At 51.7% G+C, this 57,671-nt stretch carries 50 protein-coding genes, 1 rRNA gene, 1 pseudogene, 2 riboswitches and 1 other annotated feature (1 of these 55 running past the window's edge); of the genes and pseudogenes, 18 read left to right on the plus strand and 34 right to left on the minus strand.

What is annotated here, in order from left to right; all coding sequences use genetic code 11:
- Both ACE5LO_RS22460 and ACE5LO_RS22465 read right to left on the minus strand, forming a co-directional pair.
- A 16S ribosomal RNA gene (locus tag ACE5LO_RS22460) occupies positions 1 to 67 on the minus strand; the annotation flags it as partial.
- A gap of 590 nt (positions 68 to 657) precedes the next feature.
- Positions 658 to 2,028 (minus strand): NCS2 family permease, encoded by a 1,371-nt coding sequence (locus ACE5LO_RS22465; RefSeq protein WP_375522200.1) that lies wholly within the window; start codon positions 2,026 to 2,028, stop codon positions 658 to 660.
- Positions 2,029 to 2,188: 160 nt separating this feature from the next.
- A riboswitch (purine riboswitch) is annotated at positions 2,189 to 2,288 on the minus strand.
- Between the two features lie 252 nt (positions 2,289 to 2,540).
- Between ACE5LO_RS22465 and ACE5LO_RS22470 the strand changes: the two genes are divergently transcribed.
- Positions 2,541 to 3,821 carry a vWA domain-containing protein gene (locus ACE5LO_RS22470; protein WP_375522201.1) on the plus strand — a complete coding sequence of 427 codons (1,281 nt, stop codon included), beginning with the start codon at positions 2,541 to 2,543 and terminating at the stop codon, positions 3,819 to 3,821.
- A gap of 101 nt (positions 3,822 to 3,922) precedes the next feature.
- Here ACE5LO_RS22470 and guaA read toward each other — a convergent pair whose 3' ends face one another.
- Together guaA and ACE5LO_RS22480 are read right to left on the minus strand one after the other, a co-directional pair.
- Positions 3,923 to 5,461, minus strand: a complete 1,539-nt coding sequence (gene guaA / locus ACE5LO_RS22475) for a glutamine-hydrolyzing GMP synthase (RefSeq protein WP_375522202.1) — start codon at positions 5,459 to 5,461, stop codon at positions 3,923 to 3,925.
- Between the two features lie 13 nt (positions 5,462 to 5,474).
- Positions 5,475 to 6,725, minus strand: a complete 1,251-nt coding sequence (locus tag ACE5LO_RS22480; RefSeq protein WP_375522203.1) for a polysaccharide deacetylase family protein — start codon at positions 6,723 to 6,725, stop codon at positions 5,475 to 5,477.
- 195 nt (positions 6,726 to 6,920) lie between these two features.
- Here ACE5LO_RS22480 and ACE5LO_RS22485 point away from each other — a divergent pair, with 195 nt between their 5' ends.
- The gene (locus ACE5LO_RS22485; RefSeq protein ID WP_375522204.1) at positions 6,921 to 7,571 is read left to right on the plus strand and encodes a DedA family protein; all 651 of its coding nucleotides are present in this window, start codon (positions 6,921 to 6,923) and stop codon (positions 7,569 to 7,571) included.
- A gap of 58 nt (positions 7,572 to 7,629) precedes the next feature.
- Here ACE5LO_RS22485 and bcp read toward each other — a convergent pair whose 3' ends face one another.
- From bcp to ACE5LO_RS22505, 4 genes are read right to left on the minus strand one after another with little or no spacing between them, the layout of a single operon-like run.
- Positions 7,630 to 8,103, minus strand: coding sequence for a thioredoxin-dependent thiol peroxidase (gene bcp, locus ACE5LO_RS22490; RefSeq protein WP_375522205.1), 474 nt, complete (start codon positions 8,101 to 8,103; stop codon positions 7,630 to 7,632).
- 41 nt (positions 8,104 to 8,144) lie between these two features.
- On the minus strand, positions 8,145 to 8,933 hold the full coding sequence (locus tag ACE5LO_RS22495; protein ID WP_375522206.1) for an ABC transporter permease: 789 nt from the start codon (positions 8,931 to 8,933) through the stop codon (positions 8,145 to 8,147).
- Positions 8,934 to 8,937: 4 nt separating this feature from the next.
- A complete protein-coding gene (locus tag ACE5LO_RS22500) occupies positions 8,938 to 9,732 on the minus strand; it encodes an ABC transporter permease (protein WP_375522207.1) in 795 nt (264 codons plus the stop codon).
- A complete protein-coding gene (locus ACE5LO_RS22505) occupies positions 9,725 to 10,771 on the minus strand; it encodes an ABC transporter ATP-binding protein (RefSeq protein WP_375522208.1) in 1,047 nt (348 codons plus the stop codon). Before ACE5LO_RS22505 ends, ACE5LO_RS22500 begins: the two co-directional genes overlap by 8 nt.
- Positions 10,772 to 10,855: 84 nt before the next feature.
- On the opposite strand from ACE5LO_RS22505, the gene ACE5LO_RS22510 reads away from it, so the two are divergent.
- From ACE5LO_RS22510 to trpS, 3 genes are all read left to right on the plus strand, one after another.
- Positions 10,856 to 11,938 (plus strand): LCP family protein, encoded by a 1,083-nt coding sequence (locus ACE5LO_RS22510; protein WP_375522209.1) that lies wholly within the window; start codon positions 10,856 to 10,858, stop codon positions 11,936 to 11,938.
- A 181-nt stretch (positions 11,939 to 12,119) separates the two neighbouring features.
- Positions 12,120 to 13,436 (plus strand): glutamate-1-semialdehyde 2,1-aminomutase, encoded by a 1,317-nt coding sequence (locus ACE5LO_RS22515; RefSeq protein ID WP_375522241.1) that lies wholly within the window; start codon positions 12,120 to 12,122, stop codon positions 13,434 to 13,436.
- A 97-nt stretch (positions 13,437 to 13,533) separates the two neighbouring features.
- Positions 13,534 to 13,802: a binding site (T-box leader), on the plus strand.
- 163 nt (positions 13,803 to 13,965) lie between these two features.
- The gene (gene trpS / locus ACE5LO_RS22520) at positions 13,966 to 14,955 is read left to right on the plus strand and encodes a tryptophan--tRNA ligase (protein WP_375522210.1); all 990 of its coding nucleotides are present in this window, start codon (positions 13,966 to 13,968) and stop codon (positions 14,953 to 14,955) included.
- A 314-nt stretch (positions 14,956 to 15,269) separates the two neighbouring features.
- On the opposite strand, the gene ACE5LO_RS22525 is transcribed toward trpS, so the two are convergent.
- The 15 genes from ACE5LO_RS22525 to ACE5LO_RS22595 all read right to left on the minus strand — a co-directional run bounded on the left by ACE5LO_RS22525 (position 15,270) and on the right by ACE5LO_RS22595 (position 31,750).
- Positions 15,270 to 16,163 carry a class I SAM-dependent methyltransferase gene (locus ACE5LO_RS22525; RefSeq protein ID WP_375522211.1) on the minus strand — a complete coding sequence of 298 codons (894 nt, stop codon included), beginning with the start codon at positions 16,161 to 16,163 and terminating at the stop codon, positions 15,270 to 15,272.
- A gap of 136 nt (positions 16,164 to 16,299) precedes the next feature.
- The gene (locus ACE5LO_RS22530) at positions 16,300 to 16,698 is read right to left on the minus strand and encodes an RrF2 family transcriptional regulator (RefSeq protein ID WP_375357874.1); all 399 of its coding nucleotides are present in this window, start codon (positions 16,696 to 16,698) and stop codon (positions 16,300 to 16,302) included.
- Positions 16,699 to 17,456: 758 nt separating this feature from the next.
- Positions 17,457 to 17,855, minus strand: coding sequence for a sensory rhodopsin transducer (locus tag ACE5LO_RS22535; protein ID WP_375522212.1), 399 nt, complete (start codon positions 17,853 to 17,855; stop codon positions 17,457 to 17,459).
- Between the two features lie 67 nt (positions 17,856 to 17,922).
- Positions 17,923 to 18,957, minus strand: coding sequence for a glycoside hydrolase family 88/105 protein (locus ACE5LO_RS22540; RefSeq protein ID WP_375522242.1), 1,035 nt, complete (start codon positions 18,955 to 18,957; stop codon positions 17,923 to 17,925).
- 50 nt (positions 18,958 to 19,007) lie between these two features.
- Positions 19,008 to 20,195, minus strand: a complete 1,188-nt coding sequence (locus ACE5LO_RS22545) for a rhamnogalacturonan acetylesterase (protein WP_375522213.1) — start codon at positions 20,193 to 20,195, stop codon at positions 19,008 to 19,010.
- A gap of 6 nt (positions 20,196 to 20,201) precedes the next feature.
- Complete coding sequence (locus tag ACE5LO_RS22550) at positions 20,202 to 21,041, minus strand: carbohydrate ABC transporter permease (protein ID WP_375357881.1); 840 nt, start codon at positions 21,039 to 21,041, stop codon at positions 20,202 to 20,204.
- Between the two features lie 3 nt (positions 21,042 to 21,044).
- The gene (locus ACE5LO_RS22555; protein WP_375522214.1) at positions 21,045 to 21,947 is read right to left on the minus strand and encodes a carbohydrate ABC transporter permease; all 903 of its coding nucleotides are present in this window, start codon (positions 21,945 to 21,947) and stop codon (positions 21,045 to 21,047) included.
- Between the two features lie 156 nt (positions 21,948 to 22,103).
- Positions 22,104 to 23,396, minus strand: coding sequence for an ABC transporter substrate-binding protein (locus ACE5LO_RS22560; RefSeq protein WP_375522215.1), 1,293 nt, complete (start codon positions 23,394 to 23,396; stop codon positions 22,104 to 22,106).
- A 176-nt stretch (positions 23,397 to 23,572) separates the two neighbouring features.
- Complete coding sequence (locus tag ACE5LO_RS22565) at positions 23,573 to 24,598, minus strand: polysaccharide pyruvyl transferase family protein (protein ID WP_375522216.1); 1,026 nt, start codon at positions 24,596 to 24,598, stop codon at positions 23,573 to 23,575.
- 75 nt (positions 24,599 to 24,673) lie between these two features.
- Positions 24,674 to 26,227, minus strand: coding sequence for a response regulator transcription factor (locus tag ACE5LO_RS22570; protein ID WP_375522217.1), 1,554 nt, complete (start codon positions 26,225 to 26,227; stop codon positions 24,674 to 24,676).
- Complete coding sequence (locus ACE5LO_RS22575) at positions 26,205 to 27,983, minus strand: sensor histidine kinase (protein WP_375522218.1); 1,779 nt, start codon at positions 27,981 to 27,983, stop codon at positions 26,205 to 26,207. Before ACE5LO_RS22575 ends, ACE5LO_RS22570 begins: the two co-directional genes overlap by 23 nt.
- Before the next feature lie 121 nt (positions 27,984 to 28,104).
- Positions 28,105 to 28,362 carry a hypothetical protein gene (locus tag ACE5LO_RS22580; protein ID WP_375522219.1) on the minus strand — a complete coding sequence of 86 codons (258 nt, stop codon included), beginning with the start codon at positions 28,360 to 28,362 and terminating at the stop codon, positions 28,105 to 28,107.
- 87 nt (positions 28,363 to 28,449) lie between these two features.
- Positions 28,450 to 29,328 carry an inositol monophosphatase family protein gene (locus ACE5LO_RS22585; RefSeq protein WP_375522220.1) on the minus strand — a complete coding sequence of 293 codons (879 nt, stop codon included), beginning with the start codon at positions 29,326 to 29,328 and terminating at the stop codon, positions 28,450 to 28,452.
- 273 nt (positions 29,329 to 29,601) lie between these two features.
- Positions 29,602 to 30,693 carry a D-alanine--D-alanine ligase gene (locus ACE5LO_RS22590; protein ID WP_375522221.1) on the minus strand — a complete coding sequence of 364 codons (1,092 nt, stop codon included), beginning with the start codon at positions 30,691 to 30,693 and terminating at the stop codon, positions 29,602 to 29,604.
- A 55-nt stretch (positions 30,694 to 30,748) separates the two neighbouring features.
- On the minus strand, positions 30,749 to 31,750 hold the full coding sequence (locus ACE5LO_RS22595) for an amidase domain-containing protein (RefSeq protein ID WP_375522222.1): 1,002 nt from the start codon (positions 31,748 to 31,750) through the stop codon (positions 30,749 to 30,751).
- Between the two features lie 199 nt (positions 31,751 to 31,949).
- Between ACE5LO_RS22595 and acnA the strand changes: the two genes are divergently transcribed.
- The 5 genes from acnA (at position 31,950) to ACE5LO_RS22620 (ending at position 37,615) form a co-directional block, all read left to right on the plus strand.
- Positions 31,950 to 34,667, plus strand: a complete 2,718-nt coding sequence (gene acnA, locus ACE5LO_RS22600) for an aconitate hydratase AcnA (protein ID WP_375522223.1) — start codon at positions 31,950 to 31,952, stop codon at positions 34,665 to 34,667.
- A gap of 119 nt (positions 34,668 to 34,786) precedes the next feature.
- A complete protein-coding gene (locus ACE5LO_RS22605; RefSeq protein WP_375522224.1) occupies positions 34,787 to 35,737 on the plus strand; it encodes a helix-turn-helix transcriptional regulator in 951 nt (316 codons plus the stop codon).
- Between the two features lie 73 nt (positions 35,738 to 35,810).
- On the plus strand, positions 35,811 to 36,368 hold the full coding sequence (locus ACE5LO_RS22610) for an effector binding domain-containing protein (RefSeq protein ID WP_375522225.1): 558 nt from the start codon (positions 35,811 to 35,813) through the stop codon (positions 36,366 to 36,368).
- A gap of 237 nt (positions 36,369 to 36,605) precedes the next feature.
- Positions 36,606 to 37,316 carry a TetR/AcrR family transcriptional regulator gene (locus ACE5LO_RS22615; protein ID WP_375522226.1) on the plus strand — a complete coding sequence of 237 codons (711 nt, stop codon included), beginning with the start codon at positions 36,606 to 36,608 and terminating at the stop codon, positions 37,314 to 37,316.
- Positions 37,301 to 37,615, plus strand: coding sequence for a Dabb family protein (locus ACE5LO_RS22620; protein WP_375522243.1), 315 nt, complete (start codon positions 37,301 to 37,303; stop codon positions 37,613 to 37,615). Before ACE5LO_RS22615 ends, ACE5LO_RS22620 begins: the two co-directional genes overlap by 16 nt.
- Before the next feature lie 148 nt (positions 37,616 to 37,763).
- On the opposite strand, the gene thiC is transcribed toward ACE5LO_RS22620, so the two are convergent.
- Positions 37,764 to 39,542, minus strand: a complete 1,779-nt coding sequence (gene thiC / locus ACE5LO_RS22625; RefSeq protein WP_375522227.1) for a phosphomethylpyrimidine synthase ThiC — start codon at positions 39,540 to 39,542, stop codon at positions 37,764 to 37,766.
- Between the two features lie 248 nt (positions 39,543 to 39,790).
- Positions 39,791 to 39,903, minus strand: a riboswitch (TPP riboswitch).
- A 95-nt stretch (positions 39,904 to 39,998) separates the two neighbouring features.
- Positions 39,999 to 40,742, minus strand: coding sequence for an IclR family transcriptional regulator (locus tag ACE5LO_RS22630; RefSeq protein ID WP_375522228.1), 744 nt, complete (start codon positions 40,740 to 40,742; stop codon positions 39,999 to 40,001).
- Positions 40,743 to 41,043: 301 nt separating this feature from the next.
- On the opposite strand from ACE5LO_RS22630, the gene ACE5LO_RS22635 reads away from it, so the two are divergent.
- From ACE5LO_RS22635 to ACE5LO_RS22655, 5 genes are all read left to right on the plus strand, one after another.
- Entirely contained in the window at positions 41,044 to 42,030 is a 987-nt protein-coding gene (locus ACE5LO_RS22635) for an alpha/beta hydrolase (RefSeq protein ID WP_375522229.1), read from the plus strand.
- A gap of 202 nt (positions 42,031 to 42,232) precedes the next feature.
- The gene (locus ACE5LO_RS22640) at positions 42,233 to 43,927 is read left to right on the plus strand and encodes a spore germination protein (RefSeq protein ID WP_375522230.1); all 1,695 of its coding nucleotides are present in this window, start codon (positions 42,233 to 42,235) and stop codon (positions 43,925 to 43,927) included.
- 20 nt (positions 43,928 to 43,947) lie between these two features.
- Positions 43,948 to 45,048 (plus strand): GerAB/ArcD/ProY family transporter, encoded by a 1,101-nt coding sequence (locus tag ACE5LO_RS22645; RefSeq protein ID WP_375522231.1) that lies wholly within the window; start codon positions 43,948 to 43,950, stop codon positions 45,046 to 45,048.
- Positions 45,041 to 46,246, plus strand: a complete 1,206-nt coding sequence (locus tag ACE5LO_RS22650) for a Ger(x)C family spore germination protein (RefSeq protein WP_375522232.1) — start codon at positions 45,041 to 45,043, stop codon at positions 46,244 to 46,246. Before ACE5LO_RS22645 ends, ACE5LO_RS22650 begins: the two co-directional genes overlap by 8 nt.
- Positions 46,247 to 46,349: 103 nt before the next feature.
- A complete protein-coding gene (locus ACE5LO_RS22655; protein WP_375522233.1) occupies positions 46,350 to 47,477 on the plus strand; it encodes a superoxide dismutase in 1,128 nt (375 codons plus the stop codon).
- A gap of 13 nt (positions 47,478 to 47,490) precedes the next feature.
- Here ACE5LO_RS22655 and ACE5LO_RS22660 read toward each other — a convergent pair whose 3' ends face one another.
- The 6 genes and pseudogenes from ACE5LO_RS22660 to ACE5LO_RS22685 form a co-directional block, all read right to left on the minus strand.
- Complete coding sequence (locus tag ACE5LO_RS22660) at positions 47,491 to 48,330, minus strand: lipoate--protein ligase family protein (protein WP_375522234.1); 840 nt, start codon at positions 48,328 to 48,330, stop codon at positions 47,491 to 47,493.
- Positions 48,331 to 48,443: 113 nt separating this feature from the next.
- A complete protein-coding gene (gene folE, locus ACE5LO_RS22665) occupies positions 48,444 to 49,037 on the minus strand; it encodes a GTP cyclohydrolase I FolE (RefSeq protein WP_375522235.1) in 594 nt (197 codons plus the stop codon).
- Positions 49,038 to 49,085: 48 nt separating this feature from the next.
- Positions 49,086 to 49,343: a YneF family protein gene (locus ACE5LO_RS22670; protein WP_375356822.1), complete on the minus strand. Its 258-nt coding sequence runs from the start codon at positions 49,341 to 49,343 to the stop codon at positions 49,086 to 49,088.
- A 112-nt stretch (positions 49,344 to 49,455) separates the two neighbouring features.
- Positions 49,456 to 50,484, minus strand: a complete 1,029-nt coding sequence (locus ACE5LO_RS22675) for an HD-GYP domain-containing protein (RefSeq protein ID WP_375522236.1) — start codon at positions 50,482 to 50,484, stop codon at positions 49,456 to 49,458.
- A 111-nt stretch (positions 50,485 to 50,595) separates the two neighbouring features.
- Positions 50,596 to 51,753, minus strand: a pseudogene (gene queG / locus ACE5LO_RS22680) (tRNA epoxyqueuosine(34) reductase QueG); the annotation flags it as partial.
- A 126-nt stretch (positions 51,754 to 51,879) separates the two neighbouring features.
- Positions 51,880 to 52,305, minus strand: coding sequence for a GNAT family N-acetyltransferase (locus ACE5LO_RS22685; RefSeq protein WP_375522237.1), 426 nt, complete (start codon positions 52,303 to 52,305; stop codon positions 51,880 to 51,882).
- A 590-nt stretch (positions 52,306 to 52,895) separates the two neighbouring features.
- On the opposite strand from ACE5LO_RS22685, the gene ACE5LO_RS22690 reads away from it, so the two are divergent.
- Complete coding sequence (locus ACE5LO_RS22690) at positions 52,896 to 53,507, plus strand: superoxide dismutase (protein WP_375356819.1); 612 nt, start codon at positions 52,896 to 52,898, stop codon at positions 53,505 to 53,507.
- 110 nt (positions 53,508 to 53,617) lie between these two features.
- Here ACE5LO_RS22690 and ACE5LO_RS22695 read toward each other — a convergent pair whose 3' ends face one another.
- Both ACE5LO_RS22695 and ACE5LO_RS22700 read right to left on the minus strand, forming a co-directional pair.
- Positions 53,618 to 54,028, minus strand: coding sequence for a hypothetical protein (locus ACE5LO_RS22695; RefSeq protein WP_375522238.1), 411 nt, complete (start codon positions 54,026 to 54,028; stop codon positions 53,618 to 53,620).
- Positions 54,029 to 54,037: 9 nt separating this feature from the next.
- On the minus strand, positions 54,038 to 54,586 hold the full coding sequence (locus ACE5LO_RS22700; protein WP_375522244.1) for an NAD(P)H-dependent oxidoreductase: 549 nt from the start codon (positions 54,584 to 54,586) through the stop codon (positions 54,038 to 54,040).
- A 196-nt stretch (positions 54,587 to 54,782) separates the two neighbouring features.
- Here ACE5LO_RS22700 and ACE5LO_RS22705 point away from each other — a divergent pair, with 196 nt between their 5' ends.
- Positions 54,783 to 55,424: an HlyD family efflux transporter periplasmic adaptor subunit gene (locus ACE5LO_RS22705; RefSeq protein WP_375522245.1), complete on the plus strand. Its 642-nt coding sequence runs from the start codon at positions 54,783 to 54,785 to the stop codon at positions 55,422 to 55,424.
- Between the two features lie 9 nt (positions 55,425 to 55,433).
- A complete protein-coding gene (locus tag ACE5LO_RS22710; RefSeq protein WP_375522239.1) occupies positions 55,434 to 56,963 on the plus strand; it encodes a DHA2 family efflux MFS transporter permease subunit in 1,530 nt (509 codons plus the stop codon).
- 421 nt (positions 56,964 to 57,384) lie between these two features.
- Here the strand turns inward: ACE5LO_RS22710 and ACE5LO_RS22715 are convergent.
- Positions 57,385 to 57,671, minus strand: part of the annotated coding region (locus tag ACE5LO_RS22715; RefSeq protein WP_375522240.1) for a hypothetical protein (this coding region is incomplete at its 5' end). The annotated region continues 53 nt past the right edge of the window; 287 of its 340 annotated nt are in view.

A 57,671-nucleotide genomic window follows, 5' to 3' on the forward strand; every position in this document is an offset into this window, starting at 1 on the left:
GCTCGACTTGCATGTATTAGGCACGCCGCCAGCGTTCGTCCTGAGCCAGGATCAAACTCTCCAATAAAGATCATCCAAAGGATGATCGTCTCTGCATTCCATTCGGTCCATCTCGTACAGAGCGGATGAATGGAACGCAGTCTATTGCAAAAGCGATTAAGCTCATTTGAATCTGACGAGATTTAATATCTCAATGATCCGCTCCGGTTTCCATACAGTCATAGACATGTAACACAAACCTTCGCGGGGCGATTTCACTTCGTGAAATCTACTCACTCGTTGTTCAGTTTTCAAAGATCAAACTTCGTTTGTTGCTTCAGATCATCGCGTCAGCAACTTTTATATCTTATCATCTCACGACCATTTTGGCAAGCACTTTTTTCAAAAGTTTTTTACCGAGCAATTTTCAATAGCTCATTTGGCCGGAATTAGAATATACCATGAATCCAATGAGCTGGCAAGAGAAAATTTAATATAATGTTTTACACCCAACTGCAGCGTGCTCGACTTAATTCTCTCCGTATAGTTAATACACTATTAAAACACTTTTGAAACACTATTGAAGTATCAGTGGAATGGGCCTAAATATGTTCTCGAATATAAAGAACCTCCGGTACAAGCACGCCCGGAGGTTTCTCTTAAGGTTGATTCAGTTTTTCATTCCGATCCCATGAACACAAAACGAATAATAACGATGACCGCAAGCACCCACATCAGCCAGTGTATCTTGACCTTGCGGCCTGCAAAGAGATTACCGGACAGAGCGAGAATCACATAAGTTAAAATTCCAGCTGAGATTCCGTTGGCAATACTGCCTGTGAACGGCATCAATACGATGGTCAGGAATGATGGAAATGCCAGCGTGAAGTCATCCCAATCGATTTTGCGCACCTGGCTTATCATCAGCACGCCGACAATAATGAGCGCAGGCGCAGTTGCAGCTGACGGCACGAGCAGGGCCAACGGAGAGATAAACAAGGCAAGCAGGAACAAAATGCCTGTGGTTACTGCGGTAAGACCTGTGCGTCCGCCTGCCTCAACACCGGAGGAGCTCTCAACGTAAGCCGTAATCGTACTTGTCCCGAGTACCGCGCCGGCGCTTACGCCTACCGCATCAACGAGCATCGCCTTACCGACTTTCTTCTCGCCCTCTGCTTTATTCTCCATTATTCCGGCACGTGTCGCCGTTCCCACCAGTGTGCCGAACGTATCGAACAACTCAACAAAAGTGAAGATGAAGATAATCTCAAACAAACCAAGATGCAAAGCCGACACCAGATCAAGCTGTCCGACCGCCAAGTTATTGAAGCTAGGGAACCAGCTTGCCCCGGAAAGGGAGCTCACGTTGGTTACCCCCATCGGGATGCCAATAATAGTTGTAGCGATAATCCCGATCAACAGAGCCCCTTTAACACGCAGCACCATCAGCACCGCGATAATCAGCAGGCCGATCAAAGCCAGCAGGGCGTCTTTTTGTACCAGCAGGTTGCCCAAAGTAAGGTTAAAGCCGGAGCCAGGGACACTGTGCGTAATATCCGTTCCCGGCGTAATGTTCACCATAACCAGATTGCAGAGCTTCAAACCAATAATGGTGATAAACAATCCGATTCCGACGGTAATCGCCATTTTCAGACTTTCAGGTACAGCCACCAGCAGCATCTGCCGCACTTTCGTCACTGTTAGGATGAGGAATATGATACCTGAAATGAAAACAGCACCAAGAGCCGCCTGCCACGTAATAGCTCCATTAGAGCTTAACACGACTGTCATAAAATAAGCGTTCAAGCCCATGCCAGGGGCCATGCCAATTGGCACATTTACGAAAAGGCCCATCAAAATCGTAATTAAGCCTGCGCCCACCGCTGTTGCAAAAAACACTGCCTCACCAGGCATTCCCGCACCGCTTGGTCCAAGGAAGATCGTGTTTACGACCAGGATATAAGCCATAGTCATAAATGTCGTAATGCCCGCAATGATTTCTGTGCGGACGTTGGTACCGTTCTCCTTTAATTTAAAGAAGCGATCCATTGTTCAAAACTCCCCTTTGATTAAAAGTTGTGAACGACAAAAAGACCCGGAAAGAATGGATTCCCCCAGGTCGTTGATGCACCGGCAGAGTGGCCTCCATTGCACTGCCGCTGCTCAAGGCAGCGAACAGCGTCGAGCCGGTAAGCGTCCAGCATACCGGATCAGTGAAGCCCTTCTTCGTAGCGAGATCATTACGGTGACCTTGTAGAGACTTCCGGGCCAATCCCCGGAATTATACGAAAGCATATCTTTATTATTGTCGTTCAATCAAGTTTGTATCATATTCGTATCGTTATTGTAGGCCGTGATTGGGCATATGTCAATAATAAAAACGAATGTTGTTTGTACGTTACTGATTTATTGTTCGGAAAATAAACTGAAAGCGCATTTTTTCTGCAAAATCCAATATCCGCAAGCAGGAAAAGGCGCAAAACAATTGACTTATGGAAACATTTGCCTCAGAATTCGAATAGACAGTATCAATCACCAGTTAGAGGAAGAGGCGAATCGCAATGTCAAATCCTATCGTCAGCCTGAATACAGGTCAGAACACCAGCCTTCATGCATCAACTCAATTGCAAATTACCATTCAATGTGCCTCAGCTCCGTCAGCACTTGATATCAGCTGCTTTATGGTAAACGAGAGCGGCAAAGTGCCATCGGACGACTATTTTGTTTTCTATAATCAGACTGCCGATCCGCAGCAAAGTGTGATTTTACAACAGATCAAAAAACTGAAATGTACTTTTTTTATTGATACGCATAAGCTTCGGCAGGCTCCTGTGGAAAAATGCGTTTTTACCGCTACCCTTGAAGGGGGGACCTTTGCCCTGGTGGAGAAATGCCAAGCCATTGTACAAGCAGGCTCCCAGCAGGTTACATATGAGATAACCCAAGCAACGCAAGAAACGGCCCTTATTTTCATTGAAATCTACAAGCACCGCGACGATCTCAAAGTACGGGCCATCGGGCGCGGATTTTTTGGAGGACTGAAGCCGCTTGCCGAATCATTTGGCGTTGAGGTGGAAGATCATGCTGCTGAAGTGGCTGCAACTGCGGCGGCACCTGTCGCCCCTGCCTCCGTTCCAAGTCCGAATCCTGCACCTGCACCCGTACCTGTGAATCTGAGCAAAATCGATCTGCTGAAACGAAAAGTAACACTCACTCTTGAGAAAAAGAAGATTGAGCCAATCAAAGCACGTGTGGCCGTTGTATTTGATGCGTCTGGCTCTATGTATAAACTATATCGCAATGGCACCGTGCAGGAAGCGTTTGAACGTATACTGGCGATTGCTGCGACATTTGATGATAACGGCGAACTGGATGTATGGTTTTTCGCCAAAGATTATTTGCGTGCACCGAGCGTTACAGCCAGGGATTTTGAAAATTACATTGCCCGTACATATACTTTAGGCAGTAAAGGCGGCACGAACAATGAGCCTCCGGTGATGGAGGATGTCATCCGCAAGTACACTGTGGAGGAGCCTAATCTGAGCATACCAACCTACATTATCTTTTTCAGCGACGGCGGGGTGAGTCAGAAAGGAAAAATCTCACGGCTTATTACCGAAAGCTCCACCAAAAATCTGTTCTGGCAGTTTGTCGGTCTGGGACAGGCCAATTACGGGGTGCTGCAAAATCTCGATGAAATGCCTGGGCGCTATATCGATAACGCTAATTTCTTTGCGCTGGACGATATTTCAGGTATTAGCGACGAGGAGTTATACGACCGGCTTCTCAATGAATTTCCAACATGGATCAAGGAAGCCCGTGCCAAAGGAATCTTGGCCTAGATATTGTATGAAACAACGAAGCAGGATTTCCTTCTAAAAAAACAAGACGCTACCAGTAAGCCTGGCAGCGTCTATTCGTTTCTTTTCGAATGGAGTCCAATTTATTCCCACTCAATGGTTGCTGGCGGCTTGGAGGTGATGTCGTAGACGACCCGGTTCACGTTATCTACTTCGTTTACAATGCGTACCGAGATTTTCTCCAGCACGTCCCAAGGGATACGTGCCCAGTCGGCGGTCATGCCATCGATGGAGGTTACGGCACGGATGCCGACGGTGTAAGAATACGTACGGGCATCGCCCATTACGCCGACGCTCTTCATATTCGGCAGTGCCGTGAAATACTGCCAAATTTCGCGGTCAAGTCCTGCTTTGGCAATCTCTTCGCGCAGGATGTAGTCCGAATCCCGGACGATGGTGAGCTTCTCCTCGGTTACTTCGCCGAGCACGCGAATTGCGAGACCCGGACCCGGGAATGGCTGACGCCATACGATTTCCGCCGGAAGACCGCATTCCTCGCCAACCTTGCGGACCTCGTCCTTGAACAAGGCGTTGAGCGGTTCGATGAGCTTGAACTTCATATCCTCAGGCAGCCCGCCAACATTGTGGTGGGACTTGATGGTTTGAGCCGTAGCCGTACCGCTTTCGACAATATCCGTATACAGTGTTCCCTGAGCCAGGAAATCAAAGTCGTCAAATTTCGCGGACTCTTCCTCAAAAACATAAATGAACTCGTTGCCGATCATTTTCCGCTTTTGCTCCGGATCGTCCACACCTGCCAGCTTGGACAAAAAGCGCTCACGGGCGTCGATTTTGACAACCTTCATGTCGAATTTACCGACAAATGTCTCCATAACACTCTCCGCTTCACCTTTACGAAGCAGACCGTGATCGATAAACATGCAGGTCAGCTGATCCCCGATCGCTTTGTGGATCAGCATGGCCACTACCGAGGAGTCCACGCCGCCGCTCAATGCGCACAATACCTTTTTATCCCCAACACGCTCGCGGATTTCCCGGATCTGATTCTCAATAAACGACTCCATCGTCCATTTGCCCTCACATCCACACACTTCATACAGGAAATTGCTGATCATCTCATTGCCGTTCACAGAGTGGCGCACTTCCGGATGGAACTGCACTGCATACAGCTTCCGTTCCTCATTGCTCATCGCGGCAATTGGCGCGCTTTCCGTACCTGCCTCCAGCTTGAAGCCTGCAGGCATTTCCGTAACATGGTCGCCATGGCTCATCCATACGGTTTGCAAGGAATCAAGCCCTTTGGCCAATGCGGCATCCTTGTTGAACTGCACATCCGCCTTGCCGTATTCACGCTTGTTTGCCCGCTCCACTTTGCCGTCAAGCTGCTGTGCCATCAGCTGCATACCGTAGCAGATCCCGAAAATCGGAATGTTCAGGTCATAAATCGCCTTGTCTACATGCGGAGCATTCTCAGCGTACACGCTGGAAGGCCCGCCGGAGAAAACGATCCCTTTGGGCGCAAGCTCGCGCAGCTTGTCCACCGGAGTATTGTAAGGGAGCAGCTCGCTGTACACACCGAGATCCCGAATTCTTCTTGCAATCAGCTGGTTGTATTGTCCCCCGAAATCGAGAACAACAACTATTTCATTAGGCTTATTCATTACCGTGCCTCCCTCAATTGTTGGATTCATTATACGCAACGACAATTCGGGACGTCAAGGAAGGCAGAAGTGCTTCTTGCAGTGCTTCTTGCAGTGCTTCTTGCACCGCTGTAACTCTGTATTCCGCATGAGTAAAGTACAGCTGATTAACCGGTTGTCTCGCCCACTCCAACAGGTCACGCAGCGGAACCTGAATAGTCCCGGCGCGGAGGGCGATATTGAGGGATCCAGATACGCACTGGTTCGCGTTGCTGCAGCTTGTCATTTTCCCCGTATCAGCATATACGCGCATCGTTCTGCCGTTCCAAACGGCTGACGCTGTTCTGGTGTCAGAATCCCAGGTCACTTTTCCACCCAGACGCTCGACTGCCGTCCGCAGCGGAACGATGATCTCTCCCCTGTCCAACTCGTATTCCCCGACAGCAAGTATGGATTCTGTATTGCCTATTTCAAGAACGAGCGGTTTTCTATCAGGAAAAAGCGCCGATTTATTGGGCAGAATATGCTTGGCAATCCAATTTGCATCCGGCGTTGGCCTCGAACTGGCCATTTTTTTCACCGGAGACTTCCAATTGGTTTGGTCAGGCCCAAGGATGCCGAAGGAATAGCCTGCTGCACGATATTTTTTTATAATGCCCGGAAGGGCCTTAACGGTCTCTCCCCGCGCACCCCCATCGTGCAGAAGCACAATCTTGTCCCCTGGATGCGCAATGGCTTGTACTGCCCCCGCCTCAATCTGGGCCGCCGGCACGCCGGTGTGCTTCGAATCGCCACTATCCACATTCCAGTCCACCACATTATATCCTGCCTGCTGCAGCAGGTCGAAATAAGCGTTGTCAAAATGCCCATAGGTCCCCCCAGGAGCTCTGACCAGCTGCGGACGATAGCCTGCAGCTTCATAAATAATATCCTCCGTCTGTTTGACCTGCTTCCAAAAGGTTTTAAAATCCCCGTACAATTCCTTATAGCTATGATTGTATGTATGATTTCCAAGGGCATGGCCTTCCGCCACAATACGCCGGATCAGCTCAGGGGAACGCTCTGCCTGCTGCCCCAATACAAAAAAGGTAGCCCGTACCTGGTTGCTTTTGAGAATATCCAGCACCTTTCCTGTATATTTTCCTGGACCATCATCAAATGTTAAATACACCGTCGGCGTATTTTGTTTTAATTGAACAGAACGTGCCGATGCTGCGAACGGAAGCACAGCTGTCAGCAGAAAAATTACGAGCATGCACACAGTCAGCTTCATTTTCATCTTCATATTCTCCTCCTACATTTCATAAACCCGGTGTATTTTGATAAAATCAAGGATATCCGCCGTCCGCGAATAGTTGCCACGATTCAGCCGACATGGGAACACTTTTCTAGGAATATAGTAAAGTATATGAAGCAAAGAATAGAAATAGACTAGAATTATATAATTTTATTTTTGCATATGAAGGCGGGAGTGAAAGCTATGGATGTGCTCGAATGGATCGGGCATTTATTTGAAAACTACGGGTATGGCGTGCTGTTCATCGGATTGCTGCTGGAGTTTATCGCCCTTCCTTTTCCCGGCGAGACGACCATGGCGTACTCCGGTTATCTCTCCTATACGGGCGCACTTAACTTTTATCTACTAATTGTTCTAGCATTTTGGGGCACAACCATCGGAATGACCATCACCTATTGGATTGGCCGCAAGGCCGGGCTGCCTTTCATTCTCCGTTTCGGCAAATGGGTGTTTTTAAAACCGGACAAGCTCGAGAAGACGCAAATATGGTTTCAAAAATACGGCAACTGGCTAATCTTTATCGGATACTTTATCCCGGGCGTGCGGCATTTCACAGGCTATTTCGCAGGCATTATCGCACTGCCCTTCCGCAAATTCGCAGCCTACGCCTACAGCGGCGCATTAGTCTGGGTCATTCTGTTCATCAGTATCGGCAAGATGTTCGGTCCGCAATGGGATGCGGTTTTTCATTTGGCCGAAACGTACGCTGTGCGGATTATCGCAATTGCGGGCGCAGCCATCGTGCTTATCGTCCTGTTCAGATACAGGAAACGTATATTCCGCCGCTTATCGCCTGTTAGGGTAAAAGGGAAGGAAAGTGGAAACACGGACTAAACAAAACACCCGTATTTACAGCGATCCGCTGCAAATACGGGTGTGAACCATGCAAGCTTTATTTATTATCCAGTTGGCGTATATACTCAAGCGCCTCTTCGATATGCCCCTTGACCCTCACCTTGCGCCATTCGCGCACCAGAGTACCGTTCTCGTCAATCAGGAACGTGGAACGCACGATGCCCATGAACTGTCTGCCGTACATTTGCTTTTGCTGCCATACCCCGTAGGCTTCGGAAACCTGATGGTCTTCATCCGCCAGCAGCTCAAACGGCAAGCCGTACTTGGCAATGAACTTCTCATGCTGCTTCAGCGGGTCGGCGCTGACACCCAGAATGACGGTATTCAGCCCGGCAAACTGCCCGTGATGATCACGGAAATCACAGGCCTGGGAAGTACAGGCTGCCGTCAGGTCTTTGGGATAAAAATAGAGCAGCACCCGCTTGCCACGGTAAGCGGATAGCTTCACATTTTTGCCGCCGCTGCCTGGAAGCTCGAAATCGGGGGCCACATGGCCGATCTCTGTCGTCATCTTTTTCACATCCGTTGTTATAAATTTAGTGAACTACCTCTTTAAGAGCCTGCTCCGCGGTAACGTCGCACTCCGTAGTTCCAGGCCGTCAAACCGATGGCCAGAAACACGGCTCCCATCACCGGGGTCAGAAGCGCCATTTGCCTCATTTCCTCCCTGCCCAGGAATAGCGATGCCGGATAGATCCCGACAAAGGCAAACGGAACGATCCATGTCAACAGCACCTGCAGCGCACGATTGTAGATCGTGATCGGATAACGTCCATAGCTCTGAATGTTGAACATCAGCGGTAAAATCCCCGTAGGCGCATCCGAGTAGAATGAAAGGGAAGTCAATGTCGTATAAATACCGGTATAAATAGCAACCGCGCTGAGGGTGAGCACAATTAACGCAGGGATGAACCACCATTCCCAAACGATATCGAGCTGCGCGCCGCTGATGCCCATAATGACAAGGCCGATCACCGAGCCGACCAGTGCAGGCGGGTCCACATTTTCCAGAAAAATCTGAAACAGATTATGCGCCGGCCGGGTCATGATCCGGTCCATCTCACCTTTTACGATATAACGTTCGCTAAAACCCCACAGGTTGATAAAGCAGCTGAAAATGCCATAAGGCACCATAAAATAACCATACACGAAGATAATCTCGCTGCGGCTCCAGCCACCCAGGCTGTCTGTATGCATGAACAGCACAAGAATAAAAATCAGATTGACCGCCTGGAACAGCAGATCAGACACGACCTCCACCCAAAAATCGGCGCGGTAGGTCATACGTGTCTTCATATAATTTTTCAGATATTCGCCCATCAGGCCCAAATAATATCTCATCCGCTCAACCTCCCTGAATGAACAGGCGTCGCCGCGCCATCCGCCAGATCAGCACCATCGGCACGAGCAGCACAGCAAACCACACAACCTGTATGCCAAGCACATGCCAGATGCCCACACCCTGAATGCGTCCCGTAAAGACCGAACCCGGCAGATAGGTAATGGCCTGAAAAGGCAGCCACTGCGAGAGCGCGGCCAGCCAGCCCGGAAAAAAGCTGATCGGCAGAATAAGGCCGGAAAACAGATCGACCACGACCCGCTTCATGCGCATCATACCCTCATTATTTTCCACAAAAAAGGCCGCCAGCCCTGTAATGACATTGATCTGGGAGTTGATGAGAAAGCTGAAAAACAGCATGACCAGAAAACCAATCCATGCCGCCGGATCGGACGGCAGCCGGATCGGGAACAGCAGCATTGCAATCGCCATGCCTGGAATCATGAAGAGCAGAAAGCGGAACATGCCCTCGCCGAGCCCCTGCATCATTTTCACCAGCACATAGTTATAAGGCCTGATGATCTGAATAGCGATATTTCCGTCCCGGATGTCTGTCGAAATTTCCCTGTCCAGGTTGTTGAAGTAAAAGGCCCGCGCCATCCAGGATACCGCCACATAGGTCGTCATCTGCATGCTTGTGAAACCGCCGATGCTGTCCCCTTCCCCGTATATCGCCATGTACGTGAAGTAATATACGCCGATATTCAGCGTATAGATCAAAATACCGGAGTAATAGTTCACCCGATAAGCCAGCATCGTCAAAAACCGGATACGGATAAAATCACCGTAAGCGCTAAGCATGGGCGTCTGCCCCCTCAAGCACCTTTTCCCCATCCTTGCGCTCGGCTGAACCGGACTGATAAATGCTGCGGACGATATCATCGGTATTCGTTTCAATGATCTTGATATCGGTAATATCCGTACGCCCGACCACACTCGCCAGCACGTCGGATACGTTCAGTTCAAGCGGAATCCACACCTTGGCCTCAAGGTCGTTCTCGGCCGACCACTGCAAGGGCATGCCGGCTGTCCACTGCTCCAGCAGCGTTTTGGCCGTAGGCTTTCCGAACTGAAAATGAACTTCCCGCCCGGTGCCCCATCTGGCTTTCAGCTCATCCAGTCCGCCATCATAAATAATCCGCCCGTCATCCAGCATAATGACACGCGAGCATAACGCTTCGATGTCCTGCAGATCGTGAGTCGTCAGCAAAATCGTCGTGCCATGCTCACGGTTCATATCCTTCAGAAACTCGCGGATTTCGGATTTCACGACGATGTCGAGGCCGATGGTCGGCTCATCCAGAAACACGATCGCCGGGTTATGCAGCAGCGCAGCCACCAGCTCACAGCGCATCCGCTGACCGAGGCTCAGTTTGCGTACGGGACGGTTCAGCAGTTCCTGCAGCTGCAGACGCTCCACCAGTTCATCCAGCCGCCGTTTGAAATCGGCTTCCGGCACCTGATACACCTTACGCAGCAACTGGAACGATTCAATGACGCCGATATCCCACCAAAGCTGGCTGCGCTGGCCGAAGACTACCCCGATATTGCGGACGAATTTCTCGCGCTCCTCGTAAGGCACATAACCGCCCACCTTCAAGCGCCCGGAGGTCGGGACCAATATTCCTGTCAGCATCTTGATGGTTGTCGATTTCCCGGCCCCGTTCTCGCCGATGTAACCGCAAATTTCGCCTTGCGGAATCTGAAAGGAAATATCTTTGACAGCCGCTACCTCCCGGTATTCACGCTTAAATAAATCAAGAAAGGCACCCTTCAGACCTTCACGGTTTTTCTGGACTTGAAACGTTTTACGCAAATCTTCTACATCTATCGCTAGCATAAATTTACCTCGCTGTAAAATTGATTGTGGCCCAAAAAGAAATTATAATGTAATGAATTGAAAAGCGAAAGGGAGAAGCTCATTATGACCAGGAAGACCAAAAGGACGATCTGGACCTTCGTAGCCATAATTTTGGCGTCGGTTATCGGCTTTTCGGCCTATTATTTTACTTCTATTTATAACCAACTGGATCAGCTGCAAAAGACAGGGGAGGCTTCCCCATTCCGCAACATTGAGAAAGTAGACAAGACGATAACTCCCGACCCGCCCAAATGGGAAGGCACCGAGCCGGTGAACATTTTGCTGATGGGTGTCGATGCGCGCGGAACAAGTAAAGGTGAAGTTCCACGTTCCGACAGTATGATGGTAGTCTCGCTGGACCCGGAGCAGAAGAAAATCCGCCTCTTTTCCCTTCTCCGTGACACCTATACGGAGATTCCCGGTTATGGCACCAACCGGATCAACACAGCCATCACCCATGGCCCGAATACAGCGATGCAGGCGGCAAGCGACCTGCTGGGCATTCCGGTGCAATACTATGTATATACCGATTTTCAAGGTTTTATCAAGCTGGTGGATGCCATCGGCGGTGTGGATTTTGAAGTGGAAAAGGATATGCTCTATACGAGCAAGGCGGACAATCACGAATACGATATTGATCTGAAGCAGGGAATGCAGCATCTGGATGGAGCAACAGCGCTGCAATACGTCCGTTTCCGCCATGACGCCCTCTCAGACTATTCCCGCACCAGTCGCCAGCGCGAATTCCTGGAAGCCGTTGCCGACAAAATGCAGACAACTACAACGTTAGCCAAGCTGCCGAGCATTATGGAGCAGGTTAATCCGTATATTGACACCAACCTGAACGTTACCGATATGCTGAAGCTGGCCGGTGTTGGATATCAGAGCAGCTTTACGGGCAGCGAACAAGTGCCCCCTATGAACTTGCTCAATGAAGAGCGAATCGGTGGCGCCGCCGTACTGACAGTCAAGAATTCCGATAAATTGAAAGAGTATGTGCAGGAGCTCATGAACACCATACCTTCGTCAGGTGAGGCGGAAAGCGGGCAAGACGACACGTCAGGCAGCTCCTCCACAGTAGACACAGATGCGAATCCCTCCTCTACGGAGAGCGGCAGCAGCGGTTCAAGCGGAAGAGAGCTTTAAGCTGAAGGCAGCCTGCGGGCTGCTTTTTTGCTTTGGCTATATGTTCGAACTCCGATCTTCATCTTCCACGGTTTCCGGCATATAGGATATATCACGTTATGAGGAAGGATAGTCTGGTATAATGAACAGGTATGCTGTTTAAATGTCTCTTTTATTATGTCAAGAAAGGAATTTACATATGATGAACCGGAAAATATCTGAAACGTTGTACCAGGAAGCTCTTGAACATATTGTCGGAGGCGTGAACAGCCCTTCCCGCTCTTTCAAGGCGGTAGGCGGCGGAGCTCCCGTATTCATGGAGAAGGCGCAGGGCGCCCACTTCTGGGATGCGGACGGCAATAAGTATATCGACTATCTGGCTGCCTATGGCCCCATCATTACCGGCCACGCCCATCCCCATATTACCCAGGCCATTGCCGAAGCCGCTGCCAATGGAGTGCTGTACGGGACGCCGACCGCGCTGGAAATCAAGCTGGCCCGCATGCTGAAGGAAGCCATTCCTTCCATGGACAAGGTTCGCTTCGTCAACTCCGGCACCGAGGCGGTCATGACCACGATCCGCGTGGCGCGTGCCTATACGAAACGCAACAAAATCATTAAGTTTGCGGGCTGTTACCACGGTCATTCCGATCTCGTGCTCGTAGCCGCAGGCTCGGGACCTTCCACGCTGGGCATTCCGGACAGCGCCGGCATTCCCGCCAGCATCGCTAATGAGGTGATTACCGTTCCCTTCAATGATCTGGACAGTCTGCGTCAAGCGCTGGAGCATTGGGGCGAGGACATCGCGGCAGTAATGGTTGAACCGATTGTGGGCAATTTCGGCATGGTCATGCCGCAGCCCGGCTTCCTGGAAGGGCTGTGCGGCATGGCCCGCTCCAACGGTTCACTCGTCATTTACGATGAGGTCATCACCGCCTTCCGCTTCCATTACGGTTCCACCCAAACCTATGCGGGCCTGGACAACATGGACGCTATTCAGCCAGATTTGACGGCACTGGGCAAAATCATCGGTGGCGGACTGCCGATTGGCGCCTACGGTGGCAGCAAGCAGGTGATGGAGCAGGTAGCACCGCTCGGCCCGGCCTACCAGGCAGGCACGATGGCAGGCAACCCGGCCTCCATCTCGGCAGGCATCGCCTGCCTGGAGGTGCTGCAGGGTGCAGGGGTGTACGAGGAAATGGAGCGGCTGGCCGTGAAGCTTACCAGTGGACTGCAGGCTGCTGCAGAGCACCATGGGGTGCCTTTGACGATCAACCGGATTCGCGGGGCGTTCTCGACCCACTTCTGCGACCACCCGGTGACGAACTATGAGGAAGCACAGGATACGAACGGCGAGGCGTTCGCCGCCTTCTTCCGCCATATGCTGGACCGCGGCATCAATCTGGCCCCTTCCAAGTATGAGGCATGGTTCCTGACAACTGCCCATACGGACGCCGACATTGACGCAACACTGGAAGCGGCCGACGAGTCGCTCCGCCTTGTGGCGCAAGGGAAGTAAGCAATTTTTTTTGGACTAAGCGCCATTAAAAAACAGCACCAGACTGAAAATCCTGAGTGGATAAAAAGATCGGATCAGGATATACTGGAAGAAATTACGTGCAGCGATGATGAAGAGAAGTAGGTGCGGGAAGGATCTGCAGAGAGCCGGCGGAAGGTGCGAGCCGGTGTTCCGCCTGTATTGAAATGGGCTTCGGAGCTCCAAGCTGAACAGCTGCTTCCGGCAGCAGTAGGTGAGGCGGGATCGTCCACCCGTTAACAAGGGACATGGTATCGGCGAATCCGGCAGGTTTCTCCCGTACCCGCGAGCGGACTGCTCCGGCAGTCAAGCAAGGTGGCACCACGAAGCGAAGGCTTCGTCCTTGGAGTCGTGTTATTTTCACATGAAAATGACACGCTCAGGGACGGAGTCTTTTTGGCATTGGATGCACACCGGGAACAGCGGCAAATGACTTGAAAGGAGGTGGTGGCCATGGAGGATGGCTGGTGGTGGAAATTGATCACAAATATCCATTCAAGGAGGAATTGCAATGACAAGCGATATTATTCTGACCGGAGACCGGACGACCGGCAAGCTTCACCTTGGCCACTATGTGGGAAGCCTGCGCAGCCGCGTCGAGCTTCAGCATGTATACCCTACTTTCATTCTGCTCGCCGATGTGCAGGCGCTGACTACGCATTTCGAACATCCCCGGCTGATTGCGGACAGTGTGAGACAGGTCGCACTCGATTATTTGTCCATCGGGATTGATCCCGAGCGGGCCACCCTGTTCATCCAGTCCATGATTCCGGAAATTGCGGAGCTGACCCAATATTTCTCCATGTTCGTTACCGTCAATTCCTTACGTCACAATCCAACGGTGAAGAGTGAGGCCAAGGAACGCGGCTATAATGACTTGTATTACGGATTCCTGGGCTATCCGGTGAGCCAGGCGGCAGACATCGCCTTCTGCAAGGCAACCCTTGTTCCGGCGGGGGAAGATCAGATTCCGCATATTGAGCAGGCTCGTAAAATAGTACGCCGCTTCAACGAGCTTTACCGGCCTGTGTTCAAGGAGCCCCGCATTCTGATTGGCGGCAGGCTGACTGGTCTGGACGGAGGCAGTAAGATGAGCAAAAGCCTGGGCAACGCCTTATACCTTGACTCTTCCCGTGAAGAGGTTGAGCTGAAGCTGGCCAAGGCCAAGACGGACCCCGCGCGCGTTCGAAAGGATGATCCGGGCCATCCCGATATCTGCCCGGTATACGAATATCACCGCCACTTTAGACCGGAGCAATGCGCAGACATTCATAAGCTGTGCTCCAAAGGCGCGATCGGCTGCACGGACTGCAAAAGGCTTGCCACCCAAGCGGTAAATGAACTGCTGGAGCCGCTCCGGGAGCGGCGAGGCACCTTTGCAGGGAGAATGAAGCATATCGATGAAATCCTGGTGGAAGGCACACGCAAAGCGCGCGCCGCTGCCCGCGAGACGATGCTCGAGGTGCGGGAGGCAATGGGAATCAACTATTTCGGGGATTGAAACCGCCTGAGTTATTTAATGAAAAAATTCAAGGTCTGCCCCAGAGGTTATACAGTGCCTTGGGCAGACCTTTTCCTATTCAGGACAATGAGCGACATTTACAAAAAGGACAGGGAAGCCCTTATTGTTATGAAATAAGGCATATTTCACCCACACCCGGACTGAGTTGCAGTTATATGCGGAAATATCTGCTGTTCGTTAACTGTTTTAGGCGAATAAGATCTTTCCTGTCCGCAAACTTAATTTTATTAGCGAAATTTCGCAAATAACGCCCCTACAGTCCGTAACACCTATGGTTGTTGGGCTAACTTCTTTTATCCCTGTTTACTGTACATATTTTGATCACGGGTTTGAATCAGCACTTTGCCGAAACGCCCTCCCTGCTGGAAAACCACCTTGTTGTCAGGATAAGTCTGGTGCAAATAGTCTGTAACGATGCCCAGGGCACGCTGGTCATCAGGCTGCTGCTGTACACGGAGCATGGCCATCACTTCATGAACAGCCTCTTCAATGGACTTTTCAACGGTTTTCATTTCCCGGGTAACAAGCGATGTATAGGAATAACCTTTCAGGTACAGAAGCTGCAGCAAGTAATACATCTCTGAATTAGCATGCTCTCTTCTCCGGCCCGTAATAAGCGGTATGATTGCATCCAGCAGTCCATGCTCAGTGCCGCCTGCTGACAGGCTGATATAACAGAAGCGGCTGGCACAGCTGATCAGGTTCTCTACACTTTGCCAATCCCTGACCGCCGGGGACATGGAGGCAAATACGATATCAAATGCATTCCTCCAGCCCGCAGCTTCAAGATCAAGCGCTTCAAAGGTCTCCCGCACCAGCCGTACATTCCCGGAATCCAGCCTGCCCGCATTTTCCAGCAGCAAATCAGACAACGGGACGTTTGGCTCCACTGCAGTGACCTTCGCTCCACGCTCGGCAAAAGGAATCGCGAAGCCGCCCGACGCCGCACCTACATCCAGCACGGAAGCTCCCGCAAAATTAACACCTTGATTCTCCAGCCAGCCGATAATCCTCTCTGTTCTCCGAACCCCCTCCTCGCTGAACACCTGCTTGTTAAATTCCTTGGCCTTGTGATCAAAGCTGTGAGCGGGATCAAGACCCGCTTTTTCCATCCGATTAGCAAATGTGTGTGGATCGTTCTTCCAGGCTTCCTCCCAAAATCGCGGGTCTAGCGTATCCATCGTCATCAAAGTCATCCTTTCTGTATTTGAGTTTGTATTCATCGAAATCCAGTTAAGCTCATCCTTCTAGCAAAACAATCTCTAGTAAAGGTTATAACAGACTCTTTATATCCACAATACAGCCAATGAAAACGGCGGATGACTATTCCGCCTTCATTCGTTTCGCCACATCAGCGATTTTCTTGTTGCCCAGAAACTGCTCCAACTGCTGCTCGGCTTCGACCACCACCTGCTGAACGAGACATTCGCTGCCGTGATCCAGGCTGCATTCAAACATGGAGGCTGTTCCTTCGATCGCATGAATCACGTCCAAAAAAGAAATATCTTCATAGCTGCGCCGCAGCCGGTACCCGCCGTTTGCACCTGAAACGGATTGAATCAGCCCGGCTTTGACCAGCTTGGTCAGCATTTTGGACAGATAGGTTTGGGAAACGCCCATCTTCTCGGCCAAAACCGCTACCCCCACAGGCTTATCCGGTGCGGCAGCCACCAGATAGAGCATCGCATGCAGCGCATAGTCGGTTGCTTGTGAATATTTCATGAAGTCACACCTTTATTCAAGACTTAACGAGTCTATAATAACGCTATTCATTCACATTATCAAGTATCTAATTTGAAAAGTAAATTTTCACAGCTTCTTATAATACTGAATCAAGAACCGTTGAAACTCCTGTGCGGCAAGTGACAAGTAACGATTTTCGCATGAAGCTATAGTGAACGTGCGCTGCGCCCCCGGAATTTACAGCTCATTTAATTGAATTTGCCGATTGCGACGGTCGAACAGCGAGTCTGGTAGTCAGAGTGAGGTTAGTGTGTTGTCTGGTGCCTTTCCATACAGCTTTGCACGATTATCCCCTTTGCTCAGAATGCGGGAGTTGAGGGTTGGGGGGGCTAGGGGAAGAAACGATGTGGCAAAAGTTGCTGTACATGGGCGTGACGATTCCGGTGATCCCCTACGCCGACTGATTGTGCGCCTCAATGGTCTTGAATCGCGTAACCACAGGCATGTTCGTGCCTCATTTGATCCGTTATTTTCTTTAACGTGCCTAAAGTATTTTTGGCCTCAGGGTCGTTTTTTTTTTGCATCTGATCCAACGGGATAATCGTGCAAAGCCACCGGACAGCGAGTGCACATGCCTTGCCACGATCGGAAACAAATGGAGGCAGAAGTACACTTCCTCCTCCTGCCGATGACCGTTTAGGCGGACTCTTTGCCTGACAAATTGACTAAATAGAAAAGGGAGCCTCTGGCCAATGGACCTTATGGGGCTCCCCTCAAGCTTTTGCAGCTATATTGTTTCACTTGTCCGCCGGGTAAGCCATCACGCTCATCAAGGCCAGCTCCGGCTGGGTCGTGTCGAGCCTGCTGTACTGAACGAACACCGGCACATCGCTTTCAACGGTGATCGCGTAAGGCACTCCCTCCGGAATCCGTTCGCCGCCCTTCTCCAACGAAGTAGTGCGGATATGGCGGGTACGCCTTCCCTCAACGATCTCCTTAATTCCTTCCAGCGGTTCACGGTCCTCGAAATAAATATGAATCCGCAGTTGTGCCGCCGCCTCTCCGCAGTTCAGCACACAGATGCTCTCATGACTGACCAGCTCCCCGCTGCTGTCTGGCGGAATGTAACCGTCGGGAATGACCCAGAAGCAGCTTCCCTGGTTTTGGGTCTGTTTGTTCAACGCTCCACCATTCATGCTTCAACCTCCTGACCGAAAACTTTGCATTACCCAAAAACCCGTCCGTCATGCAAATCCCCAGTCATTATCCAAAAGGATTTTCCTTCGTGCGCAGCAGCTCCGCCAGAAATGCCAGCGCAAGCCCCTGACCCCAACCTTGAATCCGCTTGTAAGGAACCTCACGGTAACCGTCGATATCGTTCATAACAGCTGTACCTGCCGACACGCCTGTGACCGTGCCGTCTTCCTTGATGCGGGACAGAATGCCGTCAATAGCCTTCTGTGAATATTTATTGTAGAGCCGGCCCTGCATCAGCAGCGCCGTTGCAATACCCGCTGAGCCCGACGTTTCCAGATAGGAGGTTTCGTCATCCAGAACCGTATACCACAGCCCTTCCGGCGACTGCAGACGGACAAGGGCGCTCATTTGATCGCGCAGAGAACCGGCGATGATCATATAGGACGGATGCTGCACCTCGATCAGCTTCAACGCTTTGGCCATCGTCAAGGACGCCCAGGAGTTGCCGCGCGCCCAATACATGCCAGACATATGATTCTGGTTCACATGATCCCAGCCATGATAATACAGATTCGTATCCGGGTCCTGCAGAAATTCCTCGTGGCCGTGATACTGCTTCAGACCATCGTTGAAGTATTCCTTATTATCCAGCAAATGGCCGATTCTGAGCAGGTAATACCCAGCCATAAACATCGTATCCACCCAGGCCTGCTGCGGAAATACGTCATGCAGCGAATTGACGGTATGCTGGAAAATGCCGTCCGCGAACCGCTCCGCCTTGTGGGCCAAAAATTCCGCCATTTCCTTGGCAATATTCAGATATGTCTCATCATTGGTCGCCTGATACAGCGTCAGCAGACAGTGCCCGATAGACACCCCGTTCACCGACAGCTTTGGCAGCCCTTCCTCGATATTTTCATCCACCCAGGCCTTCAGCTTGTGCAGGTATTCCTCCTTCCCCGTGGCATCATAGGCCTCGCATACCCCGTAAAATGCCACTCCGCCGGGCCAGTCCCAGCTGAAATCCATATTGAAGGTCCTCTCGACTACCCGATCAATGACCTGTCTTACGTGCTCCTCATCAAAAACAAGTGCCGGCATTTCTAACAGCTCCTCCCGATCATTAATTTGCATCAGTGCACTACTCCCCGTTATCTCAAATACATCAGCAAAGGCTGAAGCTGAAGCTCACGAACAGCTTCCACCACCAGCTCCGCAATCCTGCCCGCACCCGTCTCCTGAAAATGGGTGTTATCCTCCGTCCCGGCGGGGAAATTTAGATATTCTCCCGGCAGCGTCCACATAAACAGCTCCTTGCTGTCTTCCGGGCCCGCGTTTTCCAGCAGTACACGTGTCTTCTCCGCCAGATCGATCAGCGGCACGCCGCATTCCACGGCCAATTCACGCACAGCTGGAATGTACTCCCCATGCGTGTCCAGCAGCCGTCCCACTTCGTCAAAATATCTCCGCTGCACCGGTGTAATCAGCACCGGCTGGGCCTTCACCGACCGAGCAGCATCAATGTACCTGCGCAAATATTCCTTATACGTCGTATGCGCATCCGTGCCCCGCTGCGGATCGGCCTTCTCGTCGTTGTGCCCGAACTGGATCAGCAGAAAATCGCCCGCCTTCATACGGGTCATCAGCGCGTCCAGCCGGCCCTCTTCAATAAAGCTGCGGGAGCTCCTGCCTGAAACCGCGTGATTATCCACACATACATCATGCTTGAACAAAGCGGGCAGCATCTGTCCCCAGCCTGCGTACGGATAACCGGAAGCAGGCTGATCTGTAACGGTAGAGTCACCAGCCAGAAAAAGGGTCAGCGTCTGCGGTACCGAAGCAATCTCCAGCGCATTCACACGCGGCGTCTTGCCCGAAAAGGCCAACCGCAGCATGCCCCCGTATACAGGAACGGAGAAGCGGTGCTCTACGAATTGCCCTGCAGCCGTCCGGATTAGCGGCAGCATGCGCTTGCTGCCCCCCGCTTTGACCACCGTATGCGTATCTGCCAGCTCATCTCCGGTCAGCATGGTCACCATATAAGTGCCATCCGGCAGATCAGCACGGAAAACGGCGCCAAGCGGGATGCAGAAGCTGCTCCGCAGACGTACCACAACAGCATCTCCCGACGGAACAGCAATACCACCTGCTTCTTCTGCCTTTCCACCGTCTTCCTGCAGACGCCGATCCCGGCCATAGACACTGCCGCCAGCTTCAAAGCCATACCCTTTATCTGCATCATACCGGCAATCCAAGCCAACAGGCGTATAACCTTCTGCTGCATCACCCGGCCCGAAATCGAACCTCCAGCCTTCCGCCCGGCTCAGCTCCTGATCCATATTCGATCACCCCTTCAACCCGCTGGTGCTCATTCCTTCAACGATCTGCTTCTGGAATAAGAAAAATACGACAATGACCGGAACCAGACTTACGATGGACATGGCGAACATCCCGCCCCAGTTCGAGGCCGCTTCACTGTCGAGGAACATTTTCAGCGCCATGGATACCGTGTATTTTTCCGGAGAGTTCAGATAGAGCACAGGTCCCAGCAGGTCCTCCCATCTCCAGTAGAAGGAAAAGATAGCCGCTGTAGCGAGTGACGATTTCAGCAAGGGCAAAATAATTTGCGCATACAGCCGGAATTTGCCGCACCCATCAATGGTAGCCGCCTCATCCAGTTCGCTTGGGATCGTACGGATGAACTGAATCATCAGGAAGATGAAGAACGGCATCCCGAAAAAGGCAGGCACAACAATGGGCAGGATCGTATTCAGCCAGCCCAGCTTGGAAAAGATGATATACTGCGGCACCAGTACCACATCATGCGGCAGCATCAGGGTCACCATCATGAGCGCAAACCAGAAGTTTCGCCCCCGGAAACGGAGACGGGCAAAACCGAATGCAATCAGGGAAGAGGATATGACCGCCCCGATGGTCGAAATGACAACTAGCACAAGCGAGTTATAAATATACTTGCCAAAGCTGTAACCGGAGACGCCCTGCCAGCCAATCGGGTAATTCTCCCACTTCCATTCTGTAGGCCACAGCGTACCTGCCGTAACGAAAATGGTGCGGCTTTCCTTGAATGAACTGAACAGCATCCAGATCACCGGATAGAGCATCGCTATGGCCAGCGCGGCTACAAGCACATGGTAAAGAGGCCATTTGACCGTTTTCCAGACCATAATTTAGCGTCCCCTTTCCGCTTCGTAGAACACCCAATATTTAGAGGTTATAAACAGAATAACCGTCAAAATCCCAATAATGATCAGCATCATCCAGGCCATCGCGGAGGCATAGCCCATATTGTTAAACATGAACGCCTGACGGAACAGATACAACGAATAGAGCATCGTGCCGTCCAGCGGGCCGCCTTCGCCTTTGGAAATGATATATGCGGGCACAAAGGTCATGAAGGCGCTAATGGTCTGCATGATCAGGTTGAACAGAATGATCGGGCTGAGCAAGGGCAGTGTGATGCTGAAAAACTTGCGCACAGGACTGGCGCCGTCCACACTGGAGGCTTCATACATCTCGTGAGGAATGTTTTTCAGTCCTGCAAGAAAGATAAGCATGGAGGAACCGAACTGCCATACAGACAGCGCAATCAGCATGACCAGGGCGGCGTCAGGATCCCCGAACCAGCGCACAGGTCCCGCCCCGAACAGGGCGAGCAGCTTGTTGATCACACCTTCGTTGCTGAAAATATTCCGCCACATAATGGACACGGCCACGCTGCCCCCGATAATGGAAGGCAGGTAATACATGGTCCGGTAGGCCCCTACCATGCGTGACTTCGTATTCAGAATCATGGCAATGAACAAAGCAAAGATCAGCCTTAAAGGCACCCCGAGAAATACGTAAGTAAAAGTAACTCTAATAGAAGTCCAATATTTCGGATCGCCTGTAAACATTTTTTCGTAATTGTCCAGCCCTATCCAGCGGGGCGAGGTGAACAGATTGTAGCTCGTAAAGGAAAGATACAGTGAAATGAACATGGGAATGAACGTAAAAGCCAGAAAGCCGATGATGAACGGGCTGATAAAAGCGTACCCCGTCAAATCCGCCCTGAGCGTAGACTTCAGCCTCAAAAGGATCAACCTCCTTAAATGCGTCCGGCTCCCCGCGTAAGCCGGGCACACGGTATATCACGCTGTTCGTACGGCGGGCGCATAAGGGACAGGCAACGGACACCTGTCCCCAAGACCTGCCCTTTATGCGGAGCCGTGCTTTTTTTATCCGTCCGACTACATATTGTTCGCCAGGATACCGTTCGCGTCGGCACGGAATCGGGCTGCCGCATCCTCAGGCTTCATCTGCCCGAAGTTAACCTGTTCCACATAGTCCGTCAGGGCCGCGATCACTTCAGGCGATCCGACCGGAGGCGGAGGACTCATCGGTGAAGCCTTTGGCTCCATGGCAGCGACAAAATCAAATACCTGCTGTGTCTGTTCACTCAGCTCAGGCGCGATCGCTTCCTTGATCTTGCTGGAGATCGGCACGCCCCGTTCACCCTTGATCAGCTTGTTGGCTTCCGGATCATTGATGAAGAAGTCGATAAACTTGGCTGCCTCTTCCTTCACCTTGGAGCTTGAGGCAATGGACCAGTACATCGATGGCTGCATGTAGATCCCCTTTTCCATGTCGGGACCGAACATCGGAGCCAGCTCCATCGGTTTGTTGGCCACCTGCTGCAATGCCACATATTGGTTGGACCACTGCCATTCGCCGATGCCTTTGCCCTTCACAATCTGGTTCTCTTCGAGAATGCCTTTGGTCTGGCTTGTAATTTCCGGTGATGGTGTACCGCCGCTCTTAATGTTTTCAGCCATAGCCCCGAAGAAATCTGCGAACAGCTGGTCGTCATCATATCCCAGCGCGTTGCCTTCCGCATTGTACAGTGAGAGCCCTTTGGTGCGGAGGAAGTAATTAAAGAAAATATCCGCCTGCATACCATTGTCGAAATAGACACCTTTTGCCCCTGCCTGTTTGTTCAGTTCATTGTACTGATCCCAGGTCCAGTTCTCTGGAATGTCCAACCCGGTCTCCTTCAGCTTGGCCGGATCATATTGATATCCCAGCACATTAACTCCGGTAGGAATTCCATACTGCTTGCCTTCAACGATGCCTGTTTTCAGGACGTTTTCTGCTACATCTCCAAGCTGGACCGATTGGTTTACATAAGGCCCCAGATCCTCAAGCTGACCGTTTTTCGCATACTGGGTAATGTAAGACACGTCCATCTGGATGATATCAGGCAGCTGATTGGCTGCCGCCTGTGGCGCGAGCTTTTTCCAGTAGTCGTCGAACAAGGCGTATTCCACGTCGATTTTCACATTTGGATGCTTTTGCTTATACAGGTCGATGACCTGCTGTGTGTATTCATTGCGTTTATCCGACCCCCACCACGCAATCCGCAGTGTAACCTGTCCATCGCCTGAACTTTGTCCGGTATTATTGCCGCTTCCTCCTCCGCCGCTGCAGGCTGCAGTCAGCATGAGCATGAGAACCATGACCACCAAGAGACTCTTTTTCTTCATGTAGCTCTCCCCTTTTCGCTGGTATAGTGGAGCCCAACCGAAACATGCCTTATTTGTTGTTAACGCTTTCATTTGCTCCTGGCTGTATTGTCTCAAATCATCCCGCTATTTTGAATACACAAATCCGGCCTCAAATCTTCAAAAAACAGAGGGGCGCACACATGCTTTGGTTTATTTTAAGATTCCAAAGCATCTTTAAGAAATTGAAGTGAATTATTACGATATGCACTTGTTTTTGATTCGTCTATATGATGAAAAGTAACATTATCAATATTTGGAATATTTAATGTATCATAAACATAGCAAGAAGATAAGTAAAACACATCCAGCAGGGCTATCAGTCTTGAATCCATTGATTTGGGGTCATGTGGATTATCAGATACCGGGAAAACCAAAAATGGAACCTTATATAAAATGGCAAAAACTGCCCCATGAAAAGCACTAGTAATAAAATACTTAGCGTGTTTTATGTACCCTACAAATTCCTTCGGACCAACCGTAGCTGCTCCAGCAGTTGCAAGAGATATAATCTCGTATCCGTACTTTTGTGAAAGTGCTTCAGCATATTCCTGAACCCCTGTATCTCGTAAATCATAAGTGAGTATATAGGCTTTTTCTGGCGGAGTAGCAGCTATATCATCCCATTCGGATTTATCAAGAAGCATTACAGGATCCAATACATGAGTAACATCTCCATTTTTCGTCGTTTTCACAAAAGGGATTGCACTTTTTTCACGAACAGAAACAAAGTCTAAGGAATTAACGTGTGGAGCAAGGATATTTTTTCGATGGGGCTCTATTTCTGCTCCTCCCATGCTTGCTGCGTATGCAATTTTCGTTTTTGATGCTGGAACAAAAGAAAGTGCCATACAGGGTAAATTGTCATCGGAAAGAACATGTGGAATACCCCATATTTGGTCGCTACCGCAAACAAAAATATCGTAATCATCAACACATTCTGCAATATCAGATACTGTATATACACGTTCGCTGTGGGTAATGCTTTCGGAAAAAGTCCTAAAATGTTCAGCACTTTTAGCACTTTCACATGCTTGTAAGTAGTATTCGTTTTGCCACTTGAATGTAATTTGCTCACAATGAAATCCTAACTTAGCTATAGCTTTTTGCAGTGCATAAGCTCCAAGTTGGCCACCGTAATTATAGTTTTTATAATAAACAGTAATAATTCCAACTCTTTTCATAATATTCTCCCTTCCGACTGCCGCGTTTCTCTCGAACTGTCATAGTCGTTGAGATAAATCTCGTTGTATTTTAGGCTAATCATGAGACTTAATATACTCGGATGGCGTCATGCCGGTCCATTTCTTGAACACCTGACTGAAATACTGCGCATTGCCGCCAAACCCGAACATTTCCGCGAGCTCGAACACCTTCACATCTCCGCTACCACGGATGTACTCCGCCGCCCTTTCAATCCGGAAGCGGTTGACGTAGTGCGAGAAGGTTTCTCCAGTGACTTTTTTGAATATTTTTCCAAGGTAATCAGAATTCATATACAGCATCTGGCTGGCAACACCGTTCAGTGAAAGCTCCGCATTGGCATAGTTCTCTTCGATGATCAGGAGCATCTTCTCCACCGTGGAGGATTGGCGGCAAATGTTCCGCCTGTAGTACATAAACGTCAGCCGCTCCACCGCGTCTTTCACAAAGGTCTGCAAAGCCGGCAGCGTGCCAATCTCCGCAAGCTCCGCCATACGCGCCGTAAAGAGCGGGCGTTCCTCCTGCGGACAGATGCGGATCAGCGCCGCGTACAGCTGCAACACATAGGAACGAGTGACCGTAATTTCGTACCTCTGCTGTGCCATGATCGTGAACAGGCGTTCCACCTCGGCAGCTGCTTCCTCCACATTGCCCGCCTTGACCAGCAGGCAAAATTTGTCCTCATCCATTTCAAAATCCGCATTCTCTCTGGCCTCCGCCGGAGCGATATCCTCCTTGGTGATCAGACTGCCTTTTCCAGTATAAAAACGGTGATTCATACAGTGCAGCGTCTCCTTGTACATCCGCCTCGCATGTTGCATCCGGTCCCCTTCGCTAATCGCGGCAGTCACCTCCAGCTTGTAAAACTTGCTGAATGTAGCTCTCACCATCTCGATGTCCCGGATCAGCGCCGCCGAATCGGCCGGATTCTCCATGACGATCAGCAGCTGCCCTTCGATCGTAGTACTGAACAGCACACCTTGCAGCAGATCGGCGGCAATGTTTTGCAACGCAAACAAATGCTCCTGCTCATGCGCTTCCTCCACCCGCAGCAGCAGCATCCTGACCTCCCGCCCGCTCAGCTCAAGGCCGAACAGCTGCTGATAATATTCGAGCTCACGGCTGCCGTAGGTTTTGTTGGTAACAAGCTCCCGGAGAAACTGCTCTTTGACATGCGGCAGCATTTTGCGGAAATCCTGCTTCATGCGGCTGACGAAGGTCTCCCGCTCATGCTGTTCCTTCCTTTCTGTCAACAGCTCCGCCAGCGCCTCCTGAATTTGCTGCTCGTTGCACGGTTTCAGCAGGTAATGCTTTACACCATACTGCATCGCCCGGCAGGCATAATCAAAATCCTTATAGCCAGAAAGCATGATAAAGCGGATATCCGGGAACTGCTCATGCGTCTTGGCAACGAGACCGATGCCGTCCAGGCCGGGCATGGAAATATCGCTGATCACAATATCGGGCTGGACTGTACGGATTTGGTCAAAAGCCTCGATGCCGTTGCGGGCCGTTCCTACAAGCCGGGTGCCGGCGCTGCTCCAATCCACGACCTGTGAAATGCCGTCCAGAATGACACGCTCATCATCAACCAGCAGCACTTTGTACATGCTGTTCTCCCCCTTCGATTAAAGGAATCCTTATCGTGACCGACGTTCCTTCATTCGGCCGGCTGTCCAGCTCAAGCCCCCACTGTGGTCCAAAGGTCAGATGGATGCGCTCCTGAATATTGTTCAGGCCGATGCCCTGCCCGCGCGTCCGGACCTGACCGCTGCGCAGCCTGGCAAGGAACTCGCTGCTCATTCCCGGACCGTCATCCTGCACTATGACGAGCAGCACACCGTTCTCCTGACGCGCAGTGATTGTAATAGTGCATGGATCAATGTGCGGCTCAAGCGCATAATGGATGGCGTTCTCCACCAGCGGCTGCAGCGTCAGCTTGGGAATGAGGGCATTGTCCAGGCCATCTTCGATATCCAGGCTGAACCGGAGACGTTCTTCAAACCGGGTCGTTTGGATCGTGACATAACTGCGGACAATGTCCAGCTCCTTTGCAAGCGGAATCAACTGCTCCCGAAAGCTTACCGCGCTGCGCAGCAGAAAACCGAGCGCCTCGACCATTTCCGATATTTTATGCTGCTTGTTCACCTTGGCCAGCCAATTGACCGATTCAAGCGTGTTATATAAAAAATGTGGATTAATTTGCGCCTGAAGCGCTTTCAATTCTGTTTCCCGCAGTAACAACTGTTTGGCATAATTCTCGTTGATCAGCTCGCGGATGCGACTGATCATCTTCCTGTATGTCCGGTGCAACAACCGCACCTCATCATGGGATGTAGAAGGAATGAACCCGAGGGCTTCTTCCTCAAGCCTGTCCAGATCGCCCTTCTCAATATTGCGCATGTGCCCGATCAACTGGTGGATCGGCCTCGTAATGCTGCCTGACAGCCTTGCTCCTAAAACCAGGGCAACGATAAACAACAGGATAAAAATTACAGTTATCAATTGCTTAATGATTGCAATGCTGCGGAACATATCGTCAAACGGGGTTGTATGAAGATAGGTCCAGCCTGTGTAGGAAGAGCGTGCCTGTGCCGTAAAATACGTTCCCCCCGCATAAGTGCCGATTCCGTAGGGCTGCTCCCTCCCCAGCTCGGTTCTGAGCTCATCCGGATGAAGCAGCGGCTTTTCCGGATAAATGATTTGCGTACCGTCTGTGATGATAAGCTGACCCGTATCCTCATCATGAACACGGTCATTGACGATCCGGTCGATCCGAATGCGCATAACCAATGTCCCCAGGCCCTCCAGAGAAAATGAGGAGTCGCTGAAGGATTTGATCTGGCGGACCGCAAGCAGTGAGGAATGAACGCCGGCATACCAGGCGTTGGAGCCGTTCTTGCCCTCTGCCAGCCTGGTCAGATCTGACTGCAGCTGCTCGGACATGCCTTCCCTATTGCCCGCAGACATCACATAACGCTGATTGTCGATCAGCATCATGGAGTAGACATATTTCTCCGATCCGGCGAACGCAATCAGCCGGTTGGTAATCTTCCTGCGCAGCACCAATTTGTCGTAAGGGGACGTCTCATATTTAAGCTGCCGGAGATACTCCTGCAACTGCTCATCAGACACGACCTTGAAGGTAAGCTGCTCCATATCCTTGAGCTGATTTTCTATTCCGATGGAGGACATATTGAGCACTTCAGATGTCTTGAGATACATTTGCTCATCATAAATCCGGAACACATAACCCAGCACCGCCGCAAAAATAATAAAGCTGACAAGCATCAGCACTGAAATGAGCAGCATCATCCTACGATGAATCCCGGCATGTATGAAAGCGTTTTTAATGAAATGCGCCATCATATCTCCTCCTTCACGGTTCATGCGGTGCGGGGACAGAGCCGCGGATAAGCTTTAAGAAAAAAATACCCCATGCCCTGAACTTAGGCAAGAGGTATTTTCACAAAATGTACCATATCTTTCATTTTTGACCCCACTCATCCGTCGGCCTGGACTGCTGCGCCCGTTTCATGTAATCTTCGTAGCGGTCGTCCAGCTCCCTGGCCATACTGCGATACTTCAGCGTATGCTCAACAATGGGATCAAGCCGGGTCTGAATGCGGACCTCGTACTTGGGCGCAAGATTCACCCGTTCCCGCTCCTTCTTGTCCCCGGTCTGCATTTCGCCTTCTGTCAGCATTTCACGCAGCCTGCGTTCCAGTTCTTCCGGGTTTTCCATAACTTCATTCCTCCTTCGGCCGCATCGTGCAGCCGTGAATTCAGTATGGGCAGTTATGGCTGCAGCCATGTATATACGCTGGCCGGATTACTCCTGTCCGGTTGCCCCTGCTTGCTTCAAGACGGCAGCCAGCTCCTGATGAATCGCCCCGTTGCTGGCGATCACATGCCGGACACCGAGATCGTAAGGCTGGCCAAGCGTATCCGTGACGGTGCCGCCTGCTTCCTGTACCAGCAGCGCACCAGCGGCCAAATCCCAGGCGTTCAGCCCGACCTCCGTATAAGCGCTGAGTCGCCCGGCAGCCACATAAGCCAAATGCAGGGCAGCCGACCCGACAGCACGCAGACTTCTGACCTGCGGAGCCAGGGCTTGAACAGCCCGCATGTTGACAGGCATAGCAAAGCCGGGGTCCGGCGGAAAGCCGACAGCCACCAGACCGTCAGAGAGACGGTTCTCCCCGGATACGGTCATGGGATTGCCATGAACATAGACGCCCTTGCCTTTCTCGGCCACAAACATCTCATCCCGTGAAGGGTCGTAAATGACCCCCACGATAACCTCACCCTTATGAGCGAGGGCAATTGAGACGGAGTAGAAGGGAAGTCCGTGCACAAAATTGGTTGTTCCGTCCACCGGATCAACGATCCAGAGATACTCCTCTTCAAGCGCGGCGGCAAGTGCTTGGGCTGACGCCTCTGCTCCAGGCCCCACACCTTCTTCACCAAGGATGGCATGATCCGGAAAATGGGTCAGGATGAGCCGGCGAATCATCTGCTCGGCACCTTTATCCACCTCGGTTACGAGATCCTGCGGTGAATGCTTCGTGTTCAGCTGCTTGACGGTGCCCAGTCTGCTCTTGATCCATTCCCCCGCCTTGGAGGCGGCGTTGACCGCCACAGCGGTATAGCTTTTGCTTGATACGACATAGGGAACCTTATCTACGCCATTCTCCTTCAAAACGCTCACTCTACTTTCTATATCATTCTATCGAGCAATACACTGATGCTTTAAACAGGATACGCCGTGCCTGATGCAAAGTTTCGCCTAAATCCGAATTCAGGTGATCTGCTGCCTTTACGGCTCAATGCCATGCTCCTCAAACCGCGCTGCTGATGCACGCTTGTCCCCCTATGCGGTGGGGCCTCCTTACCAATCTTACCCGGAAAAAGCTTCAGCGATTCAATCCGTCAAGCGGAAAAAAGGAGCATGCACTCCCTTCGTCCGGCATATCTCCTGCGGTTAAATGTTCTCGTAGTTCAGTTTCGATCTGCGTTCATAACGCTCCAGCCCCAGGCTGATCATGCGGTCCAGAAGTTCCGCGTAGGGCAGCCCCGTCTCACGCCACAAAAGCGGGTACATACTGTAAGGCGTGAAGCCCGGCATCGTGTTGACCTCATTGATCAGAATCTTGCCGTCAGACTTGCGCAGGAAAAAGTCGGCACGGGTTATTCCGCAGCCTTCAATCGAGCGGAAAGCGTGCAGCGCCGCTGCGCGGATCTGCTCTGCCGTCTCTGCGTCTATCGGCGCAGGAATCAGCATTTCGGACTGGCCATCCGTGTATTTGGCGGTATAGTCGTAATACTCCGCCGAAGACATGATCTCGCCGGGCACCGACGCCATCGGCTCTTCGTTGCCGAGCACGCTGACCTCAATCTCGCGCGCATCGACAAACTCCTCGACGATAACCTTCAAGTCATAGCGGAACGCAAACTCTACAGCCTGCTCCAGCTCCTCCCGGTTGCGCGCTTTGGAAATGCCGACGCTGGAGCCCAGATTCGCAGGTTTTACAAAGCTTGGGTAGCCCAGCTTATCCTCCATTTCCTGAATGAGGCCATGGCGGTCGTTCTTCCACTGGGCATGACTGAAATAGCAGTACTGCACCTGCGGAAGCCCCGCCTGGGCGAACAGCTTCTTCATGACGCCTTTATCCATCCCGGCGGCTGAAGCCAGGACGCCAGCGCCCACATAAGGCATGTCGGCCATTTCGAACAGCCCCTGGATCGTCCCGTCCTCGCCAAAGGTGCCGTGCAGCAGCGGGAACATGATATCCGGTCCCGCCGGACCGCCATACAGTCTGGAGAACAGGGAGTCCATGGCTGCCTTCGTGCCGCCGGATGCATTCTCCAGCTTAAGCTCCCAGGCTTCTGCAAACGGTGCGTCCATCTCCTCTCCCTTTCTCCACTCGCCCTGCTTCGTAATATAAAAAGGAATAATTTTATATTTACTGAAGTCAAATGCATTCATCACGGCAAATGCAGTCTGCAGCGAGACCTCGTGTTCACCCGATTTTCCCCCGTATACCAAGCCTACGGCCAGACTCTTCTCAACCATATGTACCTCCGCTTTCCTTCTTCAAGTTGAACAGGCTGATGACGGTGCCAGCAAATCAAAACTGGTCCGTTATATGATAGAAGCGATAGACCGTATTCTCCGTCCACGCATAGGAATCTCGATAATCCCAGTATCGGTGGCGTGCGCATACCGTATGGGCGTTAACCAGCGGCATGCCGCCCGCATCAAAAGCCGTCACGATCGTGCTGTGCTGAAATCTGCCGCTCCCGTCCCAGTCATACAGAATTACATCTCCAAGCGTCAGCTGATCGGGTCTTGCTACTTCACTGGCAGCAAGTCCCCAGGTGCTGGAGCGCAGGTACAGTCCCAGACTGTTCGCCATGGCCCAGCTATAGCTCCACAATTCGCGTCCGCCCGCCATTCCTTTATACCACCAGCCCGATTCTCTTTTACCAGTATAGTGGATCGGCGCCCCCCCTGCAAAGAGACATTGGGAGACAAAATTAGTACAATTCGCTTCAAAATTTTCAAACTCGGGGTTGGTACCGTTCCACCATCGGTCCGCATAAGCGGCGGCTTCTTCACGGTGGTATCTGCTCTGCCTTGCCGCACTGCCAAAACCGAGCACACTATGATTAAGCAGCGGCATATTCTCGGCGTGGATGTATGCCACAGATTCAAACGGCGCTTCCGCGCCGGACAGCCGCTGCTCTCCGGCCACCCTCTCCACCCGTCTCACTCTCCATTCCGCGCCTTCCCTTCCGAAGGTCAAGCGCTCGCACTCCACCCGCTCCTCCCGGTGAGTCATGCCGGCCTTGTCATAAAAAAGGCGGACATGAAGAAGGACGTCGGCTACGACCCCCGCTTCCGTCTCCCGGAGCATGCGCACCGGCTTGACCCGTGTCTCGGCGTGAAGCGGAGTAGTGCCGCGTTCCCAGTGCCATTCCTTCATTCTGGCCATGCGCTCTCCTCTCTCCATCAGGAAACGCAGGTCTGTAACCACATTCTCCTCCTTGAGCGGACCGTATTCGATCTCGCATCTGTTGAACTGGTTTGCATATGTGAATAATGCCTGCTTCCAATCCGGGTGCAGCATGCCCTCTCCCCCTTTTCTGACCTGGCTTGCCCGACATCTGGGACATTCCTATCTTATCTGTATGAGCGCAAAAGGAATCCTATGAAGGGCATTTAAAACCCTTTACGAACAAGCATGAAAACGGTATACTTATAACAAAAGCTCTTATTTTGAAATAGAGTTTCATCAAGTGAAACAACTCTGTCGAGGAGGTATTTTAATGTCAGGAAAAGACCAGTTTTCAATAGCCCGCAGCCTGGATGTTAACGGCAAATCTTACCGTTATTACAGCCTGAAGGCTCTGGAAGAGCAGGGTGAAGCGGGGGTAACCAAGCTGCCCTTCTCCATCAAGGTATTGCTGGAAGCGGCGCTGCGCCAGTTTGACGGACGCGCCATTACGGAAGAGCATGTCAAGCAGCTGACGAAGTGGGCGGAAGAACGTGATGCCAATAAAGAAATCCCTTTCATTCCTGCACGTATCGTGCTGCAGGATTTCACCGGGGTTCCGGTTGTCGTTGATTTGGCGGCAATGCGGGATACTGTTAAGAAAGCCGGCGGCGATCCCAAGCAAATCAACCCGCTTGTGCCGGTCGACCTGGTTATCGACCATTCCGTTATGGTCGACGCCTTCGGCTCCAAGGATGCGCTGGATTATAACATCGGCGTCGAGTTCGAGCGCAATGAGGAGCGCTACCGTTTCCTGCGCTGGGCACAGACGGCATTCGATAATTTCCGCGCCGTTCCTCCTTCCACCGGTATTGTGCATCAGGTGAACCTGGAGTACCTGGCTTCCGTGGCCGCTACCAAAACCGTGGACGGCGAGACGGTTGTATTCCCCGATTCCCTGGTCGGAACAGACTCCCACACGACCATGATTAACGGTCTTGGTGTTGTAGGCTGGGGTGTTGGCGGCATTGAGGCTGAAGCAGGCATGCTTGGTCAGCCGCTCTATTTCGTAACGCCTGATGTCATTGGCTTCAAACTGACAGGCAGCCTTGCGGAAGGCTCAACAGCGACGGACCTGGCGCTTACCGTTACGGAAATGCTGCGCAAGAAGGGCGTTGTCGGCAAGTTTGTGGAATTTTACGGACCGGGTCTGGCGAACATCAGCCTCGCAGATCGCGCGACGGTCGCCAACATGGCTCCGGAATACGGCGCAACGATCGGTTTCTTCCCTGTAGATGCCGAGACGCTTGCTTATCTGCGCAGCACGGGCCGCAGTGATGAGCAGGTTGCGCTTGTTGAGGAGTATTACAAAGCTCAAGGTATGTTCCGTACAGCCGATACCCCTGATCCGGTGTTCAGCGATACAATTGAGCTGGATCTCGCATCCGTTGTGCCAAGCCTTGCAGGACCTAAGCGTCCGCAGGATCGGATTGAGCTTACGCAAATGAAAGAAACCTGGGAAGGCGTTATCCGTACGCCGGTTGATAAAGGCGGCTACGGCCTGAGCGACGAGAAAATCGCGCAAAATGTGCCGGTTACGCATAAAGACGGCTCCACAAGCGAGCTGACTACGGGCGCGGTCGTCATTGCAGCCATCACAAGCTGCACCAACACCTCCAACCCGAGCGTTATGCTGGGCGCTGGCCTGCTTGCCAAGAAAGCCGTACAGCGTGGCCTCACGAAGCCGAGCTATGTGAAGAGCAGCTTGACTCCGGGTTCGCTTGTCGTCACCGAGTATCTGCAGAAGGCCGGTCTGATCGAGCCGCTGGAGGCGCTCGGCTTCCACGTTGCAGGCTACGGCTGCGCAACATGTATCGGCAACTCCGGTCCGCTGCCTGAAGAAGTCAGCCAGGCTGTCGCCGATAACGATATGACGGTTGCAGCCGTTCTGTCCGGCAACCGGAACTTCGAAGGCCGTGTCCACGCACAGGTTAAAGCCAACTATCTGGCTTCTCCTCCGCTGGTTGTCGCCTATGCGCTGGCAGGCACGGTCAACATTGACCTGCAGAATGATCCGATCGGTTATGACCAGGAGAATCAGCCGGTCTACCTGAAGGATATCTGGCCGTCCTCCGAGGAAATCAAGGAAGCCATCAGTCTGTCTCTCAGCCCGGATATGTTCCGCAAGAAGTATGAAAATGTATTCACAGCCAACGAGAAATGGAACGCGATTGACGTTCCGGAAGGCGAGCTGTATGAGTGGGACTCAAACTCCACCTACATCCAGAACCCTCCGTTCTTCGAAGGGCTGCAGGACGGCGTGAAGGACATTCAGGAAGTCCGCAACGCACGCGTGCTTGCATTGATGGGCGACTCCGTAACAACCGACCATATCTCCCCGGCGGGCAATATCGCGGTGAACAGCCCGGCAGGCCAATACCTGACCGAGCATGGTGTGGAGCGCAAGGACTTTAACTCCTACGGTTCCCGCCGTGGCAACCACGAGGTCATGATGCGCGGCACGTTCGCGAATATCCGTATCCGCAACCAGGTTGCCCCTGGCACGGAAGGCGGAGTGACCAAGTATCTGCCAACGGACGAAGTCATGTCCATCTACGATGCTTCCATGAAGTATCAGGAAGCTGGACAGAATCTGGTCGTTATCGCCGGCAAGGAATACGGCACAGGCAGCTCCCGCGACTGGGCGGCGAAAGGTACATTCCTGCTTGGTGTGAAGGCCGTCATTGCGGAAAGCTTTGAACGGATTCACCGCAGCAACCTGGTCGGTATGGGTGTGCTGCCGCTGCAATTCCAGGAAGGCAATAGCTGGTCCAGCCTTGGGCTGAACGGCCAGGAAACCTTCGATATTCTCGGCCTCGATAACGAAGTGAAACCGGGTCAAACCCTCACCGTTATCGTGAAGCGCGAAGACGGCACAAAATTCGAGTTCCCGGTAACGGCCCGTCTCGACAGCATGGTGGATGTCGATTACTACCATAACGGAGGCATTCTGCAAACCGTACTGCGTCAGATGATTCAGAACAACAAGTAATATTTGTCCGTTATTCCAAGCCCTTCAGGACGTTCCAACGTCCTGAGGGGCTTTTTGCTGTGCTTCCAAGGCTTTATAATCATGTACAACAGATTCGAGACCCAAGGAGCGGATAAATCGTGAAAATAGATCGCCTGCTGGCCATTGTCATCCTTTTGCTGAACCGGCGTATGATTCAAGCCAAGGAGCTCTCCGAACGGTTTGAGGTATCGGTCAGGACCATTTACCGCGATATTGATGCGCTTGCCCGTGCAGGCATCCCTGTAGTGACCTATCAGGGCGCGGGCGGGGGAATCGGCCTGAGCGAAGGCTACCGTCTTGACCGGGCTTTGCTTAATGATGAAGAGCTGGCCGCCATCGTCACCGCTCTACGCAGCCTGGCAACCTCCGATCCGGAGGCGGACCATCCCTCCTTGCTGTTGGAGAAGATACAGCAAATCATCCCCGCTTCCAGGGCGGAGCATTTTCGTTTCCGTACCGAGCAATTCATCGTGGATTATTCCGATTGGGGCAGCCGCGGGGAATTGCAGGGGGTCCTCTCCCTGCTCAAGCAGGCCATCAGCGGGCTTCACCCCGTCCACTTTCGCTACAAGGACGCAGAGGGACGAGTAAGCTCCCGCAGCTTTGAGCCTTATACACTGGTGCTGAAGCATCATCAATGGTACGTGTACGGCCGCTGTATGGCACGCGAGCAGTTCCGGATGTTCAAGCTGATCCGGATGCGTGAGGTCACTATTGCCGAAGACTCTACATTTGTCCGTGAATCGATTGTGCTTGAAGAACTGCCCTGGCAGCAAAGCTGGAACAAGCCGGATAACCAGATAAGGCTGGTGCTGCGTTTTAGTCCTGACGGGGTCCATCTTGCCGAAGAATGGTTTGACCATGAGAATTTGGAGGAGGATGATGACCGGAGAATCATCGTAACATGCCGCTTCCCGGAGAACGATTGGCTGTACGGCTTTATCCTCAGCTTTGGCGTACACGTGGAAGTGCTTGAGCCTCCGCACGTACGGGACCGTATTCGCACTATGGTGCAGCAGATGCAGCATAATTACGATGGCACCACTTGAACATGACAGTATGCTGTCATGTTTGCCTCCATATACTGAGGAACATATATACAGTTCAAAGGAGGCACATGAAATGAGAACTAATGAACAATGTCAAAGCTGCGGCATGCCTATTAACAGTGAAGAGCTGGCAGGTACCGCTGCAAACGGAAGCCTGATCCAGCCTTTAGAGTTCGTTGAAAAAGAAGCCTTTACACTGGCCGGGAAGGCAGTTCGCACAACCAATGCCGCAGAAATGACAGGTCAAGGCCTCATTCCCGGTCTATGGGCTTCCTTCCTCCAGGAAGATAAGGAGCATAAGCCTTCCGGGCCCGTTTACGCGTGCTACACAGACTATGAAAACGGAGTATACGGAAAATATACCTTTCTGTTAGGACATATTGCGCCTCCTGGTGACAAGATTCCGGATGGGCTGTCTCCAGTTACCCTGCCTGCTGCCAGATATGCTGTCTTCCGGACCGAATATGGACCGCTTCATCAGGTTGTAGCTGAAGCCTGGCAGCGCATATGGCAGTGGCCTGCGTCTGTTCAGGGGCTGGAACGAACCTTTTCCGGAGACTTCGAGCTTTACAATGAGTTCGCGGAAGATGCCGGGAGCGGACAGGCGGACATTTATATTGCAGTGAGATAAAGTACCATTCGACAGCACTAAAAAACGTTGCATAAATCTGATAAATCCGATCCATCCAACGGGGCCTGCAGCGGCGGACCAAGACTTGATAAATAAAGTCTTGGACTGCCGCTGTTGTCAGGAATTTAGAGTTATTTTATATCGGCAGTTGACTAATATATGTTAATTGTATATCATTGATATATGAAATGAGCTTCTTTTCTTTACTTCTTATCAAGAATAGGGGTGATTAAGCTAATGCGAAATGAACGGCCCAACGAGACGCGTACAAGAATTCTGAAATCTACAGCCCAGTTGCTGGCCGCTTCACCAGCCGGTGACATTTCAAACCGCGAGGTATGCGAAGCCGCAGGAGTAAAAGCACCGACGCTGTATCATTACTTTGACGATAAAGAGGCTTTATTACATGCTGTGGTTAAGGAGGCATTTGATCAGTACCTCGCTCAAAAAAGAAAGATTGAACATACAGGTGACCTCATTGCCGACTTTAAAAAGTTATGGGATATGCATATCACTTTTGGACTGGATAATCCGGCGCTGTATGATCTGATGTACTGTCGGGCATCCACACACACGGTGTCACCAGCCGCCGCTACCGCCCGCTCGGAGGTAATGGAGTTCATGCGTCATATTGAAGATGTCGGCCGGCTGCGGTTACCGATCAACGTATCAACCGATCTTTTAGAGTCGGTCGCGACAGGGCTAACGTTTCATCTCATCCGCTCGAACAGCAACATTCACCATCCTCTGGTCTCCATTACCCGCGACATGCTGATCTCGATCTTAATTGGGCTCGCCCCCTCATACGATGATCAGTTGGTCTCACCACAAATCGTAGAAGCCGCTTCTACTTTGCGGCATGAATTATCCAAAGTCCAAATTTCTGCTCTAAGAGCTTCCGAAACTGCACTGCTTAAGGAATGGCTTGACATATTGTCTGGCAATTAGAGCTCACTTACTGGAGGGTATATTATGATTTAACTAAGCTTAAGAACCGCAATGAAGAAACAATAAACAACGTAAAAAACAAGCTGCTGGGAATGAAGGGCAAAATTGAACATCTGAAGGATTTATCGGTTGGGGTGGACTTTACTCACACTCAAATTTCTTATGATATAGCGATGGTGGCACAATTTAATTCAAAAGAGGATTTTAATGCTTATCTTGCACATCCTGCACATCTTGAAGTTGCTAAATATATTTTTGGAGTTCAAGAGAAGGTGGTAACCGTGAACTACGAAATATAATATGGATTTTTCGCTGACTCTAGCGATGTATGCAAAAAGGTACCCACAGCCCAAACACTTTTTTTTCAAAGTGTCCAGTCTATGGGTACCAGTTTATAAAGGGCGCCCTTTACTTTTACAGCACAGCTTTCATCTATTCATTATGGTATCAGCTGCTCCGACCCCCGCGATATTCCAACGCTTTTTCCTCCAAACCTGCGGCAATAGCCTCCTCCTCGCCGATTCCCTTCTCTGCGGCAAACGCCCGGATATCCTGTGTGATGCGCATACTGCAAAACTTCGGGCCACACATCGAACAAAAGTGTGCATTCTTCGCCCCCTCGGCGGGCAGCGTCTCATCATGATACTCAAGCGCACGTTCCGGGTCGAGGGACAGATTGAACTGATCGCGCCAACGGAATTCGAAGCGGGCCTTGGACAGCGCATCATCCCGCTGCTGTGCCCTTGGATGGCCTTTGGCAAGATCCGCGGCATGGGCGGCGATCTTGTAGGCGATCACCCCTTCACGCACATCGTCCTTATTCGGCAGGCCAAGATGCTCCTTCGGTGTGACATAACAGAGCATGGAGGTTCCGAACCAGCCGATCATGGCAGCGCCAATCGCGGAGGTAATATGGTCATATCCGGGGGCGATATCCGTCGTAAGCGGCCCCAGCGTATAGAATGGTGCTTCCTTGCAGATTTCCATCTGCAGATCTACGTTCTCCTTGATTTTATGCATAGGCACGTGACCAGGCCCCTCAATCATCACCTGTACATCATGCTTCCAGGCAATCTGCGTTAGCTCACCCAGCGTCGCCAGCTCGGCCATCTGAGCTTCATCGTTGGCATCATAGATACTTCCCGGACGCAGGCCGTCCCCGAGCGAAAAGGCGATATCATAGGTCTTCATAATTTCACATATCTCTTCGAAGTGTGTATACAGAAAGTTCTCCTGGTGATGAGCAAGGCACCAAGCCGCCATGATGGACCCGCCCCGCGACACGATGCCTGTCATCCGCTTGGCGGTCAGCGGAATATAACGGAGCAGTACGCCCGCATGAATCGTAAAATAATCCACTCCCTGCTCCGCCTGCTCAATCAGCGTATCGCGGTATACTTCCCAGGTCAGCGCTTCGGCCTCCCCATTGACTTTTTCCAGCGCCTGATACAGCGGCACCGTTCCGATCGGCACGGGAGAGTTGCGGATGATCCACTCACGCGTCGTGTGAATGTTGCGGCCTGTCGACAGGTCCATCACCGTATCCGCTCCCCATCTTACGGCCCAGGTCATCTTCTCCACCTCCTCCTCAATGGAGGAGCTTACTGCCGAGTTGCCGATATTGGCGTTGATTTTGACATGAAAATGGCGGCCGATCAGCATCGGCTCACTCTCCGGGTGGTTGATGTTGGAGGGCAGTATCGCCCTTCCGCTCGCCAGCTCCTGTCTTACAAATTCCGGATCAAGCCCCTCCCGGATTGCTGCAAATTCCATCTCCGGTGTTATGATTCCCCGGCGGGCATAGTGCATCTGGGTAACGTTACGCCCCGGCAGCGCACGCAGCGGCCGGCTGACAGCGCCCGGGAATTCCTCGGCAGGACGGGTCCCCGACCGAAGTCCGTTATCCCCGGGCTGCACTGCCCTTCCTTCATAACGAGCGACATCCTCTCTCTCCTCAACCCACGCCTGCCGCAGCTTGGGCAGCCCCTTGCGGATATCCGCCTGATTCGCCGGGTCGGTCATGGGCCCGCTTGTATCGTACACACGCAGCGGGGCATTATGCTCAACTCCCTGCGGTGTATGGGTGTCATGCAGCGTTATCTCTCTTTCGGGCACCAGAATATCAGGTCTTGATCCCTGGATGTAGACCTTGCTGCTTGCCGGAAAGGCTCCGATATCCGTATTGGCTCCTCCCGCTGCTGCTGTTTTCCGTTTGCTCTCTGTCATCTGCTTGCTCCTCCCGAGTCGTCATATTCCTCATCGGGATCATACCGGAGAAAAAAAGATGCTGTCGGCCAGCTGCAAAATACGGGCCAAGCACGCTGTCTTGTCCTTGCGGCGGACGGCGGTGCGAAACGAATTTTGCAGCAAAATGAAAAAGCCGGTTCCCGAAGGAACCGGCTGTATGCAAACAGGCCTCCATGCATTACCAAGGTATGCCCCTGGCTGCTGCACATGCTGCCTATCCATATGATTTCATTGGCCGGTTACTTCCCTACGCTGGTATGATCCAGATCAGGTACAAAGGGTCCGGAACCTGGAACGGTTCCATCTCAGCCCGGTATTACGGGCCCCCCCAGTAACTTCGGCAGCATCATGCCGCCATTATAACTATGCTGTTTCACAGACGGATGCCTCCGCCTTCCAGTTCAGGTTAGCCTAAAAAGAAAAGTTTGGCAACCCCTAAGGGAGCAGCGTTCCCATTTCCTTCCCCGCTTCCACGATAATAGGAGCAAATTCATGCAAGGTCTCGGACGAAAGTCTACTCACCGGCCCGGAAACGGAGAGCGCTGCCGTCATCTCCCCTTTATGATTCATAATCGGGGCGGACACAGCCGCCGCTCCCGGCTCGCGCTCCTCGTAGCTAGTCGCATAACCCTTGACGCGTATTTCCTCAAGCTGCTTCCAGTAAGCTTCATCCCCGGCCAAAGCCTGCAGCTCAGGTCCCTTCTTCAACTGCTCCAGTTCCTCCGATGAAGCAAAGGCTACCAGCACCTTGCCGGATGCACCAACGGACAGGGGCATGCGGGCCCCGACGGTCGCTACCCGGCGGATGGCCTGCGCACTCTGCACAGCCTGGATACGGATACGTTCATCCCCGTCCCGGATATACAGGCTCACTGTTTCGCCCAGACGGTCACGGAGCTTCTCCATCAAAGGCAGCAGCAGAACCGCGGGATCCTCATTGCGTGACATATGGGTCGACAGCTCCCAGATCCGAATGCCCAGCCGGTACTTCTCCGTAGCTGCATTGCGGATGATAAAGCCTCTTTCCTCCAGCGTCGTGAGCAGACGGTGAACCGTGCTTTTGTGCAGCCCTATTTTTGCCGCAATTTCCGTCAATCCCAAATCAGTGGCTTCCGTAAAACACATCATGATGTCCAAAGCCCGCTCGACAGCACGGACAGTCAGCTTCCGGTCCTCCACGGCGGCTGCCCCCTCTCTCTTGTGTTTATCAATATTTTCCAACAGACCGATCATGGCTGGATACAGTCATTTTTTCTGAGCTTAACCGTTTCACTCAATGAAACTTGGTTACATAAATTATATAAAATTTCAGGACAGACTGTAAACTGTTTTAGCGACAGCCCGGTATATAATTCAAGGAGGAAAATATTATCAATTACTGTCGAATTGACTTTGCAGCTGCTGCCTTTTACGATTAAAGGAATAGTGCTGTTAGCTGGCACCCGGAATTGACTTTATTAATGATCAAGGAGGCTCTTCGATGATTGCGTCACCTCAAGGCGGCGCCCCGGTGCAGCCTGCCGTCAACGAGCCGTCCGCCCAGCTTTCCCCCCGGTTAATCCGGTTTAAGCATATCGTCATCGCGCTTGGTTTGTCGGTTGTGTTCTTTTTAATGTTCTGTTTTATCGCTTTGCATGCTTATATTGTCTGGTTTCTGTCCAATCCGACCGTAGCTCCGCTGTATTCCAATCCGCTGCAGGCCAAGGACATGGCATATGAGGAAATCAGCTTTCCCGCCAAGGACGGCAGCCGTATGATGCAGGGCTGGTATATTCCTGCGCAGAATTCCAGCAAAACGATTGTCTTCAGCCACGGCTACGGCGCCAATCGAGAGGAAAGCTGGATTCCCATGTATGATTTGGCCCATTATGCGCACAGGCAGGGCTTTAATGTTATTATGTTTGATTACGGCTTTGCCTCGCAAACCAACAGAGAGGTCGCTACTGGCGGCAGAGCCGAGTCGCGGCAGCTGCTCGGCGCCATTCAGCTTGCTAAACAGCGGGGAGCCCAGGAAATTATCGTCTGGGGCTTTTCCATGGGGGCCGGTACGGCGCTGCAAGCGGGCCTGGAAACCAAGGACGTGGACGCCATGATTTTGGACAGCACCTTCCTGCTGGAGCCTGACACGCTGTATCATAATATACGGAACCAGATTGATCTGCCCCGTCATCCTTCACTTGAAATTCTGGAGCTGCTGTTCCCCGTTCTGAACGGGACAGGTCTGCAGCAAATTCCTTATCAGCAGGTGAAGACGGAGGATTACCCTTTCCCGATCTTCTTTATCCACGGCACCAAGGATGAGAAAGCTCCGTATCCGATCGCGGAAGCGCTGGCAGCCAGCCAGACCCATCCCGCCTCGGACGTCTGGATTGTGGAGAATGGGCTGCATGAGCTCATCTTCCGGGAGCACCCGCGCGAATATTTGCGCAGAGTATCCACGTTTCTAAGCAATGTGCAGCAGCCATAGGCTTCCGAAAAAACCAACAGAATAGCTATTCGTAGTGGATTTATATTATCCCTTCACGGCGACGGTGAACAAGAGGTCATGCTCAAATGACTCAATCACTGGAAACCGGAAGGGATTTTTTCTATTTTAAACATATCCTGCATGATTTTTTCATATTGGCAAAAGATATATCTGGCTTGGATTATCAGCTGGAGGTAGAACCATGTGGCAGCTCATTGTAGACCATTTCCCTAAACTGATCATTTTTCTGCAGGCTCTTCTGCTTGCACTGGCTCCTTTGCTTGTTTATCTGATTATCAGAAGATTTAAAGTCATGGAGGGCAGAACAAGCAGACGGAAACAGAAGCTGGAGTATTACAAGACACACCCGGAGGCGGCACAGCCTGTTTCTGTGTCTACTGAGCAAGGAGAGAGAGTTCATTGTTTTACTGAGGATCATCAAACCAATATCACGCTATTCAGAAATGCTGCGACCGATATGTCCGATGTGAATGAACACAAAATATTTCTGAAAAATCCCAATATCGAAATAGCGCTATTTTTCGTAGAAGGACTTATGGACAAAATCGAATTGGAGGAGCATACGATCAAACCGCTGCTGGAGTGGGGAAACTCTTTGCAGGACCTGGATCTTCTGCCACAGGGCGAAGAATTCGGGACCATGCTCGTTGAAGAGGTATTGATCGTTTCTGAAACCAGATACACACAGGATGTGAAGGCTGCTTTAAGAAAAGTATTGTTCGGCTCAGTTCTGCTTTTAATAAACGGGGTGCCGGGAGCGATCCTGCTCGGGGGACCCAAGGGGAACACCCGCGCTGTAGAAGAGCCCATCTCGGAATCCGTGCTTCGTGGTCCCCGCTTGGGCTTCACGGAGACACTCAGCGACAATACAGCCATGCTGCGCAGACATGGTGAAAGCGGTGAACTGGCCATGCTGTCCTACAGGATCGGCACCAGGGTCGAAAAAGAGCTCAAGGTGGTCTACTTTCGGGATATAGCCGATCCTGAGCTTGTAGAAGAAGTCAAACGCCGTGTAAGCACGATAGATGTGGATGAAGCCCTGGAATCGGGATATGTGGAGCATCTGATCGAAGACAATTTTCTCAGTCCTTTCCCGCAAATTCAAAGCACCGAAAGGCCGGACCGCGTCATGGCGGCACTGCTGGAAGGACGGGTGGCCATTCTTCTGGACGGTTCCGCTTTTGCGCTGATCATGCCGGTAACGTATTCCATGATGCTTCAATCCCCCGAGGATTATTATGAACGCTGGATTGCAAGCTCTCTTATTCGCTCACTGCGCTTTATGGCCGCCCTGATTTCTTTATTTGCTCCGGCTATCTATATTTCCCTTATTTCTTTTCACCCGGGGCTGATACCGACGAAGCTGGTCATCTCTATCATCAGCACGAGGCAGAGTGTTCCCTTCCCCACGCTGATTGAAGCCCTGATTATGGAGATCTCCATCGAGATTTTGCGTGAAGCCGGTTTGCGTCTGCCCAAGCCCATTGGTCCGGCTATGGGGATTGTCGGGGGGCTTATTATCGGCCAGGCGGCGGTAAATGCCGGAATCGTGAGTCCCATTCTGGTTATTATCGTTTCTGTCACGGCCATTTCCTCTTTTGCCGCACCGATGTACAGCGCGGGAATTGCTCTGCGCTTGCTGCGCTTTCCGATCATGCTGACGGCAGCGGTGTTCGGCCTGTATGGAGTAGTCATGTTTTTCGTGTTTCTGTGCATCCATATGTTAAAGCTGCAAAGCTTTGGCATTTCCTATCTGGAGCTGGCCTCCCCCCATTCCTTCAGCAGCTGGAAGGATTTCTTCATCCGGGCACCGCTTCAGTTCATGAGATTCCGGCCAGCTCTGCTAAAGAGTATGAATCCCAAACGCAGAAAATAAACCGTCAGGAGTGGTGCAAGGTGACGATCCGCAAAACCAAGGCCAAACGGCTCACTACCGCACAGACAACAGCCATATTTGTTTGTTTTATCATGGGCGCAGAATTGATCACCCTGCCCCGTCAAACTGTGGAACTTGCCCGTACAGCGGATGTATGGCTTTCGATCATATTAAGCGGATGCGCTACCTTTCTGTTTGTCTGGATTGGGATCAAGCTGAGCCGGCTTTTCCCATCTGTCTCTTTCTATGAATATGTACAGCAGATTACAGGCAAATTCATTGGAAAAGGTCTGGGGCTGCTGATCGCCATTTATTATGTGAGCATAAGCGGCTTTGAACTCCGTTCTGTCAATGAGGTGACTTCCTTTTTCCTGCTCGAAGGAACACCCATATGGGCGCTGTCATCCTTGCTATTATGGATATCGTTATACCTTTGCCTTGCTGGAATATACGGAATAGGGAAAATAATTCAAATCATCTTTCCTATTATCATTCTTGCTTCTATACTCATCTGCTTTCTGGGTGTGAATGTATTTGAGCCCAACCATTTGCGCCCCGTGCTGTCCGAAGGATTGTCCCCGGTTTGGAAGGCCATGAAAAGCACCCCGCTGGCTTTTGCGGGAAGCGAGTGCCTGCTATTTATTCTTTGCCAAATGGAGAGGCCTCAGCAAGCGACCAGGGTTGCCGGAATGGGGCTGGGGATCGTGGTGCTGTTTTACACGGTGTCAACCATCATTTGTATTGGTGTTTTTTCAGTTGAGGGCGTGATCACACGCATCTGGCCTTTTTTCGATCTGGTTCGCAGTGTTGAAGTGGAATTTCTTTTGCTGGAACGGCTTGAAGCGCTTCTGTTTTCCATCTGGATTTTGCAGATTTTCTCAACCTTCACGCTGGCTTATTACTGTGCGGCACTCGGGATATCGCAAATTTTCAAGGTTTCTTATGCGAAAACTTTATTTTTTCTGCTCCCGCTGATTTACATCGTATCCCACATTCCCAAGAACAGGAATGAAATATCCGCTATGGCCATCGTTCTTGGGTATGCAGCTTGCATTTTATTCGCTATGGTTCCCACGATCCTGCTACTGATCACTTATTGGAGGCGACTTGGCCATGATTAAATTCCGATCAGGCCTAACTGCAATGACTGCCCTTCTGCTCTGTTCAACGCTTACAGGCTGCTGGAGCAGCTCTCCCATCGAAGACCGCAATCTGGAGGTCGGGATTGCATTGGATACGGGAACACAATCCCGCGAAGAAAAAAGGCTGCAGAAAAGAGGGGGCGGATATCCGAAGCAGGAGCTCATACGCAGAACCGTGCAATTCGAATTACCGGAAGCACATGGGGGTTCCGGTTCAAACGGAGGGCCTTCTCAGGCGAAAAACTTCTATAACCTTGTGGAAACAGGGGATTCCATGATGGAAATCACCCGTGAAACCTATCTGCAAACCAATTCCCCTGCCGGATTTCACCTAAAGACGATTGTTATCAGCTCCAGCCTGCTCAGCCGAATTTCCATGTACGAGTTGCTTGACTATTTTCTGCGGGACAACGATATCCGGCTTAGCCTGAAGGTCATGATCAGCACCGGGACTGCAAGTGATGTGCTCAAGAAAACAACTGTGCCCGGTCAGGTTCCCGCCCTTGCATTGAAGGAACTATTCGACAATCGCAAACGCAACTCGCGCATGGCCAAACCGCTTCCGCTAGCCAAAATCATTGGTCCTTTAAAGTCAAACAAAAGCTTCATCCTGCCCAATGTCATTACCACAGATCATGAAATCAAGGTAGCCGGGGCCGGGGTCATCAAAGGGAAAACCCAGAAGTATGCCGGATTCCTGAGCGAAACCGAGGTGGAGGGCCTGCAGTGGATTAAAGGCGATATCGCCGGAGGGATCGTGAAGGAGGCAGACCCACAGTCCGGTAAAATAATTGAATATGAGATTAAATCAGCAAAAAGTAAAATTCAAGCCATCATGGATGGAGACGACATTTCCTTTCACGTGCACATGACCTCCAACGGACGTATAGCAGAAAGCTTCAAGCCGGCTAAAAACTTGAGCAACAACAGGCTGATGGCTCAGGAAAAGAAATGGGTCGAAGAGAAGGTGAATGAGCTTGCCCAAAATGCCGCTGCCAGAATGCGTGAGCTGCGGGTTGATGTCGGAGGCTTCGGCGAGGCCCTGCGTATTCAACACCCGGAAGTATGGAAGAAGGTCAAGAACGACTGGGACAACGCCTTCGTCAACATTCCCGTCACATACAGTACAAAGATACAAATTGAGGATTACGGCGCTGCAACTATGACGGTAAATTAATCGCGGTTTGTTCCCGGCTACCCGAATAAGACAGGGGCCTCCCGAATATAATACGCTGTCACATCCTTGGAATGAAAGGATGCCGGAAGGGAGGTCCAGTTTAATGACAGATACACACGGCTCTATGCCGTCTGTTCGGATACTGGAGCAAATCGATAGCTGGAAGGGCAACGAAAGAAGCTATATAAGCGCATTGCAGGAAACGATGCCTGATCTGGAGCCTGCCTATGTGCAGCTGCTGGATGACTGGGGGCGGGTATTCGATGCCACTCGGAAAATCACCGCCGAAGCGCTGGACGAGATATGGGAACGGTCGGGATTGCAGTCTGAAAAGGATACGGGGGATGTTGGTGAAGATCCGGAAACAGTCCGCACATTGCAATATCTGCTGCGCGAGTCCGCCAGGCAGTCCCGTGAGTTCCGGAGACAGCTATCCCTGCTTCAATCCACCAGCGCCGCGCTCCGCAGTTCGCCAACCGCAGCAGCGCTGCTGCAGCGGGCGGAAGAGGATAGCGCCTATTACCAGATGGCTGCAGAAGGCATCCATCCGCCGGGACACCTTCCCCGCTCCACAGAGGAAGAGCGCAAAGCGTCCAACCCCCGGCCTGTGCCTATCGGCGGCCACACCCTGCCCCCGCTCCCCTATCCTTACGACGCGCTTGAACCCTACATCGATGAAGCAACAATGCGGCTCCATCATGACAAGCATCACAAGAGCTATGTAGACGGGTTGAATCAGGCGGAAAAAAAGCTGGAGGAAGCGCGTAAAACAAATGATTTCGCCCTGGTCAAGCACTGGGAGCGAGAGCTGGCTTTCCACGGGGCGGGACACTATCTGCACACCCTCTTCTGGGAAACGATGAGCCCTCAAGGGGGAGGAACGCCGGTCGGGGCGTTGGCCGATCAGATCCGGCAGGATTTCGGCAGCTTCGATGCCTTCAAGAAGCAATTCAGCGAGGCAGCAGACAAGGTGGAGGGCTCCGGCTGGGCTATCCTGGTGTGGAGCCCGCGGGCCGGTCATCTGGAAATCCTGCAGGCCGAGAAGCACCAAAATCTGTCGCAATGGGATGTAATCCCCCTGCTGCCGCTGGATGTATGGGAGCATGCCTATTATTTAAAACACCAGAACGAACGGAGAAAATACATAGACGACTGGTGGAACGTAGTTAACTGGCCTGCGGTCGACAGACGGTTCGCATATGCTTCACAGCTCAGATGGGCACCTTACTGAGCTGGTTTTTCAGCTAGCTTCTGATCTCACGGTCATAACGCTCCCGCAGAGCTTCCCCCTCCCGCTCCAGCTCTGCGGGAGATATGACGTGCGGAGCGGCGGAGTCCAGCAGCAGATTCCGCCGCTTCAGCATCCCGCGTAAGGAATCGGCATAAGCCTCCACAGACGGCACCCCTGCCAGCTCCTGCAGGCTTCCCATCGTTCCCTGTCTGACTTCAGGATAGCCGGTATCCGTATCCTGTGCAGCCATACTGTAGTAGCGCCTTACTTCTTCAGCACGTGCCTCACCGCTGCCTCCCACAATAATAAAAGCGGTAATGATGTACGCCTTGGCTTGTCTCCGCTGGGCAATTCCGCAAAATTTGCGCCCCCCGATGGCAAGATCATAATCACCCGGACAAAAGGAGCCGGCAACTTCACCGGCTGCCGCCGCCGTGGACCATGGAGCCAGAGCCTCACCTATGAGCTCGGCCATCAGGCGAAAATCATCATGGATGTTGATCGAATGCTGCGGATTCGGGAGGATCAGCGACAGGTTCAGTACGCCTTCATCCAGCAGCACCGCCGCCCCTCCTGATGGACGCACGCACACGGGCATGCCCTCTCCGCGCAACAGAGCCATCGCTTCCTCGGCCCTGGACAGCCTGCGATCACGGTGGCCGATCACGAGCGCCTTCGAGCAGCGCCACATATGAAGCAGCGGCGCCGCCCCCTGCCCTACCTGCCGGCAGGCCAGTTCCTCCCAGGCGAATGGCCGCCATATATCCCCCTGCAAGTCCCAGACGCCTCTGTCCACGATATGAAATCCGGTCAGGCTATCGCCCAATTTCCGGTCTATTGTCTGTTCAGCCACACAAATCCCCCCTTGACGCAATACTCAACCGGTCTGATATAAGGAAAAAGAGCAAGTATTGATGGTACTGACCACCAAAATACTCGCTCTTTTGCAATCAAACAGCCCCGATCTTATTCCCTGACCAGTGACAGAAATTCGGCCCGCTGTGCCGCGTTCTCACGGAACGAGCCGCGAACGGCCGAGGTGACTGTCTTGCTGCCTGGCTTCTTCACACCCCGTGCGCACATGCACAGGTGCTCTCCTTCCACAACCACCATCACGCCATGAGGTTCAACCGCTTCCATCAGCGTGTCCGCAATCTGGGAAGTAATGCGCTCCTGCACCTGCAGACGGCGGGATACAGCTTCTACGAGACGGGCAAGCTTGCTCAGACCTACAATTTTGCCGCTCGGTACATATCCAATGTGCACTTTCCCGAAGAATGGGGCCATATGATGCTCGCACTGGCTGTAATACACGATGTCTTTAACGATGACCAGCTCTTCATGGTTCTCGTCAAATGTCACACCCAGCACTTCGCGGGGATCGACCTCATAGCCGGCAAAAATCTCCTCATACATGCGAGTCACGCGAGCGGGAGTATCGAGCAGCCCCTCACGGTCCGGATCTTCACCGATCAGCTTCAAAATTTCGCTGATGTGGTACTCAATTTTATCGCGGTTATCCGCCACTCTGCGGTTCATGTAATCTTTGACTCCAGCCACAATAACCCTCCTACGCAGCATCAGGTAATGGTGCTGTCTGTATGCTCGCTATTTTCTGCGCCCCTGATTTCTGCGGTTGCCGGGTTGGTTTCTGTTAAACTGCTGGTTTTTCATCATCTGCTGTGCTTGCTGCATCTGTTTGCTGTTCAGGTTGTAGCCCATCTGCTTGGCCATTTTTTGCAGTGCCTCAGGATCGCTCTGCATTTTCTCAAGCTGCTTGCGCAAATAGTAAGCTCCGATGAAAAATCCCCCGACCAATCCGACAATCAGGGTAACAATTGGAATGACAATATTCCACCATGCCACGAAGACGTCACCTCTGTATATTTGCTATCTTTTGATGAAAATATGCTGATTTAAAGCACTAGCATATAATAGCATTTTCACAAGCTGCGGGCAAACGAAATTTTACGAAAAATCAGGCCATTACGGCATCGATAAAAACGGTGGTATGCCGGGCCAGATCCATTTCCTTGACATCGAGATCGGGCCCGCTTTCCTTCACCAGTCTCACGACAGGCCTGCCGGGCAGCCCGCGGTGCTGGCGCACGACGACCCCCGTTTCCTTCGTGGATAATTTCACGGCCGTCCCGTTCGGGTAGACCGAAATAATGCGGGTGAATTCCACCAGCGCTTCACGGTCAAGCTCCGTACCCGACATGGCCATCATTTTCTCGCAGGCTACATGGGGCAGCATCCGGCCTCCGTTGAAATCATTCACCAGGTTGTCGTACATGTTGGCGACCGCCACAATTTTGGCATACTGATGAATCTCCTCAGCAGACAGGCTGCGGGGCATGCCCTTTCCATCGATCCTTTCATGGTGCTGCAGGGCGACATGGGCGACCATGAGACTGAATTCCCGCTTGTTTTTAATAATTTCAAAGCCGGACCAGGTATGGTGCGATTTCAGAATATCCTGCTGCTTGGGGGTGTCTGCCGTACTGATCTTCCCTATATCATGGAGAAGCGCGCCAATCGCCAAATCCTTCAGCTGTCCGTGATTCAACCCCATATTGATACCAATCAGCGTGGACATCAGGCACACATTAACCGCATGCACATACTGGGCGTTATCGGCTGTGCGGATATCTGTCAGCTGCACAAGTGTTTCCTTGCCATTCATGACGTCCTCCAGAATGCGGTCCACACTGACATTGACCTTCTTGGTGCTCCAGTCCTTGCCGGAGCGGATGGCTGAAAAAGCGTCATTCATTTCCTGAATCACCGCCTGCTTCGTAGCTTCCGACAAAATATCCTCCGGCTCCACATCCGCAAAGTCCGGGTCCTGTATATACAGCATCGTAACGCCGATACGATTCAGAGTGTTAATCATAAAAACCGTCAATTGCACTCCGGCAGACAGCATCACCGTACCGTTGGATGAATAGACAGTTTTGCCAAGATACTGGCCTGGCTCCACGTTTTCAATACTTACGTATTTCATCAGAATCCCCCTGGCGGTTTGTAGGAAACGACATCCTTATAAGATATATCGGCAAGTACGCCCCATACTTGTAATTGGAAAGGCGTTTCCCACTGGTCAATGATCCGCCAAAAGCGCGGAAGCCGCCTGACCGATCATCTCCTTCACTTTCTCATGCTGTTCTTTCTGAGCTGCCTCGTTGATCGCCTTCGCCGCGTCTTCTCCTCCAATTCGGCTTAATGCCCATGCCGCCGTTCCACGCAGTTCAGGGCGGGGATCTTCAAGCAGAACCTCCGCCAGCTTGGGAACGGCTGTAATGTCTTTAAAATTGCCGAGCGCTATAACCGCATTGCGCTGAATCGGCTTTTTTCCCCTCCAGGCCGCGGCGCTGCTGCCAAAACGGTCCTTGAACTCACGGTTGCTCATATCAAGCAGCGGCAGCAGCAGCGGTTTGACAATTTCCGGATCTGGCGTCAATTCGGGGTGCCGCTCCCAGTTCAGCCCACGGTTCTTCGGACATACAATTTGACAGGTATCGCAGCCGTACAGACGGTTGCCGATTTTCAGCATAAACTCCTCGTCCAGAAAACCCTTGGTCTGGGTCAGGAAGGAGATGCAGCGCTGGGCATTCAGTTGACCCGGCCCCACAAGCGCTCCTGTTGGACAAGCGTCAATGCATTTGGTGCATTCTCCGCAGCCTTCGGTCACCGGCTGATCCGGCTGAAACGGAATGTTCGTCACCAGCTCGCCCAGATAAATCCAGGAGCCGAGCTCCGGAGAGATGATGGAGCAATTTTTGCCACTGAAGCCAATTCCCGCGCGCTCCGCTACAGCCCTGTCCACCAATTCGCCGGTATCTACCATGTTTTTGATGATCGCTTCCGGCACACGTTCCCGAATAAACGCTTCCAGACGGTCCATCGCCTCGCGCAGCACCAGATGGTAATCCCGCCCCCATGCTGAGCGTGCCAGAATGCCGCGATAACGGCCTGGTTCCGATTTGGGCGGGTCTTTCACCTTGGACGGATAAGCAACGGCAATGGCGATCAGGGACGCGGGTTGGGCCCCATCCAGCGCCGGGTATATCCGTTTCTCGATGTCAGGCTCCTCGAAGCCGGATTCATAACCTTTGGCCCGGTGGTCCTCAAGAATAGACTTTAATGATAAAAAGGGGTCAGCACTCGCAAAGCCGATGGAATCGATTCCGAGCGACGGCGCAGCCTCCTGAATTTCCTGTTTGAGCGTGTCCCAATACGAAGCAGCCCCGGAGACACAAGTTTGTTCGTGCATCTTACCGAGTCACCTCTCCTGATTTAATAAAATTAATGAAACTTCACGGACGAATACCCGTACAACTAGAAAAGCATATCTCCCACCGGATTGCAATGGTTGGGGAGATATGCTTTAATGGTAAATTTAGTTCGGGGCCAATATACTCAGTTTTTGGAAAGCCTGCAGAATTTGGCTTGCCCCATAACCCATCGCTTCATAAAGTGGCATGGCAGCCTTGTTGTGCTCATCTCCGGCCACCCAAATCCGGCTAACCTTGCGCTGGTGGAAGCGCTGCTCCATCAATTCGATCAATGCCTTGCCGACGCCTTGACGGCGATGATCCGGATGGATGGCGATACGATAATAGCAGCCGTGGTTCTGGTCGATTGTTCCGATCAGAGTGCCTACCAGCTCCCCGTCTTCCTCAGCCACAAGAATCAAGTCGGAATCCCAAGACAGCTGGCGGGCAAATGCCTCAATCGTCTCTTTGTAACAATCTTCCGACAAGGAAATTTGCATCAGTTCAGTCACCCGGCTTGCATCGCCCAACTGAAAAGTACGAACACGCATACTAATATCCCCTTCGTGTTAGCATTGTAAATTGCAAAAAGCTGCAAAGACTCCGGGAAAACCGGCGCCGTTCCAGTTGATGGCCGTTCCAAGGGCCTTTTTACACAAATCATGAGTTTTCATATCATGAAGATAATAATGGCCGCATACAATACATATGATATGCTGCAGCTTTATATTTCTCTATCTGTTCTCTCTCTCGATTTCTCGAAAATGTGTCCTGTTGCTAAAACGACAAAAAAGAACACAATAAAGCCGAGTTTACCGCTCCATGACCATTAAACCACAATTTACTCCATTTTTCACCCATTTTCTTTTGTAAACGCTTTATTTTAGCGTTTACATTTATTCTTTCCTGCTGCAGGTATAAACGTAATGGAACAGGACAGGCTAAATTTAGCCTGTGGATCTAAGCAATTTTTATCATCGCAGAGAAAACTTAGCCAAGCGTGGTGCGCTTCTCTGAAGTCTGCGGTGATTGATGCTTTCCCCCACCGATTTTCTAAACAAAAAAGTTGATTAAATAGGCAAAAAGCGTTTAATATAGTTGTTGGGGTTATTTAACACTAATTTCAGGAGGGATTTTTATCATGGCATTTACATTACCTGCACTTCCTTATTCCAACGATGCGCTCGAGCCTCATATCGACGCGCTGACTATGGAAATTCACCACGATCGTCACCATAACACTTATGTGACCAACCTGAATGCAGCTCTGGAGAGCGCTCCCGAACTGCAAAGCAAGAGTCTTGAAGAGCTGCTTACTGACCTGAACAGCGTACCTGAAGGCATCCGCACTGCTGTCCGCAACAACGGTGGTGGACATGCCAACCACTCCCTGTTCTGGGAAGTCATCGGACCAAACGGCGGCGGCGAGCCTACAGGCGCAATCGCTGAAGCGATCAACAACGAGCTGGGCGGTTACGGCAAGTTCAAAGAAGACTTTACCAAAGCGGCTACTACTCGTTTTGGCAGCGGCTGGGCATGGCTCGTAGTCGACAAAGACGGTAAGTTGGCCATTACAAGCACTCCCAACCAGGATAATCCGATCATGGAAGGCCAAACTCCGGTTCTTGGCCTTGACGTATGGGAGCATGCTTACTACCTGAATTATCAAAACAAACGTCCTGACTACATCGGCGCATTCTTCAACGTAATTAACTGGGACGAAGTGAACAAGCGCTACGCTGCAGCGAAGTAAGAGTTGCACAGCGGCAATGATTGTACAAAAAAGCTGGCCACCGGCACAATGCCGGGAAGCCAGCTTTTTTATGCTCTTCAATTCAGATAGCTGTACGCACGCCGCACTGATTACTTATCCTTGTCGTCTCCTTCAGCCCCGGATTTGGACATGGAACGGAGCGCGTCACGGTAGCTGAGATCGGAGTCCCGCCTCTCCTTCTGAGCAGATTCCACATTACGGCCTGCCTCCTTTCCCAGCTCCGCAAAGCTCCGGATCGCATCCCGGTAAGCCTTGTCCTCTCCAGATTCTTTCATTCGCTCAACGTTTATCGCAGTGTTTTTCACAGGGCTAGGGCTTTCTTGCTCCTTCTCAAGCCCGGAAGTTTCTTGCAATTGCTCCCGTACTGCCTGCTTGCGTCTTGGCTTGTCAGGCTCTGCCTTCTTTTCGGAATTCCTTGCAGCAGACCGGACATTGCGGGTGTTATACACAAACAAAAATATCAATGCCACCGCAGCCAGCACCAAAAAAGCAATAAACATGCAGACCTCCTATTCTGCGCGCTGCCCGGCAAATTTCATGGCCGTTTCAGCAATTCGCTGGCCAAATGCCCGGCCAAGAGCAAGATCGGCCGCACTCGGCAGATTGGGCGGGTCCTCCGGCGAGGCTTCCACAGGGCATGTAACTCCTACACCATAATAGGAGCCGTAAAGCGCGTTTTCAGGAGTATTGGACGGCATCCCGACAATAATCATGCCTTGATGAAGCATCGGTGTAATCAGGTTGAGAAGCGTGGATTCCAATCCTCCATGAACGGTAGCTGTAGTACAGAAGACGCCGCCTATTTTATTGACCAGCTTGCCTTGTGCCCACAATAAACCCAACTGGTCAATCCATGCCTTCAGGCCGCTGCTGACGGTTCCAAAATGGCCCGGGCACCCCCAAATAATCGCGTCAGCATCCACCAGTTCCTCTACCCTGGCTGAGCGGACATGCTCCAGGCGCACATCGGAACCATTGATTCTGGCACCCTCCGCAATGGAAGTAGCCAAAGCCTCCGTATGACCATTTTCACTGTCGTATACCACCGCTATTTTTATCAAATGTCCTCATCCTTTATATATATCATTTCGTATCGCTTTGCTTTTACTATCCCCAATACATAAAAAAACATGATTATAAATTTCAGGCATAGTTACACCTTCATCAGGGAAGCTTAGTAACAGCAACAATATGAAAGCTCTGGCGGAATCAGAGTTCGGATATGAGTTTAAGATTCAACTAATATGGAGGGGACTGTTCATGTATCCACGCGCAATACTTGTCAATCTGCTGGTGATCATCATCATTCTGGCTGGAGTGGCAGCAGCAGCTTATTACTACTATCAGGCTGCCAACTACATAAAAACCGATAACGCGCAGGTATCTGGCCAGCAAATTACAATCGCTCCCCCGGTGGCCGGGAAGCTGGTAGACTGGAAGGCTGACGTAGGGGACAGCTTTAATGCCGGGGATACCCTGGGAAGTGTTGTATCAGGAGGCACGCGGACTAACATTACTATTCCGGCGAACGGAACCGTTGTTCAGGAAACAGCTGTTAATAATTCCATTGTCGGGGCAGGCACACCTGTCGCCAGAGCGTATGATATGCACAATTTATGGGTTACGGCAAATATGGAAGAGACACTAATCCGTGATCTGCAGGTCGGGCAATCGGTGGATGTTAATATTGACGCTTTCCCGGATACAGTGGTGTCGGGCAAGGTCAACCGCATCGGCCTGGCGACCTCGGGAACCTTTTCCTTACTGCCCTCGAGCAATACGACCGCCAATTACACCAAGGTCACCCAGGTGATCCCCGTTGAAATTACTATTCAGGGGTATGAAGGACTCGGCATCGTTCCCGGAATGAGCGCTACTGTCAAGGTGCATAAATAGGTGGCGGCCATGGCGGAAAATATGTCCCTCGGAAGGCTGTTGACCGTTCTGCTCCTTGGAGCTTTTATTTCGATACTTAACCAAACCCTGTTAAATGTAGCAATACCGCATCTGATGAATGATTTCAACGTTTCGGCCACCACGATCCAGTGGCTGTCCACCGGATACATGCTGACAAACGGCATTTTGATTCCGGTAACCGCGTTTCTGATCGAATCCTTCGGCACACGGGTTCTGTTCATTACAGCTATGGGACTGTTTACAGTCGGGGCATTGATTTGTGCCATGAGTACAGGCTTCACGCTTATGCTGATCGGCCGCATTATCCAGGCCAGCGGGGCCGGCATTATCATGCCTGTCGTCATGAACGTATTTCTGACCGTCTTCCCTCCGGAACGGCGCGGTGCAGCCATGGGCATGATGGGCATCGCCATGATGTTCGCACCAGCCGTCGGACCTACCTTGTCAGGCTGGATTGTGGAAGAATATACATGGCGGCTTCTGTTCATCATTGTTATTCCCCTTGCCGTGATCGATATTCTGTTTGCACTTCGCTGGCTCAGGGACGTCTCGAAGCTGACCTATCCCAAATTTGATTTGCTTGGTACAGTTTTCTCAACGATCGGCTTCGGAACCCTGCTGTACGGATTCAGCTCAGCGGGGGATAAAGGCTGGGGCAGCATGACTGTCATTTTGAGCCTGTTCATCGGCATCCTGTTCATTTTGTTTTTTATCCTGCGTGAATTGAACATGGATCAGCCTATGCTGGAATTCAGGGTGTTCAAATATGATATTTTTGCGGTATCCACTCTGGTCGGCTCTGCCGTGAACATGACTTTGTTTGGCGGCATGCTGCTGCTTCCGATGTATTTGCAGAACATTCGGGGCTTCACCCCGCTCCAGTCCGGGCTGCTGCTGCTTCCCGGCGCTCTGCTGATGGGGGTCATGTCCCCCATTTCGGGGATTATCTTCGACAAGATCGGAGCGCGCCCGCTGGCCATCATCGGCCTGTTGGTTACCGCTGTGACGACGTGGGAATTCAGTTTTCTGACCGATGCCACGCCATACAGCCATATTCTCCTGATCTATACGATCCGCAGCTTCGGCATCTCCCTGCTCATGATGTCTGTACAGACCGAAGGGCTTAATCAGCTCCCCGCCCATCTGGGCAGCCATGGGACGGCCATGTCGAACACGATACGGCAGATCGCCGGTTCGATCGGTACGGCCTGGCTGATCACCGTGATGAGCAACCGGTCCGTGATTCATCTGGCTGATTATGCCAATACCGCATCTGCGGTAAGCGGCTCAGGCGCCGGGCTGGAGCAGCTTGGTCAAGGAATTGCCGCTTCCGCCGGGATACCGCCCCAGACTGGCCAGACGCTCGCTCTCATGCAGGTATATCAAACTGCCGTTACCGAGTCCACTATAAAGGGCATTAACGACTCGTTTATTGTCGCGGCAGGCATCGCCGTTGCCGGACTGGTATTTTCCCTGTTTCTGCGCAGGGCCATCCCGCGCAAGAGCGCCGGTCATTAGGATGCACAAAAGACTGTTTTCCGGCACGACTACGCCGGAGAACAGCCTTTTGTTATTTACTCAACTTTCGCAGAGCACAAAATCCACTTCAACCTTTGTAGCTACTGAGTTCTGAGGAATTCGAATCCCCTTCTAGGGCTTGACAGTCAAGCCGCCAGCCGGTCGTGGCAAGACATGTGATACTCGCTTTTCAGAAGCCTTGCACGATTATCCCGTTGGATCAGGTACAGAAAAACAGAAAACCGGGAACCAAAAATACACTTTAGGCACGTTAAAGAAAATAACGGATCAAATGAGGCACGAAACTCGTTGCCGCTTGAACTCGAATTTTTCCGATGTCCTCGTTCATACTAGCCGACACTAGCCCACACCGTTCAAGCAACACACATCATGCTCACCTTTCCTCGTTCAAGCACTGCAATTAGGCCGCAGCCGCAAGAGGCTGAATCGGTTGGCGCGCAATCAGTTGGCGGTAAGGGATCGCCGGAATCGCCACGCCTATGTACAGCAACTTCTGCCACATCGTTTCTTCCCCTTCGGTCAGGCGCAGTCGGCGGCGTCCAGTGTACTCGTTGAGGTACGCCTGCAGATGCTTTGTTCCTAAGGCTATATACGTACTCTTCAGTGATCTCCACGCCTCTCTTACCACTTTCCGCAAGGGTCTATACAGCCGATAGGCTTGAAGGAACGATTGTACCGCCGATGCAC

Origin of the sequence: Paenibacillus medicaginis, from assembly GCF_042138635.1 — a bacterium.
GTDB classification, from domain to species: Bacteria; Bacillota; Bacilli; order Paenibacillales; family Paenibacillaceae; genus Paenibacillus; species Paenibacillus medicaginis.

Bases quoted from the DNA above. Each gene is read 5' to 3' on its own strand.
- ACE5LO_RS22465 (WP_375522200.1), bottom strand. From the start codon at position 2,028: ATGGATCGCTTCTTTAAATTAAAGGAGAACGGTACCAACGTCCGCACA.
- ACE5LO_RS22470 (WP_375522201.1), top strand. From the start codon at position 2,541: ATGTCAAATCCTATCGTCAGCCTGAATACAGGTCAGAACACCAGCCTT.
- guaA (WP_375522202.1), bottom strand. From the start codon at position 5,461: ATGAATAAGCCTAATGAAATAGTTGTTGTTCTCGATTTCGGGGGACAA.
- ACE5LO_RS22480 (WP_375522203.1), bottom strand. From the start codon at position 6,725: ATGAAGATGAAAATGAAGCTGACTGTGTGCATGCTCGTAATTTTTCTG.
- ACE5LO_RS22485 (WP_375522204.1), top strand. From the start codon at position 6,921: ATGGATGTGCTCGAATGGATCGGGCATTTATTTGAAAACTACGGGTAT.
- bcp (WP_375522205.1), bottom strand. From the start codon at position 8,103: ATGACGACAGAGATCGGCCATGTGGCCCCCGATTTCGAGCTTCCAGGC.
- ACE5LO_RS22495 (WP_375522206.1), bottom strand. From the start codon at position 8,933: ATGAGATATTATTTGGGCCTGATGGGCGAATATCTGAAAAATTATATG.
- ACE5LO_RS22500 (WP_375522207.1), bottom strand. From the start codon at position 9,732: ATGCTTAGCGCTTACGGTGATTTTATCCGTATCCGGTTTTTGACGATG.
- ACE5LO_RS22505 (WP_375522208.1), bottom strand. From the start codon at position 10,771: ATGCTAGCGATAGATGTAGAAGATTTGCGTAAAACGTTTCAAGTCCAG.
- ACE5LO_RS22510 (WP_375522209.1), top strand. From the start codon at position 10,856: ATGACCAGGAAGACCAAAAGGACGATCTGGACCTTCGTAGCCATAATT.
- ACE5LO_RS22515 (WP_375522241.1), top strand. From the start codon at position 12,120: ATGAACCGGAAAATATCTGAAACGTTGTACCAGGAAGCTCTTGAACAT.
- trpS (WP_375522210.1), top strand. From the start codon at position 13,966: ATGACAAGCGATATTATTCTGACCGGAGACCGGACGACCGGCAAGCTT.
- ACE5LO_RS22525 (WP_375522211.1), bottom strand. From the start codon at position 16,163: ATGACGATGGATACGCTAGACCCGCGATTTTGGGAGGAAGCCTGGAAG.
- ACE5LO_RS22530 (WP_375357874.1), bottom strand. From the start codon at position 16,698: ATGAAATATTCACAAGCAACCGACTATGCGCTGCATGCGATGCTCTAT.
- ACE5LO_RS22535 (WP_375522212.1), bottom strand. From the start codon at position 17,855: ATGAATGGTGGAGCGTTGAACAAACAGACCCAAAACCAGGGAAGCTGC.
- ACE5LO_RS22540 (WP_375522242.1), bottom strand. From the start codon at position 18,957: ATGCCGGCACTTGTTTTTGATGAGGAGCACGTAAGACAGGTCATTGAT.
- ACE5LO_RS22545 (WP_375522213.1), bottom strand. From the start codon at position 20,195: ATGGATCAGGAGCTGAGCCGGGCGGAAGGCTGGAGGTTCGATTTCGGG.
- ACE5LO_RS22550 (WP_375357881.1), bottom strand. From the start codon at position 21,041: ATGGTCTGGAAAACGGTCAAATGGCCTCTTTACCATGTGCTTGTAGCC.
- ACE5LO_RS22560 (WP_375522215.1), bottom strand. From the start codon at position 23,396: ATGAAGAAAAAGAGTCTCTTGGTGGTCATGGTTCTCATGCTCATGCTG.
- ACE5LO_RS22565 (WP_375522216.1), bottom strand. From the start codon at position 24,598: ATGAAAAGAGTTGGAATTATTACTGTTTATTATAAAAACTATAATTAC.
- ACE5LO_RS22570 (WP_375522217.1), bottom strand. From the start codon at position 26,227: ATGTACAAAGTGCTGCTGGTTGATGATGAGCGTGTCATTCTGGACGGC.
- ACE5LO_RS22575 (WP_375522218.1), bottom strand. From the start codon at position 27,983: ATGGCGCATTTCATTAAAAACGCTTTCATACATGCCGGGATTCATCGT.
- ACE5LO_RS22580 (WP_375522219.1), bottom strand. From the start codon at position 28,362: ATGGAAAACCCGGAAGAACTGGAACGCAGGCTGCGTGAAATGCTGACA.
- ACE5LO_RS22590 (WP_375522221.1), bottom strand. From the start codon at position 30,693: ATGGTTGAGAAGAGTCTGGCCGTAGGCTTGGTATACGGGGGAAAATCG.
- ACE5LO_RS22595 (WP_375522222.1), bottom strand. From the start codon at position 31,750: ATGCTGCACCCGGATTGGAAGCAGGCATTATTCACATATGCAAACCAG.
- acnA (WP_375522223.1), top strand. From the start codon at position 31,950: ATGTCAGGAAAAGACCAGTTTTCAATAGCCCGCAGCCTGGATGTTAAC.
- ACE5LO_RS22610 (WP_375522225.1), top strand. From the start codon at position 35,811: ATGAGAACTAATGAACAATGTCAAAGCTGCGGCATGCCTATTAACAGT.
- ACE5LO_RS22615 (WP_375522226.1), top strand. From the start codon at position 36,606: ATGCGAAATGAACGGCCCAACGAGACGCGTACAAGAATTCTGAAATCT.
- thiC (WP_375522227.1), bottom strand. From the start codon at position 39,542: ATGACAGAGAGCAAACGGAAAACAGCAGCAGCGGGAGGAGCCAATACG.
- ACE5LO_RS22635 (WP_375522229.1), top strand. From the start codon at position 41,044: ATGATTGCGTCACCTCAAGGCGGCGCCCCGGTGCAGCCTGCCGTCAAC.
- ACE5LO_RS22640 (WP_375522230.1), top strand. From the start codon at position 42,233: ATGTGGCAGCTCATTGTAGACCATTTCCCTAAACTGATCATTTTTCTG.
- ACE5LO_RS22650 (WP_375522232.1), top strand. From the start codon at position 45,041: ATGATTAAATTCCGATCAGGCCTAACTGCAATGACTGCCCTTCTGCTC.
- ACE5LO_RS22655 (WP_375522233.1), top strand. From the start codon at position 46,350: ATGACAGATACACACGGCTCTATGCCGTCTGTTCGGATACTGGAGCAA.
- ACE5LO_RS22675 (WP_375522236.1), bottom strand. From the start codon at position 50,484: ATGAAATACGTAAGTATTGAAAACGTGGAGCCAGGCCAGTATCTTGGC.
- ACE5LO_RS22685 (WP_375522237.1), bottom strand. From the start codon at position 52,305: ATGCGTGTTCGTACTTTTCAGTTGGGCGATGCAAGCCGGGTGACTGAA.
- ACE5LO_RS22690 (WP_375356819.1), top strand. From the start codon at position 52,896: ATGGCATTTACATTACCTGCACTTCCTTATTCCAACGATGCGCTCGAG.
- ACE5LO_RS22695 (WP_375522238.1), bottom strand. From the start codon at position 54,028: ATGTTTATTGCTTTTTTGGTGCTGGCTGCGGTGGCATTGATATTTTTG.
- ACE5LO_RS22710 (WP_375522239.1), top strand. From the start codon at position 55,434: ATGGCGGAAAATATGTCCCTCGGAAGGCTGTTGACCGTTCTGCTCCTT.